The sequence below is a fragment of the Bacteroidales bacterium genome (genome assembly GCA_029210725.1).
Taxonomy (GTDB): domain Bacteria; phylum Bacteroidota; class Bacteroidia; order Bacteroidales.
The window spans coordinates 12,390-69,663 of sequence record JARGFM010000011.1; the positions used below are offsets into that span (position 1 = coordinate 12,390).

A 57,274-nucleotide genomic window follows, 5' to 3' on the forward strand; every position below is an offset into this window, starting at 1 on the left:
GGGTAAATGACGGAACGGTGGATGTGGACACCACTTTCACGATTCATGTGTATAATGCCAACGATGCCCCCGTCTTTACAAGCATTCCGGATACCACGGCCCTGGAAGATACTCCCTACTCTTCAGGAGTCACTGCCCTGGACATCGATGGAGACAGCCTTATTTTCAGAGCACCTGTGCTTCCTTCCTGGTTACTCTTCAATGATACCACACACATCCTGAGCGGAACACCTGTCAATGACGATGTGGGCGATCATGATGTTACCCTTACCATCTTCGATGGAACGGTAATCATCGATACCTCCTTTGTAATTACCGTTACCAACACAAATGACCTTCCCGTCTTTACCTCTGTGCCGGTCACCACGGGGCGGCAGGGAACTCTGTACACCTATACCGCCACGGCAGAGGATATGGACGGAGACACACTCACTTTCAGCGCTCCTGTGCTTCCCCTCTGGCTGACCTTTGATCCTGTAAGCCGTGTATTAAGCGGGACCCCCGCTAATGAGCATGTCGGGAATCAGAGTGTGTCCATAAATATCAATGATGGAACGGCAGATGTGGTACAATCCTTCACCATTGTTGTGGAGAATGTTAACGATCCCCCTGTCTTTACCTCCACACCCATTCTTGAAGCCCGGCCGGGAAGCGCTTATTCCTATACGGTTAGCGCCATGGATATGGACGGCGATGAGCTCTCTTTCACAGCGCGGGTGCTCCCCGGATGGCTGGACTTTGATCCGGTCACTCATGTGCTGAGTGCCACACCGGGAGACGGAGATATAGGGGATCAATTTGTTTCTATCCGGGTGTCTGATGGTTTGCTCCATGCGGATCAGATCTTTACCATTACTGTTGGTGACGGAAATCATTCCCCGACCTTCACTTCCGATCCGGCAACCTCCGTGGTGCTGGGAGATTCCTATGTTTATACCATTATTGCTCAGGATATTGACGGGGATGCCCTGACCTATTCTGCCCCTGAACTTCCCGGGTGGTTAACTTTCTATCCTGCAACCCATGTAATCAGCGGGGTCCCCCGTGTTGGAGATCTGGGTCGTCACTCTGTGACGGTAAGAGTAAGCGACGGAACCGTGTCGGCCGATCAGTCCTTCCGCATCACGGTCGAAAATCCAAACACTGCTCCGGTATTTACCTCCACGCCCAATACAAGCATCGTGGAAAAAAGGCTCTACGTCTATTATGTGACAGCCGAGGATGCAGACGAGGATAATCTGAGCTTCTCAGCTCCTCAGTTGCCCGGCTGGCTTAGCTTTGATCAACTGACCGGAGTTCTTCACGGCACCCCCGATTATGGAGACCTGGGTGATCACTCTGTGACACTGAGGGTGACAGATGGAGATATGGCCACAGACCAGAACTTCACCATCACGGTTGAAGCGGAATCGGGTGTGGGCATCTCGGATCTGCAATCGCCCGGCTTCATGAAGATTTATCCGAATCCGACCGGAGGCAGATTTGTGGTGGAGATGGCGGCCGGGCTTGAACAGGAGCTTATCCTGGAAATCCTGGATCCCCTGGGAAAAACTGTAATAAAGCAGGTATTCCCTCCTTACCATTTGATTCGCGAGGAGTACGATCTGACCAAGCGGCCCCCGGGCCTCTACTTTATCCGGATTTATCACGATTCGGGCCGGATCATTGGAAAACTGATTGTTTATTAGCGCATACAGCGACCACCGACCTGGAAAGGGCTATCTGTTCCTGATCCCCGAACACTGAGCATCTGACAATATGTCAATTCCAGCTCATTGGCTCAATATTTGACCTATCAGGGTCAAATTATTGAATTGTAATAGCGTATACGAATATGGCAAGGAAGTCTGAAAAAGCTGATAACCAGCGGAATAAAAAGGTCGAGGTTGAGGAACCCGTGAAACAGGAAGAGTCTCAAAAGGAGTTGGAGCAGGAAGAAACAGCTGAAGTGGCTGAAGAAGAAGAGCAGGAAGAGCCCCAAAAAGAGCCCACGGCAGAAGAAAAACTGGCAGAATTGCAGGATCGCTACCTGAGGCTGTCAGCCGAGTATGACAACTTTCGAAAAAGAACCCTGAAGGAGAAGATCGACCTGCAGAAAAACGCCAACGAGAACCTGCTGGTGGCTTTACTGCCTGTTGCAGATGATTTTGACAGGGCCCTGCTCTCGGTGGATGAAGCCCGGGATATTGAAGCGCTTAAAGAGGGAATGAAGCTGATCTCCGGCAAGTTCCATGGTTTCCTGAACCAACAGGGAATTAAAGAGATAGAGGCTGTCAACAAGGATTTTGACACAGACCTGCACGAGGCAGTTACCAAGATACCGGCCCCTTCAAAGAAGCTAAAAGGCAAAGTGGTGGATGTCATTCAAAAAGGATATTATCTGAATGACAGGGTCCTGAGATTTTCAAAGGTGGTTATTGGGGAATAAGATGGGAAAAAGAGATTATTACGAAATATTAGGCGTTTCTAAAAATGCCGCCCAGGACGAGATAAAGAAAGCTTACCGGCAACAGGCCCTCAAGTATCATCCCGATAAAAACCCGGGCGACAAAGAGGCTGAAGAGAAGTTCAAAGAGGCTGCTGAAGCCTATGAGGTCCTCTCCGATGAACAGAAACGGCAAAAATATGACCAGTATGGTCATGCTGCTTTCCAGAACGGCGGGGCCGGAGGTTTTGGAGGCGGAATGACCATGGAGGATATCTTTTCCCAGTTTGGGGATATCTTTGGGGGTTTCGGCGGCTTTGGCGGCTTCGGCGGCTTTGGCGGAGGTTCCAGGGGTGGCCATGTCACCAAGGGATCCAACCTGCGAGTGAAGGTAAATCTGAATCTGCAGGAGGTTTCGAGCGGCGTGGAGAAAAAGATAAAAGTTAAAAAATACGTCTCCTGCGATGCCTGTAACGGGTCGGGAGCCAAGCACGGTACCGCCAAAAGCACCTGTCCTACCTGTCACGGAAACGGCCAGGTAACCCGGGTAACCAATACCTTCCTGGGACAAATGCAAACCGCATCCACCTGTCCCACCTGTCATGGCGAAGGGACCACCATCAGCGAGAAGTGCGAGAGCTGCTATGGCGAGGGGATAGTGAAAAAGGATGAGGTGATCAAGATCAATATCCCCGCGGGAGTCGCTGAAGGCATGCAGGTGAAGATGAGCGGGAAAGGCAATGCAGCCCGGCGGGGTGGAGTCAACGGCGACCTCCTGGTGATGATCCATGAGGAAAAACATCCGGAGCTTACCCGGGATGGAAGCGATCTGCTCTACCCTCTTTATCTGAGTATCCCGCAGGCCACCCTGGGATCCACCGTGGAAATCCCAACGGTAGAGGGACGGGCCAAGATCAAGATCGAAGCCGGAACCCAGCCGGGAAGGGTCCTGCGGCTCCGGGGAAAAGGCCTGCCCGAGGTTAACGGGTATGGAAGAGGCGATCTGCTGGTACAAATCAATGTCTGGATCCCCAAAGTACTGGATAAAGAGGAGAAGAAGCTCTTTGAAAAAATGGAACAATCGGATACCTTTACTCCCCGACCCGATAAAAGTGAACACGGTTTTTTCAACCGGATGAAAAATCTCTTTGAATGACTCTGATATCAGCCAGTAAAGTTGTCAAGGACTTTAGCGGACACAGGGCACTGAACCACGTGTCGATGGAGGTCCCCGAAGGCAGCATCTATGGCTTGCTTGGACCCAATGGTGCCGGAAAGACCACCCTTCTCCGGATTATTAATCAGATTACTGCACCCGACCAGGGCAGCATTCTTTTCGAGGGAAGCCCAATCGGTCAGGAACACCGGCCCATGATCGGGTACCTGCCGGAGGAGCGGGGCCTCTACAAAAAAATGAAGGTCGGAGAACAGGCCCTCTATCTGGCACAACTGAAGGGCCTCTCCAGGAAAGATGCCATGGACCGGCTGAAGCTGTGGTTCCGGAAATTCGAGATGGAGAGCTGGTGGGACAAAAAGGTGGAGGAGCTTTCCAAGGGAATGGCCCAGAAGGTACAATTCATCACCACGGTCCTGCACCAGCCCAGACTCCTGATTTTTGATGAACCCTTCAGCGGCTTCGACCCGATCAATGTGAACCTGCTGAAGCAGGAGATTTTACAAATGAAGGAGCAGGGAGCCACGATCATTTTTTCCACCCATAACATGGCATCCGTGGAGGAGCTCTGCGATCATATCACCCTGATAAACGAATCGGAAGTGGTGCTTCAGGGAGAAATCTCGGAGATCAGGGAGCGATACCGGTCCAATAAGTACCGGGTCACTTTCTCCGGAAGCAGGGAGCAGCTGAGCGGCGGCCTGGATCCCCGCTTCGAATTGCTGGCTGTGGAAGAGAACGGCATGGGACAGAATGCCATTATCCGGATCAGGAATGAGGAAGAGGGTTCGGGAAAGCTGATCAGGAATCTCCTCGATATCACAGAGATTAAGGCCTTTAACGAGATATTACCGGGTATGAATGACATATTTATACAGGTGGTCCATGACACCATTAGAAGGGAGGCCGGTCATGAATAAAATCAGTCTGATCATCCGGAGGGAGTACCTGACCCGTATCCGGAAGAAGTCCTTTATTATCATGTCCGTACTCGGACCCCTGATCTTTGCTGCCTATATACTGATCCCCATGTACTTTGCCACCCTGGAGGATAAAGAAGAGAAGACCATGGTGGTGATCGACGACTCCGGACTTTTCACCGAACGGCAGGCGGAAGGTCCCGTTTTTACCATCCCGGGAACCGAAACCCTTAAATTCCAGGTAGTGGAGGGTATTCCCATTGAAATTTTCAGGGAGACTTTTGAGGAGTCCGGCTATTATGGCCTGCTCTTTATCCCCTCCAATATACTGGCTTCAGAATCATCCCTGATCTACTCGACCAAACAGACCTCCCTGGAGATATCGGAATACCTGGAGCGCTCCATGGAGAGCGAGATTGAACATCTGAAGCTGGCGCAGCATGAGATCAGCGATATTGAGAAGATCCTGGCGGAGGTGGAAACCAATATCAACGTCAGAAACATCAAGTGGACCAAGGACGGGGAGACCCAGGAGAGCAACACCGGGGTGATCATGGCCATCGGTTACCTGGGGGGCATGCTGATCTTTTTCTTTATCTTTTTCTTCGGCTCGCAGGTCATGCGGGGAGTGATCGAAGAAAAAGTGAGCCGCATTATAGAGGTGATCGTCAGCTCGGTAAAACCCTTCCAGCTGATGATGGGTAAAATCATTGGAGTGGGGCTCACCGGACTGACCCAGTTCCTCATCTGGATGATATTTTCGGCTGCCCTGGTCACCGGACTGAAAGCAGCTTTCTTCCCGGAGCTCAACCGGACCCCGACCGAGCAGGTAGTGAGCTCTGGTCTCTTTGACCAGGGAACAGAAGTCCAGGCCCCTGGCATGGAGAGCCCGGAGAGTTTGGCCGGTGAAGATATGCTTCAGGAGATATTCGTATCGCTGCAGTCGATCCATGCCGGGGTAATGATCGGATCCTTCCTTTTCTACTTTATTTTCGGCTACCTGCTCTACGCAGCCATGTTTGCGGTAATCGGATCGGCCGTCGATAACGAGACTGATACCCAGCAACTGATCTTTCCGGTGATCCTTCCCCTGATCCTGGGCCTTTATGTGATGATCAGCGCCATCAATAATCCGGATAACGCCCTGTCCTTCTGGTTTAGCATCATCCCCTTTACCTCGCCGGTGGTCATGATGGTGCGGATCCCCTTCGGGGTCCCCTGGTGGCAGGTTGCGGTCTCCGGCACCCTGCTGGTAGCCACATTCATCGGAATGACCTGGGTGGCCGGAAAGGTGTACCGTACAGGGATCCTGATGTACGGAAAGAAAAACAGCTACAAAGAGATCTGGAAATGGTTAAGGTATAGCTCATGATCACAGCCATCCTGGATTTTGGAACCAACACCTTTAACCTGCTGATCGCTGAACGAAAGGACCGCAGTTTTCATATCCTGCACAGCAGCAAGCAACCGGTAAAGCTGGGAAAAGGAGGGATCCAGATCAACCGGATTACTCCGGATGCCTGTGAGCGGGGCTTTGTGGCCATACAGAACCATATGGAGAACATAGCCCGTTATCCGGTGGATGAGATCCGCGCTTTTGCCACTTCCGCCATCCGGAATGCAGCCAACGGGGAGGAGTTTACCGAAGAGGTATACCGAAGATTTGGTTTCAGGGTCCGGATCATCCCCGGGGAACGGGAAGCAGAACTGATCTATAAAGGGGTCCGGCAAGCGGTCCCTCTGACTGAAGACTATGTGATGATTCTCGATATCGGGGGAGGAAGTAATGAGTTTATCATTTGTAACAGGGAGGGGATTCTCTGGAAACGCAGTTTCGAACTGGGCATGGCCAGGCTCCTGGAGCTGTTTGCGTTTTCGGATCCCATCCGGCCGGAGGAGATCCGGGCCCTGGAATCCTATTTCAGGCAGGAGCTGTCTCCCCTGCTGGATGTGGTCAGAAGCATCGGGCCGGAAACTCTGATCGGGGCCTCAGGTTCCTTTGATACCTTTCATGAACTGATCCGCTTTCACCTGGGACAGGAAAAAGATGAGTTCCACGGAAGAGAAATCTCCATGAAAGAGTACCATAAACTTCACCGCCGCCTGCTGTCCTCCACCCTGGCGGAGCGCAGGACCATGCCCGGCATGGAAGCCGTGAGGGTGGAAATGATCGTAGCCGCCACAATTTTTGTTAGTTTTGTAATACGTTCCTGCCAGATCAAAAACCTTCACCACTCGGAATTTGCATTAAAAGAGGGTGTCATCTCCGAGCTGGCAGGCTTCTGAATCGAAATAATTATATATGGTAAATATCCTGGTAATAGACGACGAGAGAAGTATCCGGAATACCCTGAAGGAAATTCTGGAATATGAAAAATTCAGGGTTGAGCTTGCCGAACACGGAGCAGAGGGGCTGGAGCTTTACCGAAAGGGGCACTTTGATATCGTCCTGTGCGATATCAAGATGCCGGAAATGGACGGACTGGAAGTGCTGGAGAAGATCTTTGAAGAGGAAGGTGATGCCCAGGTCATTATGATCTCCGGTCATGGAAACATTGATAATGCGGTGGAGGCCATTAAAAAGGGGGCCTATGATTTTATTGAAAAGCCCCTGGACCTGAATCGCCTGCTGATCACCATACGCAATGCCCTGGATAAATCGAGTCTGATCACGGAAACAAAGGTATTGAAGCGGAAAGCGGGCAAGGGCTTCGATATGGTGGGTGAATCCTCAGCCATTCAGCAGGTCCGGGACATTATCCGGAAGGTGGCCCCTACCGATGCCAGGGTCCTGATTACCGGTTCAAACGGAACTGGCAAGGAGCTGGTCGCCCGCTTCCTGCATGATAACAGCAACCGTGCCTCTGCTCCGTTTATTGAAGTAAACTGTGCGGCGATCCCTTCCGAACTGATTGAAAGTGAACTATTTGGCCACGAGAAAGGGGCCTTTACCTCTGCCATAAAGCAGCGCAAAGGTAAATTTGAACAGGCCGACGGAGGCACCATTTTTCTGGATGAGATTGGCGATATGAGCCTCTCCGCCCAGGCCAAGGTGCTGAGGGCCCTTCAGGAGAATAAGATCACCCGGGTGGGCTCTGACAAGGACATCCATGTGAATGTGCGCATCGTGGCAGCCACCAACAAGAATCTGAAAACAGAGATAGAAAAAAACAGGTTCCGCGAAGACCTCTATCACAGACTCAGCGTGATCCTGATCCAGGTACCCACCCTGAACGAACGGCTGGAAGATATCCCCCTGCTGGCCGAGCATTTTAATCAGCTAATCGCCGAAGAGTATGGCAACTCTCCCAAAGTAATCAGGGAGGATGCCATTAAAGAATTGCAGAAGATCAACTGGACCGGGAATATCAGGGAGTTCCGAAATGTGCTCGAGCGACTGATTATCCTGTGTGAGAAGGAGATCACCGCCAAAGATGTGATCAACTTTGCCATGCCCATCTCCAGGTAGCCGGAAGTCCCTGAAGCTGAAAGCAGATAAAGGCCTGTAGGCTCCTAGAACTGAAAGTAAATAAAGGGCTGCAGGTCGGCCGACCATGACTGGTATATCACAAACACCACCAGGACCGTAATCAGCACCTTGGCCCACAGAGGGGTCCGGATAAAGCCGTTGAGCAGGTTCAGTTTCCACCGCTCCGGTACCCAGTGTGTGAAATAACCCAGGACCATCACCCCGAAAACCAGCCGGTAGCTCCATATGACTTCCGGAATGATCCGGGCATTAAATTCATGAAGCACCTGGTGAATCAGTTGATTGGCCTTCTCCATGGACTCGGAGCGGAACCAGATCCGGGTAAAGGTGATAAACACAAAGGTGTTGAATATCTTCCAGAAACGCACGGCCCAGTGTTTGCTTTTTTCGTAGGGCGAGACTCTTTTCCAGAGCTTATAGACGATCAGTCCCACCCCATTGAGTCCGCCCCAGACCATAAATTGCCAGCTGGCCCCGTGCCAGAGTCCCCCCAGCAACATGGTGATCATCAGGTTTACATCGGTTAAAATCCTCCCCCTGCGGTTACCTCCCAGGGGAATATAGAGGTAGTCCTTCAGCCAGCTGGACAGAGAGATGTGCCAGCGTTTCCAGAAATTCCCCACACTGGTGGCCTTGTAAGGAGCGTTAAAATTCTTGGGCAAACGAAAACCAAGCAGCAGGGCCACGCCGATGGCAATATCGGTGTAGCCTGAAAAATCGACATAGACCTGCAGCGAATAGCCAAACAAGGCCGAGAGATTCTCAAAACCGGAGAATCCGGTGGGATTAGCAAAAACGCGGTCCACAAAATTGAGGGCTATATAGTCCCCGATAAACATTTTTTTAAAAAGCCCCTTCAGGATCAGGAAAAGGGCAAAGCCAAACTCCTGCATGGAGAGGCTGTACCGCTTATAGAGTTGGGGAATAAACTCCGAAGCCCTGACGATGGGGCCGGCCACCAGCTGGGGAAAAAAGGATACATAGAATCCGAAATCGAGCAGGTGCCTGACGGGATCGACCTTCCCCCGGTAGATATCCACCGTATAGGAGATGGTCTGGAAGGTATAGAAGGAGATTCCCACGGGAAGCAGGATGACCGACACATCAAAATGGGTCCCGGAAAGTTGGTTGGACCAGGACGCCAGGTGGTTGACCACCTCCAGCTGGAGATGAAAAAGCCTGTTCACCGTATCCACAAAGAGGTAGGTATATTTGAAATAGGAGAGCAAAAACAGGTTCACAAACACACTCATGATCACCCCGAATTTTTTCCATCCCCGTTTTCCGGCATGATGGATCAGCATGCCCAGATAGTAATCCGATACCGTGGAGAAGACCAGGATCAGAAAAAAGAGTCCGGAGGTCTTCCAGTAGAAAAAGAGACTGGCCGCAAAAAGAAAAACGTTCCGGGCTGCCCGCTGGCGGTATATCACTGAATAAACCAGCAACACCACCAGGTAAAATCCCCAGAAAAAGAGTCTGGTGAAGATAAGCGGCTTTTCCGGATGAAACAGGAATATATCGGACAGCACCTGGATCACCGGCCGGAATTTTGGATTTCGAATTCGTTTAACTCCAGAATCAGGGCATTGTAAAACATCTCAGCCACCAGGTTGACGCCCAGACCGGTAAAATGCACATAATCGGTGGATGCCAGGGGCGGATCGGCATTCACAAAAGAGGCCATGGAGTTCTTTCCTCCCATGGCCTCATAAAGGTCCCAGAATCCGGCCCCACTCTCCAGGGCTGCTTCCCGGAGCGCATCCCTGATGGCCTCCAGTCCCGGATAGGTGGTAAAACGGCCATCGGCACGAACCGACATGTCGGCCGGTCCAATGACGATCACAGGGGTTTGCGGACAGGTCTCCTTAAAAAACTGAAGCTGTCTCATAAAGGCTCTGCGGTAATACTTCGCATTCATATAAGGGACCACATTGCCCCCGTACTGCAGAAGGATCAGTCCGGGCGACAGGTGATCCAGCATGTTCTGCTGGGTAGCCCTGTTCATTCTGGTAAAGATCAGTCCGGATCCTCCCCTCATGGCAATATTGTCCATCTGCAATCCGCCGTCCGACTCCAATGAGATCCCGTAGATCCTCCCTCCTTCCGGCAGCCTGAAAGAGATGCGGACATCCTGCAAATCCTCCGGGTGCCGGAAATCGGCCACACTGAATCCATCCGGAAGTCCGGCCAGGGTATCGGAAAACTGATCATTTGCCCGGAAAACCACCGCAGCACTGTCCACATAGGAGTGCATAAACACCCGGATCCGCCTGACCCTGCCCCCTCTGCAGGCGGTATTAAAGCGGTAATGGAGCCCGGGCCACTCCTCCCCGGGCAGGGGTACCGATGCAAAGGCCCCCATGATTCCATAAGAATGATGCGATATGGTGCTGTCGCGCTTCCCATAATAGGTATAGCGCAGCCACTGGCCCGACTCCTCCTGCTGGTAGGCCAGGTTAGCCGAATAGAGCGGAATGGCCTGCACCAGGCCGATTCCGGTACCTCCAAAACGCTTCTGCATGCGGTACCTGATCAGTGCGGTCATCCGGTCGCTTTCAATCTGCGAATCGCCGAAATGGAGAATCCTGGTATGCTGCTGATTCCCCGAGGCCAGGCCCTTCAGGTTCCTGAAAAAGGGGTGGAGGAGCGTGGAACCCCCTTCGGTAAACAGGATCCGGTAAACACTTTTTTTAAGGCTGTCCAAATTGGCCGGCATTCCCACCGGGATAAGGGCCTCGTTTGCACTCCCGGTCCCCGGGGAAAGTTCCATCCCGGGATCAGATTCCGGATCTTCGCTCAGCGATGAACCTGCAAGCAAAGCTTCAAGTTCCACAGGGGTCCGGGCAGTATCCTTCCGGCTCAGATCAGAAAGAGTCGCAAAGGAAAGCCTGAAATTGCTGCCAACACCGATCCCCTGTTCGGGAAAAAGGAGGGCCAACAGGAGAAGCATTAACAGAACAGCCACAAAAAACAGGAAGATCCGCAACGGCTTCATACACAAATATAACAATTACCCTTTAGGCTTAATCTTCAGGAGCTGTCCGGATTTGATTTTTGAGGAATTGGCTATGTTGTTGAGCCTGGTGATATCGGTCTCGCTTACCCCCGGATACTTCCGGGCGATCTCCCACATGGAATCGCCCTCCCGGACCCTGTAGGTGATATACTCTCCGGAATCCGCAGTGCCGGAAACGCTGCCGGACTCAGCGCCGGCCGAACTTGTTGTTTCCGACGGAAGCCTGCGCCCGGCAAAGCTCTGTTTCTCTGCAAAACTCATGGAATTAAGCTCTTCGTAAGGGGCCGAGCTGCCCCTGGGTTTATAGATAACAAGCTTTTGTCCCACCCGGATCAGGTTGCGGCTGATGTTGTTCCAGTAACGCAGGTCGGAAGACTTTACGTCGTACCAGTCGGCAATGTATCCCACATTATCACCCGATTTGACCGTGTATATAAGCTTCGTGTACTTGTCCGGGGGCAGATCGACCTGGTAGGCCGACGAGTATCGCTGAGGGGAAGCCACTTTCTTAGCGGGATCGAAAAAGATGGAATCCTTGTGGGAGAAAATACTGTCCTGCAGGTCGATAAAGGCAGCGACCTGCTCCTGCGGAATGGTGATGGCATAACCCTGTCTGGCGGTGCCCGGCACGATATCCTGCCTGTACTGGGGATTGAGATCGCGCAGCAAGGCCATGGGAATATGCAGGACCTCGGCCACCTGACTGAGATGTACCGGCTCATACACCATCAGGGTATCGGTCACCCGGGGAAGGGTGAGCGGCGCCCTGCTGATGAGGTGTTCTTCGTAATAATTCATGGTGTAGGCAGCTGCAATATAGGCGGGAACATAACCCCGGGTCTCCCTCGGCAGGTAGTAATAAATGTCCCAGAAGTTCCTGCGCCCCCCTGATCTTCTTATGGCCTTGTTTACATTGCCCGGCCCGCAGTTATAGGCTGCCAGCGCCAGGGTCCAGTCGTGATAGATTTCATAGAGGTCAGCCAGAAACCTGGCTGCAGCATGGGTGGCAGCCACGGGATCGCGGCGTTCGTCGACCAGCGAATTGATAGTGAGCCCGTAATGTTTCCCGGTACTGTACATAAACTGCCAGGTCCCTACAGCACCGACCCTGGAAACTGCCCTGGGATTGAGGGCCGACTCGATGACCGCAAGATACTTGATCTCATAGGGGATCCCGTAGAGGTCGAAGATCTCTTCAAAAAGAGGGAAATAGTATTCCGAAAGCCCCAGCATGACCCTCACCTGTTCGCGCCTCTTTCGGGAATATACATGGATGTAATTCCGGACGATTCTGTTGTAGCTAAGGTCTATCAACGAGGGAATCTCAGCAAGCCGCTGCATGTATACCGAGTCGCTGAAATCGGGAATCAGGGTATCCGCTTCGGCCAGGTAGTCGTCGGTGGCAGCTTCGAGCGACTGGTTCACATACCACAGATTAAGCAGACTATCCAGGTTGGCCCCGGTGCGGAGCTCGATCTCCCCCTCCATGGAAAAAGAATCCCGGATGGTTGTGTCTGTAAGGTGGGAAAAGGCCTCCAGGCTGTCAGGGACTTCCTGGGACAACAGGCGGGCGCTGAAAATAAGCGAGCCCAGCAGGGTCGCAACTCCGCTTAAGTATAGAAAGCTCTGCCTTCTCATCTGCCTTTAAAATTTATGCTGCATGAAAGTCCCCCCGATAGACCATTAAACCCATTGGGATCCATCATGGGCCGGATCGATGGGGAGATACCCAGTGAAAGATTGTCATTTACGTTCCAGCTGTAGAGATGGGCATCCACATAGGCATCCAGGATCTGAAGTCCATAGACCGCGATGGCAATGATATAGCTGTATTCCATGTTTCTTTTCCAGTACTCCAGTTTCTGTTCATTCAAGCTGCTCTCCTCCAGGATATAGTCGATGGTGGCCTGCTCGTATTCCCTGGTGTTGTAAACTGCTGCATACCCGACACCCCCAAGTGCAGCCCAGACAATGGGCATTTTCCAGTATTTTCCGTTATAGGCCTGTCCCAGTCCGGGGAGTACCAGGGCCAGCATCAGGGCCCTGGACGGAGACTTGACCTTAACCGGTTCTGTCATCAGGGAATCGGGTAAAAGAAAATTCTCCTCTGCGAAACGAAAAACAGAATCCGGATGCTGAAGCACCTGAAGGCTGTCCGGATGCTGGCTGTGAAAAACCGTATCACTCTCCTGGCCGGTCGCCGAAAGCGTCGTAAAGAAACAAAGAAGCACCGCTACCGTGAATTTGTTCATTTACCCGGTTTGTCGAGGATGCTGACTATCCGTTGCAGGTCCTCGTCCGATTTAAATGGAATAACGATCCGGCCACTCCCTTTATTGCTGCGCATAAATTCAATGGTCGCTCCAAAGTGATGGGAAAGGTGTTCCCTGAGGTCTTCGTAATCGGAGCGTGAGTCCTCCCGGGAAAGCTCAGACGGATCCCCGTTGGCCTTCGATTTTCTGGCCAGACTCTCCACCTGTCGTACCGACAGGTCCTGGGAGAGAATTTTACTGAATACCTCCACCTGGTAATCCGGATCTTCGATCCCGACAAGCGCCCGGGCATGACCCATGGTAATTTTCTTCTCACGTATCCCGTTCTGTATCTCTACGGGCAGATTAAGTAAACGCAGGTAGTTGGTGATGGTGGCCCGCTTCTTCCCCACCCGGTCGCCCAGTGCTTCCTGGGTGAGGTCAAACTCCTCGATAAGACGCTGGTATGAAACAGCCACCTCAATGGCATCCAGGTCCTCCCGCTGTATATTCTCGACCAGGGCCAGTTCCAGCATATGCTCATCGCCGGCTTCCCTGACAAAAGCGGGGACCCGTTTAAGCCCTGCCTTTTCAGCAGCCCGTATACGACGTTCTCCACTGATCAGCTGGTAGCTGTTGTCAGCAGTCCTTCGGACGGTAATAGGCTGGATGATCCCATGCTCCTCCACTGACATCACCAGTTCGTTCAGGGACTCTTCATCAAAGGAGGTTCGGGGCTGGAAAGGATTGACTGAAATATTTTTTATAAGTATTTCATTGACCGCGGAAGGGGAATGCAACAGACTGCGATCCTGCTGCTCCTCGCCTACATCAATCAATGCTCCCAATCCTCTTCCTAAAGCATTCTTTTTTGCCATCAGTTATATGTTAGTCCATTACTTTTTCTTCCTGCTTCAACAAGGTCTCTTCATTCTTCTGAAGAATCTCCCTGGCCAGGTTCAGGTGACTGACAGCACCCCTTGATTCGGCATCATACAGAACTGCAGGCTTTCCGAAGCTGGGTGCTTCACTGAGTTTAATATTACGTTGTATGATGGTTTCAAAAACCATCTGCTGAAAGTGTTTACGCACCTCGTCCACCACCTGGTTGGAGAGCCGGAGCCTTGCATCGTACATGGTGAGCAGGAAGCCTTCAATCTCCAGGTCGGGATTCAGACCCCGCTGAATAATATTAATGGTATTCAGCAGCTTGCCCAGACCTTCCAGTGCAAAATACTCACACTGAACAGGCAGAATCACCGAATCGGCAGCCGTGAGGGCGTTCACCGTAATCAAGCCCAGAGAAGGAGAACAGTCGACCAGGATATAGTCGTAATTATCACGCACCTGATCAATGACCTTCTTAAGCATATATTCCCGCTCATTCATATTCAGCATCTCAATCTCCGCGCCCACCAGATCAATGTGTGAGGGAATCAGATCCAGATTACTGATTTCACTGTTCAGGATAATTTTTCTGGGATCGGCATCCTCAATCAGACATTCATAGATGCTGGTCTTCACCTTTTTTGTATCAAAACCAGTGCCGGAAGTGGCATTGGCCTGCGGGTCCGCATCAATGATCAATACTCTTCTCTCCAGCACCGCCAGGCTCGCTCCCAGGTTAATTGCTGTCGTCGTTTTCCCAACGCCTCCCTTCTGATTTGCTATCGCAATTACTTTACCCATCGGCCTTTTTCTTTAAATTTAACTGGAATTAAAACGGGCTTCAAATTTACTATTTTAGAGTCCCCCGGTAATTTAAGCCTTTTCGTTATTGTAAACATTAATTTTTCATTTATAAACAGCTTTTCAACAAATTTCATTGATAACTCCGTAAATACTTATCTTTAACGCAACAAGAGCTGGCATATGAATAAATCAAACTGGATCGCCATTATAAATGTGGCAGCAGGCGGTGGAAAGACCAAAAAAGACTGGCCCTCCATTGCACAAATTCTTCAAAAAGAAGGCATTCAGTACGAACCCTACTTCACGGACAGAAGGCTGCACGCTTCCATTATTGCCCGGAATAAAATCAATGAGGGTTATTCCAGGATCATCGTGGTGGGCGGCGACGGAACCATGAACGAAGTGATTAACGGGGTGTTTGCCCAGAAGCGAATCCATACCACCGAGGTGATGCTGGGCATGATCTCTGTGGGAACCGGAAACGACTGGGCCAGAACCTTCAATATCCCGTCCGATTATGAAGGGGCCGTCAGGACCATCAAGCAGCAGAAAACCTTTATCCAGGACGCCGGTCTGGTCAACTACCAGAAGAACGGGAAGGAGTGGAAGCGTTATTTCATCAATATTGCCGGGCTTGGTTTCGGGGCGCGCGTGGTGGAACGGACCAACCGCATGAAAGAGCAGGGGAGAAACGGAACCATGCTCTACTTCTATAACATCTTTTACAGTCTCATTAAATACAGGTCCAAAAAAGCGGTTATTGAGATAGACGGAATAAGCTACAACCGCAAGATCTTCTCCCTGAACGTGGGAATCGGCAAGTACAACGGGGGAGGAATGATCCAGGTTCCCCATGCCATAGCCGATGATGGGCTGTACAGCATCACCCTGATTAAAAAAATGGGTAAACTGAATGTGATTGCCAACATGAAGAAACTCTACAACGGAAATATTACCAGGCATTCCAAGGTGGAGACCTATATGGCCAAAACCGTGCAGATTGCAGATTCGGCCCTGCTGAAGGTGGAAACGGATGGTGAATCGCTGGGACACGGACCGGTCAGTTTCCAGATTATCCCCAGGAGCGTCCGGGTGATTTCCGGAGAACTAAGTGCCTGATTCTATGATTCTGATCTCAAATAACAGGGGCCAACGCTTCCCTGTTACAAAGATTCTGTCCCCTTCGCGGTCCCAGGCAATTCCATTAAGCACATCGGTATCGGGTTTCCTGTCGGTGGCCTTCAGGATCCCTTTCAGGTTGATCCTTCCCTCCACCCTGCCCGTTTGCGGGTCAATAATGACAATTTCATCGGTGAAGTAACGGTTGGCCCAGATCTTCCCATCGATGTACTCCAGTTCATTCAGGCTGGAGGCAGGGCCCTGGTCATGATAAACCTCAATTTGCCTCTTAATGGTAAACATCTCCGGATCAAGAAAATAGATCACATTGGTTCCGTCACTCATGATCAGTTCCTGCCCGTTATTGGTGAGGCCCCATCCCTCCCTGTTCTGGTAATATACCTTTTGAATTTCCTCAAAAGTGGCCCTGTCATAGATAAAACCAACCTGTGATTTATAGGTCAGCTGGTAAATCCGGTCACCCAGTACGCTTATTCCCTCCCCAAAGAGAGACTGATCCAGGTTCCTGATCCTGGTCACTTCACCCGTCTCCAGAGAGACGCGCCGCAGCGATGAGGTACCGTAATTTCCGGTTCCTTCGTAAAGGACCCCGTCCACGTATTCCAGTCCCTGGGTGTAAGCGCTTACATCGTGGGGATAAGCAGACACTACCTGGTAAGTGTATTCCCGGGGTTTCACATTGGAAAGAAAGGTGAGCTGGCTGCTGTGGTTTTCGCTCCGCCCGTCTGCAAAAAAGAGCCTCAGGCGGAGTCCGGATTTTCCCGTATTCTCCCCTTCGCCGGGAAGCAGGAATTCAAAGGATCCCCTGACGGGCTCCTCCGCAGATGCATGAATGCTTCTTTTCAGCTTCCCTCCGAGGTAGACGTTGACAGAATCGACCCGGACCGTGTCGGGAATGACCAGGACGACCCGGATTTCCTCTCCCACAGGGATACTTAAGGGAGCGGAAGGCTCCAACAGCCTGGTGATTTTATCCGGATTCGCCGGCGAAACCGGAATCCGTTCCGTGCTTCCGTTCCCGGAACTGCAGGAGCGGGCAGTGAAAAAAAACAAACTCAGCAGAAGTAATCCCGGAATTCTCATCATTCGTCCCCGTTTACCAGCCCAGTATCTTTTTAAGAAGTGGCCGTTTCTTGTCAGTCAGGCTCTTTAACTCCTCCTCCAGGCTCGGTTTTTCATGTGGATTGATCATCTGGTAAATCTCGCCCCAGGAAGGAAGCCCTCCAATGTTCCGGTCGTCAATAAAAAGATCAACATCGATCTTTCTGCTGTCATAGTCTTCATCAAACTCCTCTTCGGGATAACTGGCATTAACGGCATAAAATTCGATCCCGTTCCTGCGGCAATAATCAACGGCATCCTCCAGTTCCTTGCCCGAACGGTAGGTCCAAAGAATCAGCTGGTGCCCCTGCTCCTGCAAGGCTCTCAGAGTCTGAATGGCAAACATGATCTCCTTCCCTATCTCCGGATACCTGTGCTCCACAATGGTACCATCAAAGTCCACAGCTATTTTCAAAGACCCATCCATAGCTGACTAAATTGAAAATTTCAAATAAATGTAATAAATCCTGTTAAAAGAGATCGTTTACGGAAAGATATCTTTCGCCGCTATCGTAATTAAAAGTGAGAATACCTGCCATATTTCCAGTCTTTTCCAGAAGCTTTGAGACTGCTGCCAGCGATGCGCCTGTCGATATCCCGACAAAGATCCCCTCCTCTCTGGCCGAGCGTCTCGCATATTCGTAGGCTTCCGCTTTCTTTATCTGAAAAGTCCCGTCTATCTGGCTCATATCCAGGTTTTCGGGAAGAAACCCCGCCCCGATTCCCATAAGGGCATGGGGCCCTGCTTCCCCCCCGCTGATCACCGGTGAATCGGCCGGCTCCACAGCAAATACCCGGATCCCCGGCATGTTTTGTTTCAGGATCCTGGAGACTCCGGAGATATGACCACCGGTTCCCACACCGGTAACCAGGTAGTCAATGCCGCCCGGAAAATCATCCAGGATCTCCCGCGCGGTGGTTGCCTCATGAATCGAAGGATTGGAGGGATTGTCAAACTGGGAAGGGATCCATGCACCTTCGATCTCCCCGGCCAGTTCCTCTGCCTTTTTTATGGAACCCTTCATGCCCAGCTCACGCGGGGTAAGCACAATTTCAGCTCCATAGGCCCTCAGGATGTTCCGCCTCTCCACGGACATGGATTCGGACATCACCAGAATGACCCTGTAACCCTTTACAGCGGCCACCATGGCCAGGCCTATGCCTGTATTCCCGGATGTGGGCTCCACCAGGGTGCTGCCACTTTTAAGAACTCCACGCTCCTCGGCATCCCTGACCATTGCCAGGGCGATACGATCCTTGATGCTTCCACCCGGATTGCTCCGCTCCAGTTTCATCCAGATATTGCCGGCTCCGGGAAATAGTTTGTTGATTCGTACATGCGGGGTGTTCCCCACACTCTCCAGAATATGATTGTATTTCACAAGTGAATATTTAAATGACAAAATCAATGGGTGGCTTGAAATCCTTTCTGTCTTTCACCAGCACCCGGTGGTTCCGGTACACGACCGAATGGGGAGGAATGCACTCGGTAATCCAGGTATTCCCACCCACCACGGTATGGTGCCCGATCACTGTGTCTCCCCCCAGGATGGTACTCCCGGCATAAATCACCACATGGTCCTCAATGGTGGGATGCCGTTTTGTATTCGCCATGGAACGCTCCACGCTCAGGGCACCCAGGGTAACTCCCTGGTAAATACTTACCTCCTTTCCAATCCGGGCCGTCTCACCGATCACAATCCCCGTGCCATGGTCTATGAAAAACGGCGACTCGATCTGTGCCCCCGGGTGAATATCGATCCCTGTTTTTTCATGGGCATATTCAGACAAAATCCGGGGAAGGACCGGGACTTTTAAGTCGTACAGGATATGGGCCATCCGGTACACGGTAATGGCATAAAAACCGGGATAGCAAAGAATAACCTCCTCCACACAGCTGGCAGCAGGATCCAGTTTGGTGACAGTAACAGCATCGCAGGCCAGCTGCTCAAAAGCTTCCGGCACCCTGGATAAGAAATCATCCGCCAGCCCGGCAGGCGGACGATCGAGCGTTTTGCGAATGGAGTAGAGCAGCTCCCTCAGCTTTACGGCAGAGCGATCCAGCTCAATGGCTATATGGTCTTCATCGACCGCACAATTCCGCCTTATGGGAAAGAGCGCATGGACCAGGTTTTCCAGAAACTGCTGCGACAACTCCATGGATGGAACTTCCGCACAATATCCCGAGTTAAACTGGCTTAAGCTGCGGGCAAAAGCCCTGTTATCATAAGTCATGCTTATACAACCCTCCGGACAAGTAAAAGGTTCAGCAGAGAAAGAAGAATATAGACCAGGATCACCAGGGAGAGCCCTCCCCATCCGGTGAAGATCAGGATCAACAGTGCCAGCAGCAGCAGCAGGTAGCGGATCAGATTCCCTCTCAGGCGCATATGCTCGAACTTCAGGCTGTACATGGGGACAGGCAGGATCATATGAAAGGCCATGATGAACATGATGGTCCACATAAAAAAAAGGTTGAGGGGGGTCCCGAAAATGGTTCCACTCTGCATAAACTGCCAGAATATTCCGGTCCAGAACAGGGTATGAGCCGGGGTGGGAAGCCCGAAAAAAAATGTTCCCTCGTCCGCTTCCGTGTTAAAGCGGGCCAGCCGGATGGCAGATAAGGCCGGCACCAGCAGGACTGAAGCCAGAACCACCCACTGCAGGCTGTTATAAAAGGGCCCCGCCTCTGCCGGCAGGTTCAGGAACAGGTTCTTAAAAAGGGTATAGATAAAAACCCCCGGAAGCAGTCCGAAGGAGATCATATCGGCCAGAGAGTCGAGCTGCTTCCCGGTGCGACTGCCGGCCTTGAGCAAACGGGCCGCAAGACCGTCCAGGAAATCGAACACCGAAGCAGCCAGCACCAGGTAAACGGCCCAGCGCCATTGCCCTTCGAATGTGAGTAAAATGGCCAGACTGCCGCAGGCCAGGTTAAGCAGGGTGATCAGGTTGGGAACATGCCTTCTCACCGCTCCCCTCCTGAGTTTGCACGTTTCTCAAAATGTCTCAGTGCCCAGCGTACCGCCAGGTAAGAGACCAGGATCATAAATGGCCAGCTCAGATATCCGATAATAGCTCCTATATACATGGCTTAAGGTTTTTATTTTCTGATTAATAGACATGATGCTCTTCCTTCATCTCCTTCTCATCGATCTTTTTCCTGTTTAATGCCCGCCAGGCTACAACAATATAGGCCAGCACAAAGGGAATAAAGAGGGAAACCCAGCTCATGGCCACCAGGGTATAGTGGCTCGAGGAGGCATTCTCTATGGTCAGCGAGCTCTGCAGATCATAGGACGAAGGGTAGAAGGCGGTATGGTTAAAGCCGGCCAGCATAAAGAGCGAAAAGACCACCAGTACCGTACCGGGACCTGCCATCCAGATGCCATTCCCGCAGTCCCGCAACACACCGCTGGCGATCCCGCCCAGTACGGCCAGGACACCTGCCAGGAACATCACCAGGACCACCGGCATGGCCAGGAGATTATGGAAATACTTATTGGGATCCATATAAACCTCACCGCTTTCGGGATGCACTGCAAAACCATCACGAAGCATCAGCCAGACGGCAAATGCCAGGAAAAACACCACAAAGGGAATGGCATTCCGGAACAGAGCTTTTTTGCTTCTGGCAAGGATGTTCTCATTGTCGATGGTCTTCATGAAATAGAGCAACCCAAGCACCCTGGCCAGGAAAAAGACCGTGAGACCAAGCAGCAGATTGAAGGGATTCAGCGCTGCTTCCAGACCGTGTGCCCCGGTGGCCCATGTCACGCTGTTCATTTCATTCAGCGAAAACTGTGATCCCGAAAAGAAAGTGGCCACAGCCACTCCCACCAGGAAGGTCCCCAGCAGCCCATTGATAAAGAGGAACCATTCATAGGTCTTCTTCCCCAGAAAATTACTGGCCTTTGAGCGAAACTCATAGGAAACTGCCTGAATGATAAAGGCAAAAAGAATAAGCATCCATACCCCGTAGGCGCCTCCGAAGCTGGTGGCATAAAAAAGCGGGAAGGAGGCAAAAAATGCCCCTCCAAAAGTGACCAGGGTGGTAAAGGTAAATTCCCATTTCCGGCCCAGGGAATTGACAATCATAGTCCGCTCCGCATCCGATTTACCAATACGGAAAATAAAGGTTTGTCCGCCCTGTACAAAAAACAGGAACACCAGGATAGAACCCAGCAGAGAAACGATGACAAACCAGTACTGTTGTAAAGCTAAATGTGACAGGTCTCCAAACATGATTATTTTCCTCCAGGTCCTTTTTTAATTTGTGAAATCATAATTTTTATCTCTGCAATAAAGAGCACCGTAAAGGTGAGCAGGAAGATCCAGAAAGTGAGCTGGACTGCCCCGGGTTTTAAGCGTGTCACTGCCGAGATGGTGGGCATCATTTCGTAGACCACCCAGGGCTGACGCCCCAGTTCGGCCAGCACCCACCCTGCCTGGCTGGCAATCCAGGGCATGGGTATGGTGATCAGTGCCACCCAGAGCAACCATTTGTGATTTCCCCAGCGGTTTTTCATACTGAGCCAGAGCACCAGGACGGAAAGGATCAGGAAATGGACCCCCAGGATCACCATGATGTGAAAGGTGTAAAAACTAAGCTTCACATTAGGGATTAACTCTTTTAACTCACGCCCCTGATAATACCCGAATCCAAAATGTGCAAAATACTCTTCGAGCCATTCCGGATCACTGAATTTGGTTCGCAGGGCAGAATAGGCCGCTTCATCGCCCCGGTCCTTCGCCTTTTTCAGCTCTTTCAGGGTCTGAATGGCTATGGCACCCCGCTCGATTCTCTCCTCATAAGCCATCAGGCCCTGCTCTTCATTCCCGTAAACCAGATCAGATATACCCGGAATAAATCCGCTTGGAGTCAGAAAAACCATATAGGAAAGCGCGTTGGGTATTTCAATTTTGAAAATAAACTCCTGCCTGGGGTTGGGAAGCATGGTGGTATCGGTCCGCATCGCTCCGATAGCCACCAGAGGTGCATGGGTCTGCCCTTCATAGAGGGCCTCCATGGCCGCAAATTTCATGGGCTGTTCCCGGGCCACGATTCTGGCCGAGGTGTCGCCTGTGGCAATGGTGGCAATGGCTGCAATCACGCCAAATACCGAAGCCACGATGGTACTTCTTTTAGCGAAAAGTACTTCATGCTTACGCAGCAGGAACCAGGCAGAAATCCCGATCACAAACACAGAGGCCAGCAGAAAGCTGGAGGTAATGGTGTGGAGAAACTTGTTAACCGCCACCTCTGAGAAAATCACATCCCAGAAACTGGTCATTTCGTTACGGGCCGTGTCGGGATTAAACAGAGTTCCCACCGGGTGCTGCATCCAGGCATTGGCCACCAGGATCCATACCGCCGAAAGATTGGCCCCGAAAGCGGTCAGCCAGGAGGCCGCCAGATGGAAACGCTTACTGACTTTGTTCCATCCGAAAAACATGACGGCAATAAAGGTCGATTCCATAAAGAAGGCAAGGATGCCTTCAATGGCCAGTGGTGCCCCGAAAATATCCCCCACAAACCAGGAGTAGTTGGACCAGTTGGTTCCAAATTCAAATTCCAGGATAATTCCGGTGGCAACACCGATGGCAAAATTAATCCCGAAGAGTTTCATCCAGAATTTCGTGATCCGCTTCCACTCCTCATCGCCTGTTCGCACGTAAATGGTGTGCATAAAAGCAACCATAAAGGAGAGTCCCAGGGTCAGCGGTACAAAAATCCAGTGAAACATGGCTGTGAGCGCAAATTGCCCCCGAGACCAGTCGACCAGTGACATATCTATTGATTCAAGCATAGGGTTATGGATTAGTTAGTTGTTCCAGTACGTGGTCGGCCCGCTCCTCGTCACTGTTGAAATCACGCTTCAGCAGGTCAGGGAAAAAGAAGAGCCTGAGTACAACAAACATAATAAACAGTTTGATCAGGATAATAGCCCAGAGATTCCGACCCCAGGTCATCTTTCTGAACCCCTCGTAATAGAATAGAAAAATTCTTCTAAGCATCGTATCCGGAATCTACTGCAAATTAATAAAATGAAATATGAAGTATCAGCAAATGTACTATTTTTACTTATTACAAATAACTAAAAATTTATCTGTGGATTGGTGGGAATTCCATTAAAAACGACGCATATTTGTTATGCCACCCTCTATGCTGATGAAAAAGAAGATATTGCCCTGAAAACTTAAATCGAAAGGATGAAACGCACCCTGAGCACCTTGCTCCTGAGTATTATTATTTTCCCATTGCTCGCACAAAGCGATGCGGATATAGAAATCGGAGTGATCGAAAAACTGGACCAGTATATCCCGCTGGATGCCAAGCTGATCAATGAAAATGGCGATACAGTGATTATTGGAGATCTTCTGGATAAACCTACTATTCTGAACTTTGTATATTATCGCTGTCCCGGAATCTGTTCCCCTCTTATGGACGGACTGGCAGATGCCATGGACGGCAACGATCTGATACTGGGGGAGGATTATCAGGCCCTGACCATCAGTTTTGATGCCAGGGAAGCCACTTTCCTGGCGGTCCGGAAAAAGAACAATTACCTCAACCTGATGGAGAAAAAGGACCAGGCCGAAAAGGGCTGGCTCTTTTTTACCAGCGACAGTGCGAGCATTGCCCGCCTGACCGAAGCGGCCGGATTCCGCTATAAACCCACGGGCAACGATTTCATTCATTCGGCCACGCTGATCATCCTGGATCCCAAAGGCAAGATCACCCGTTACATGAATGGCATCTATTTCCTGCCCTTCGAGTTGAAGATGTCTTTGCTGGAAGCTGCCGAAGGGAAGTCGGGTCCCACCATCAACAGGGTCCTGCAATATTGCTATTCCTATGACCCGGAAGGACAAAAATATATGCTGAACATCACCAAGGTATCGGCTACCCTGATCCTTTTTTTCGCGGTGGTCCTGTTCCTTGGGCTGATATTTTTCAGAAAAAGAAAAACACAATAACCCATGAGTTCGAATACAACAGATTATACAGCCTATAAATCCTACCTGGAGGAAGACGGGGGAAGAAAGGGCATCTTCAAATGGATCCTGTCCACAGACCACAAACGGATCGGCCTGCTCTACCTCTATGCCATGATGGGCTGGTTCATCGTTGGGGTGGTGCTGGGACTGCTCATGAAACTGGAGCTGATCGCCCCGGGCAAAACCCTGATGGGACCACAGTCATACAATGCCACCTTTACCGTCCATGGCGTGATCATGATTTTCCTGATCGTGATTCCCGGACTCCCGGCGGTTTTTGGGAACTTCTTTCTGCCTATCCAGATCGGGGCCAAAGACGTGGCCTTTCCCAGGCTCAACCTGTTTTCCTGGTACATCTATGTGCTGGGGGGGATCCTGGTGATTATCTCCCTGTTTGGAAACGGGGCTCCCGATACCGGCTGGACCTTTTACGCTCCCTACAGTTTTAAGACGGGAACCAACATGCTGCCCGCTGCACTGGGGGCCTTTGTGTTGGGTTTCTCTTCCATCCTGACCGGACTGAACTTCATTGTGACCATTCACCGGATGCGGGCCCCCGGCATGAGCTGGTTTAAAATGCCATTGTTTATCTGGACCTTGTATGGCACAGGCTGGATACAATTGCTGGCTACCCCCATAGTGGGCATCACCCTGCTGATGGTGGCCGGGGAACGGATTTTGGGGATCGGTTTCTTTGATCCTGCCAAGGGAGGTGATCCCCTGCTGTACCAGCACCTGTTCTGGATCTATTCCCATCCGGCAGTATATATTATGATCCTGCCGGCCATGGGGGTCATTTCGGAGATCATCCCCACCTTTTCGAAAAAAACCATCTTCGGGTACAGGGCTATTGTTTTCTCCACCCTGGCCATTGCTTTTGTGGGCTATTTTGTCTGGGGACACCACATGTTTACCTCCGGCATGAGCGGCACCGCGCTCTGGGCCTTCTCCCTGCTCACTTTCATCGTGGCCATCCCCAGCGCCATCAAGGTATTTAACTGGATCTCCACCATGCACCAGGGATCTATCAGTGTAGAGGTTCCCTTCCTCTGGGCTGCTTCCTTTATATTTATTTTTATGATCGGGGGACTTACGGGACTGGTGCTGGGTTCGCTGGCTACCAATGTGCATGTACACGATACCGCCTTTGTGGTGGCTCACTTCCATTTCATTGTCTTTGGAGGGGTGGGATTTGCTTTCTTCGGGGCCATGCACTACTGGTTCTCCAAGATTTTTGGCCGCGTGTATGATAAAAGCTGGGCCAAAACCGGCTGGATCACCTTTTTCATTGGCTTTGTAAGTCTGTACGGACCCATGTTCTACCTGGGAATCAAGGGCATGCCACGTCGCTACTTCGACTATCTGGAAGAGTTTCACGGGCCCAACATCATCTCCTCCTTCGGAGCCCTGGTCATGATCGCCGGTTTTGTGATCATCCTGATCAACCTGATCAAATCGGCAAGGCACGGGGAAAAGACCACGGAAATGAATCCCTGGGGAGGCACCAACCTGGAATGGCAGGTTCCCACACCCCCACCCCTGGAAAACTTTGATGAAATACCGGTGATCGAGAAAGCCACCTATAAATACGATTAAAGCCGAACCCTATGTCAGAAACCCTATCACATCAGGTCGTGCACAGAGACGATGAGGCATCGAAGCTTGGCATATGGCTTTTCATATTTACCGAGCTCTTGTTTTTCGGGGGACTCTTCCTTACCTATGCGGTATACCGGAACATGAACCGACAGGCCTTTCACCTGGCTGCCGAAGAGCTGGATGTGGCCGTGGGCACCATCAATACCGTGATCCTGCTGATCAGCAGCATGACCATGGCCATGGCCACCACTTCCATCCAGAAAAAGGACAAGCGGACCACCCTGATCCTGATCTGGATCACCCTGCTCCTGGCCCTGGCCTTCCTGGTAAACAAATACTTTGAATGGAGCGGCAAGATCGGGCATGGAATCTGGCCCGGATCCCCCTTACTGGAAGAGCTGGGCAGGGGGGACACCCTCTTTTTCGGACTCTATTTCTTTATGACCGGACTGCATGCCCTGCACATCATCATCGGCATGGTCCTGCTGGCGGTGGTCCTGGTCAGGGTGCAAAAGGACAGGATCACCTTTGACAACTTTCAATTGCTGGAAAACGGGGGCCTTTACTGGCACCTGGTGGATTTGATCTGGATCTTTCTTTTCCCGCTCTTCTACCTGATCACTTAAAACATCATCACCATGACGGATACGCCACATCATATTGTACCCTATCGCACCTACGGATTGATCCTGCTCCTCCTGCTGGTTCTGACCGCCGTTTCGGTGGCAGTCACCCAGATAGAGCTGACCCGGTGGGCCACTATAGTGGCCCTGCTGCTGGCCGCTACAAAATCGGCCGTGGTCCTGGCCGTATTTATGCATCTGAAGTTCGATCAAATGGTATATAAAGTCATGGCCATCTTTGTCGTTCTGTTAGTACTCGCGGTCTTTGTGCTCACTTTCTTTGATTACGCATTCAGATAAATCCTTGCCTAATGTATACTGCAGATCCACAACAAGCTTCCAATTTTGTCGCCGGTGTCGACCAGGTCTTCGCGATCATTCTGGGGGTTTCCATATTCTTTCTCATCGCACTTACGGTAATCATGCTGGTTTTTATCCGCAAGTACCGCAAGGATAAGCATCCAAAGGCCATACAGAATGAGGGCAGCAATAAGCTCGAAATTCTGTGGACTGTAATCCCCCTGTTGCTGGTCCTGGTGATGTTCTATTTCGGATGGATGGGTTGGAGACCCATGAAAAACCCTCCGGAGGATGCCATGCGCGTGAAGGCCATTGCCCGCATGTGGAACTTCAGGTTCGAATATCCCAATGGAAAGTTCACCGACAGTCTCTATGTACCCATCAATGAACCGGTGATACTCGACCTGGTGGCGCTCGATGTGCTGCACAGCCTCTACATTCCTGCCTTCAGGGTCAAGGAGGATATGGTGCCCGGACAGGAAAAGGAGATGTGGTTCATCCCCGGCACTGTGGGGGAATTCGACCTGTTCTGTACAGAGTATTGCGGACTGGAGCACTCCTACATGTTTACCATGGTGAAGGTCTTGCCCAAGGAAGAATTTGATGCCTGGATTGCCGATACTTCGGCCGTGGTGACTGTGGTGGATACAGAAACATCCCTGGCCGACCAGGGCTGGGAGGTGCTCAGGCGAAACGGCTGCAATGCCTGTCATTCCAGCGACGGCAGCAAACTGGTGGGCCCCTCCTACCTGGGTGGCTGGGGGGGTACACGCACGGTGACCACCGGAAGAGAAGTGCGTGAAGTCAGCGTGGATGAGGAGTATATCAAACGATCCGTTTTTGATCCCAATGCCGATATTGTGGAAGGGTTCAACCGGGGACTGATGCTCTCCTACGAAGGAATGGTCACCGAACAGGAGGTGGAGCTGATCATCGAATACCTGAAAGAACTGAATGAATAGATTTCTGAAGCTGGGGAAGTTTAGCATCTCCGTCCCCGTATCCCTCACAGGCTTCCTGGGCTACTTTCTGGCCAGGCCCGCCTTTGATCCGGATGCCCTCTATACCGTGCTTGGCATCTTTCTGCTTTCATCGGGCTCATCGGCGCTCAACCAGATCCAGGAACGTCATACAGATGCCCGTATGGAGCGAACGGCAAAACGCCCCCTTCCCGCGCGACAGATCACCCTTCGGGGAGCCATCCTTTTTTCGGTAATTTGTGCAACAAGCGGTACCATCCTGCTTCTGCTTACCGGCTACCCGCTGGCTGCTGTCTTCGGAGTATTTACCCTGCTCTGGTATAACCTGGTCTATACTCCTTTAAAAAAAATTACCGCTTTTGCAGTACTTCCCGGTGCCCTGATCGGGGCCATGCCGCCCCTGATCGGGTGGACGGCAGCCGGCAGAGATCCGCTGGATATGGAGATCCTGGCGGTGGCTTTCCTGCTTTTCGTGGGACAAATGCCGCACTACTGGCTTCTGATGCTCAAGGTGGGCAAGGAGTTTCAAAAAGCGGGGATCCCGGTCATCACCAGTCTGTTGGATGAGCGGCAGATCCGCAATCTCAGTTTTGTATGGATCGCCACCACCGGCGCCTGTGTAATGATGCTGCCCGCCACTCCTGTTATCCGGCACCGGGGCATGTCGCTGCTTATGATCGTGGCAGCCATCTGGTTTATCGTCCGCATGTTCCGGCTCTCTTACCGGAGAAATCTGGTGGAACATTGGAAAAAAGCATTTATTACTGTAAATTTGTTTTACCTCTTGCTGATTCTGGTTTTAATTGCCGACAGAATGATCTGATACCATATAAACCTGAAAACCCTACAAAAATGAAAAAAGTATTTGTTTTACTTCTAGCACTTTTACTGATGTCAGCCTGCAACTCAGCCACCGAGAAGAAAGAGCAGGCCGCTGCGGAACAGGAGGCTCCTGCCGCCGAATGGGTGGAGGTCACCCTGGATGTGGAGGGGATGACCTGCGATGGCTGTGAGAACGCCATTAAGGCAGGCGTGGAGAACCTGGAAGGCATTGCGGAGGTGGAATCCTCCCACGAAGAGGGCTGGACCAGGGTCAAATATGACAAGAACCAGACCTCGGTGGATGATATCCAGGCCAGGATCACCGAGACGGGCTATGAGGTGAAGGGAGAGCTTTAGCCTCCTTTAAAACTGCTCCGGCAGGAGCGACCGGAATCATATCCGGCAAGCAGGCCTGCAGAGGGTAAGTGCTATTTAATAAGCAGGGAAAGAAATCCCATAAAGAGCACCGCATCGGCAGTCAGCCGGAAGTAATCGTTTTTCCTGAAACGAGAAGGATAATAGAGGACCAGCAGAAGAATGGTGGCCATCCCGGACAGGATCAGTGCATATTTGGAAAAATGGTCCATTTCAAAAACCAGGAACTGCAGCAGGGAAAGCAGGTAGATCGTCAGGGCCGTCCCCAGAAGCAGATTCCGGCTCCGCTGCTTCCCCAGCAGCCTGGCCAGCGAGGCAATACCCATCCGGCTGTCGAGCTGAATATCATAGAGAGAGATAATCCCCAGGTTCATCAGAAGGACTCCCGGAAAGATCAGGGCAATCATGCCATGACCCGTTTCAAAACTTCCCTCATAAGCCACAAAGGGACCCAGCCAGGTTCCTGCCATATAAAGCAGCATTACAAAGAATTCCCCGGGGATATTCAGAATCCTGTTCTTCCTGAACACATGACGCATGGCGTAAAAAAGCAATACCAGTCCGGCCAGTAACAGGGCATATTTCATCAGCTCCTGGTCCAGCAGATTAAAGATCAGCAGGATGTTTACAGTGGCTACCAGTCCCATGCTCCATACCAGGGTCTTCCGGTTTTTTATCATGAAATAATGGTGTTCCCGCTGGATTTTTTTCCGGTGCTTCCAGGCATCCAGCAGATGATCGCCCGTATAGAGCAGCCAGACTGTCAGCGCCAGGGTGATCCACCACACCCATCCGGGATCCACAGCGAACAGCCGGGCAGCAAAACAGGAGGAGGCCAGGGCCCCCAGCACAATATCCAGACTCAGAAAATGGAAATACCGGTAAAACTTCATTCAGAAGATCCAATTAGAAAGGGCGAATTTAAGAAAAACCTGGCGGATCTCAGGTGTGGTGTTTTTTACACTCCTCCAGGTAGGGATGATTCACCGGGTAAAGTCCGGCCCTGCTCAACACCCACCCGGTAACCAGCATAAACAGTCCCGCAAATCCCACAAAGGATCCAATCTCCTGGAATCCGAGCACCTGTGTTCCCAGGGTCCCCGGGAATATCTGGATATAGAGATCGATAAACTGTCCTATGATCAGGAAGGGAATCACCATTTTCAATACCGTCCGGTTCCTGGCCGTGGCTTTGGGCATCAGCAGCACAAAGGGAAGGAACCAGTTTATGGCGATATTGGCAAAGAAAAAGAACCTCCAGCCCTCGCCCCTGACCCTGGACAGAAAATAGACGGTCTCTTCCGGAATATTGGCATACCAGATCAGCATAAATTCGGCGAACCAGAAGTAACCCCAGATGATGCAAAGCATAAATATGTAGCGGGAGAAGTCGCCCAAATGGCTTTTGTTCAGGAAGGGGAAATGCCCCCGCTGATTCATGATCAGGACTACGAATGTGATTATAATGGCCGCGTGATGAAAGGCAGCCACAAAATTCTTGATGGCAAATATGGTGCTGTACCAGTGGGCATCAATGGACATGATCCAGTCGATCATGGCAAAGGAAAAGGTGATAATCACGATGAAGATAAAAACCCTGGACCGGTGCTCCAGTTTTTTGAAGATCTCCATTCCTCCCAGCGCATCCTCCTTTAGAGAAAGACGGCGGATGATCACAAACATCAAAATCCAGAGTGCAAAATAAAGGACCAAACGGGCTGCCCAGAAGGGCAGGTTCAGATAGGGGGCCTTATGAGCAAGAAGCGGGTCCTGCGCCACCTCCAGGGTATGGCTCCAGTGGTACAGGGAATGGGCCCCGAATATCATCACCAGGAATAAAATGGCTCCCACCGGCAGGTATCCGGCCATGGCCTCAGGCACTCGGATAAATCCGGCCGACCAGCCGGAATGGGTCACCCGCTGAATCGATACAAACAGGAGGGCCCCTACCGCCAGCGAAACAAAATAGACGTTGTTCAGCAGGAGATTTGCCCATCCCCTCTGGGGATCCCCGGCAAAAGCAGTGATAAGAGCTGCGACTCCCACCACTACCATGATCAGGGTAGAGATGATATAGAAACGCGATAGTTTGATTTTCTCTTCCATGTTATAATATTTAGGCCATCTACTTCTGAAGGGAAGAACGAATATGCAGGATGATTTTCCACCGGTCTTCCGGAGTAATCATCCCTCCGTGTGCTCCCATAATTCCGTAACCAACCGTGATAGAATGGTAGATCTCCCCGTCCCTCAGGGCTTTTACCTGGTCGTTGATCAGGCTGGCCGGGGGATAAGGATAGCGCATGCTGGTAAACAGGTAACCCTGCCCGTCACCCTCTGCTCCGTGACAGGAGATGCAGAAGATCTCATAGGCTGCGAGGCCCCGGGCAAGGTTCTCAGAAGAGGCCTCCAGGGGGTTCGCCAGGGCCTCACCGGCAGCGATGCGGCCCTCATCGGTCTTCTCCCAGGGGAAGGGAAGCGCTCCCCTGGGGATGGTTCCTTCCACCGGGATCCTCATGGTCATGTGATCGCTGAAATTGGGATTGGGTGTATAGGACTCGTAAGCAAACGAATAGTACATGTCGGGCATATAGTCCCACCCGGTACTGGAACGGGTCCGGTCGCAGGAGAGCAGTGCCAGAAAGAGGATGGAGCCTGCCAGGATGTTTCTGTATTTCATAGCTTGTTACTTTTCTATAACTTCAATGGCCCCGGTCTCTTTCATCAGCGTCACAGCCCGGGCAGCATCGGCCTTCTTTCTGCTGACCAGGATCACAAACTTATCGTCGGTAGCCTCCCGATGGTAGATGGGTTTCTCATGAGATGGCCAGAGATTGGCCCGCCAGGAGAAGGTAAAAAGACTCAGAATGGTGATGCTGAAAATGACCAGTATGATGGTTATCACCAGAAAGGATGGAAATGCATTGCTGGGTTTCCCTCCATAATTCATGGGCCAGTCAATCACCGCCGTATAGATCAGGAAGGCCAGTACCCCCAGGGTGGCAAAAAAACCATAGAACCAACCCACGATGGTCATTCTGGACTTCCGGCCCTGCTTCTCCAGGATCTCGTGGACCGGGTATGGGGTAAAGATATCCTCGATCTCGATCTCCTGCTCCTTCATCTTCCTGAAGGCCCTGAGCAGGGTCTCTTCGTCCTTAAAAACGCCCAATAAATAATCGGAGTCCATATTAGCTGCTTTTATCCTTTTTCAACTGATACTTATTTACCGCTTTCACTTCGCTGATGGCAATCATGGGGATGTACTTAAAGAAGAGCAATACCCCGAAAATAAAGATCCCCAGGGTTCCCAGGTACATGGCAATCTCCACAAAGGTCGGCGAATAAGAGGCCCAGGCCGATGGCAGGTAATCCTTTGACAGAGAGGTGACCACAATGTTGAAACGCTCAAACCACATCCCCACGTTGATCAGGATGGAGATGATAAACACCACCACCAGATTGCTCCGGATCTTTTTGAACCACATGAGCTGGGGAACCAGGGCATTGAAGATAAACATGGCCCAGAACTGCCTGGTGAACTCGCCGGTGATCCGGTTATGAAAGAAGGTGAAGATCTCGTATTCGTTCCCGGAATACCAGGCCACGAAGATCTCCGTCAGGTAGGCCGATCCCATAATCAACGAAACAAAGATCAGTATTTTGGCCACCTTGTCGAGATGGGAATCTGTCACATAATCTTCCAGCTTGTAAATCTTTCTCAGGATAATCATCAGGGTCATCACCATGGCAAAGCCGGAGAAGATTGCCCCCACCACAAAATAGGGGGGAAAGATGGTGGTATGCCATCCCGGTTCCACCGAGACCGCGAAATCCGTCGATACAATGGAGTGCACCGATACCACCAGTACGGCTGCAATACCTCCCAGGATATAGCTCAGTCCTTCGTAGCGTTTCCACTCTCCCACGGATCCCCGCCAGCCCATGGCAAAAAAGCCGTATACCGCTTTTTTAACTTTCGATTTTGTATGATCGCGGATGGTGGCGAAATCGGGAATCATTCCCAGGTACCAGAAGGAGGCAGAGATAAGCAGGTAGGCCGAAATAGCAATGAAGTCCCAGAATAGCGGAGAGTTGTAATTGACCCAGAGCGGTCCCCGTGTATTGGGATAGGGGAAAATAAAGAAGGCGTTCCAGATCCGGCCCATATGCAGAGCCGGAAAGATAGCGGCACATCCCACGGCCACCACCGTCATGGCTTCGGCGGCCCGGTTGATGGACGATCGCCACTCCTGCCTGAGAATCAGGAGGAAGATGGAGAAGGCTGTACCGGCATGCCCGATCCCGATCCACCAGACAAAGTTAATAATGGCCCAGCCCCAGCCAACTGTATTGTTCACGCCCCAGGTACCGATCCCGGTAGAGATGGTCACATAGATGGACCAGAACCCCAGCAGCATCAGGATGGAACTGATGCCCAGTCCCACGATCCACCAGAATTTGGGCCTGGCATAAAGCGGAGAGGTAATATCTGCCGTGATATGGTTCAGGGATTTATTTCCCAGCACCAGAGGGCCCCTGACTTCCGTATTATACATATATCCTGTATTAGTTATTATCCATGTTGTTCATGAGCCGAAGCATCCTCCGTCCCGGGAGATTTCTCAGTTCCCGGTTCTGCTTCCAAATTCCGTACCCTGGTCAGGTAAGCCACTGAGGGCAGGGTATGAAGCTGCTCCAGCAAATGATAGTTGCGTTCCTCTCTTTTCAGTTTGCTCACCTTCGATTCCGGATCATTCATATTCCCGAAAACCAGCGCCCCGGACGGACACGATTGCACACAGGCGGGCTGTATTTCTCCATCCTGCAGTACCCGGTCCTCCAGCTTGGCCTCCAGTTTCTTCTCCTGGATCCGCTGTACACAAAACGAACACTTCTCCACCACGCCCCGCTCACGCACCGTGACGTCGGGATTCAGGACCAGTCTGGAGAGCTCGCTGTTCTGATTGAAATCGAACTTCTCATTGTTCATATATTTGAACCAGTTGAAACGACGTACCCGGTAAGGACAGTTGTTTATGCAGTACTTGGTCCCGATACACCTCACATAGGCCACCTGGTTGAGCCCTTCGTTACTATGCATGGTGGCCGATACAGGGCAGACATTCTCACAGGGTGCATGATCGCAATGCTGGCACATCACCGGCTGGTGAAATACCCTGGGATTATCGGGATGTTCACTGAAATAGCGGTCGATACGCATCCAGTGCATGATCCTCCGGTTCTTCACTTCCTCTTTTCCCACCACGGCCACATTGTTTTCGGCAATGCAGGATACCACGCAGTTGTTGCACCCGGTGCACTTGTTCAGATCGATCACCAGTCCCCAGTGAAAACCATCAAAGCTGGCTTCCGGATAGAGGGTCTGGTGATGGGCCTCGGCCTCGAGGTGAAAGTGGTTCCCTGCGGAAGGATCGGAGCGGAACTCTGTCAGAGTGGTCTCCCTCACAATGGGCCTCCCCTCCATGGTATGGTGGGTCTGGGTCCGCGCCAGGGGATAAGAACGGCCGGTGGGCTCCATCCTGATCCGCCGGTTGATATAGTCGCGATGGCCGTCCCGGCTGGTCACCCACCGGAAAGCGTTAACGCCCAGGCCATCACCCACTTTTCCGGCCCTTTCACGGCCATATCCAAGTGCCAGGGAAACGGTTCCCCTGGCCTGTCCGGGCTGGATCAGCACAGGGACCTCCATCTCGTCGATGCTTACCAGGGTTTCATCGGCCAGCCCCATGGCCCCGGCATCGGCCGGGGAGACAGTCAGGTAGTTGTCCCAGCAGGCCTTGGTGACCGGGTCGGGAAGCTCCTGCAGCCAGGGATTGTTTGCATACCGTCCGTCGTTCAGAGCCACCGTGGAATAAAGGGTAAGCACCAGGTCCGACTCTTCGGGATGCAGCTCCAGTACCGGGGGGCTATAGACCACAGAAGCCGGCAAGGGTTTCCCGGCCTCAAAACACCCCTTCTGTAGTGTTTGCACCCACCAGTTCTCGTCGCCCCGGACCCCGGGAGGAGCGATGGTACTTTGCCACCAGTTTTTCAGCAGATCCTCATAGCTAAGCTCTTCCCCGGCCCATTTCATCAGTGAGTCCTGGTAGGCCCGGGTATTAAAAATCGGGTGAATACAGGGTTGCTGAAGGCTGAAGGACCCGGAGACCGGTTCTGCATCTCCCCAGGCTTCCAGGTAATGATGATCGGGACAAATAAGCTGGCAGGCACTGGCTGTTTCGTTGAGTGCCGTACCCAGATAGGCGGTAAAACCCGCCTGTTTCATGGCTTCAAAACCGCCAAGGCTGTAGAGGGGATTTACCTGGACCAGCAGAAGATTATCCACCTCCCCCCTCTGGAGGGAGTCGACAAAATCGTTAAACTCCCGGTCGTTCCCCTGTTTAAGCTGAATGGTGCGCTCCAGGTCCAGGGTGGAGCCATAATTATCCAGCATCTGGTTGATCCCTGCGACCATCTTCTGCACCACGGGATTATTCGAACCGCAAACCACCAGGGATCTCCCCCGGTTCTCCAGCAGCTCCGCCACCAGTGATCCCACATCCAAGATACAGGGAGGTGCCGATACTCCGGGCTGACCCGTGGCTTCGGCCAGCCGGTTGTAGATGGCTGCAAGCATCAGCTCCGATTCAGCAGGAGTCACCGGTAAACGTTCATCGGCACAGGATCCCGTCATGGAAAGTGCGGATTCGACCTGGATATGACGGGACATATGGGGATGAGCCGTACTCAACTCCCTTTTGGAGGCATAAGCACGGGCAAATTCCACCGGAGCGATCCAGGTACCCAGGAAGTCGGCATCAAAACTGAGAATATAGTCCGCCCTTTCGAAATGCAGCCCCGGGATCACAGAGGCGCCAAAAAGATCCAGATGCGCTTCCCTGATCCCGGAAGCAGAAATTTCATCGTACTGGATCCATCTGGCTCCGGGAAAGGCCTCCAGAAAGATCCGCAGAACCTCCCTGGTAGTGGGACTAATCATGGTCGGCGTTACAAGGACGGTGTTCCCGGCATCTTTTAACCTGCCGCTCACCATGGAGTCCGCTTCCTCCCAGGAAATCCTGTTTCCCCCTGATTCCGGTTCCTTATAACGGGCATCATCGTACAGGTTCAGAACGGAGGCCTGCACCCTGGCACTGGTTCCTCCGAGGGAGACAGGCGACTGGTGGTTCCCTTCAATTTTAATAGGCCGTCCGTCACGCACCTTAACCACCACACTGCAGTATTCGCTGCCGTCGAAAAAAGTGGAAGCATAGTAATTGGCTTTCCCTGGAACTATCTCTTCCGGTTTAATCAGGTAGGGGATGGCTTTCTGAACCGGCTTCTCACAACTGCTGACCAGGGCAGCCGTCCCAAAGCTGAAGCCCACCAGTTTCAGGAAATCACGGCGCGAACCGCTGGCTTCAACAGCTTTGCTGTCCAGCAAATCCAGCACGGCATTTTTATGCTTATCCTCGTCGCTGTCTACCTCCTCGGGATTCCTGCCATCTCTGTATTCTTCAATGCTTCTCCAATGCTTTTCCATGGGTATCGCTCGGTTTAATAGTGACATTTGGAGCACTCGGTGCCGCCGGTCAGCTCGGCGGTAACCCGGTCGATCTCACCGGACTCCATTTGCCTGTGAAGCTCCTTGTATTGTTTATAGAACTGATTATCAAAAAACTGTACCCCGGTATCCCGGTGACAGTTGATGCACCACCCCATACTCAGGTCTCCTACCTGCCGTACCCGGTCCATCTCCTCTACGGCCCCGTGGCAGGCAGCACATTCGATCTCGCCTATGTTAACATGTTGGGCATGACTGAAGTAAACATGTTCCGGAAGATTATGCACCCTGATCCAGGCCAAGGATGTTCCCTGTTCGTAAGCATCCACCACTTTACTGATCTGGTGTTTTCCCGAATAGGATCCCTCCCGGACAATGGAGTGGCAGTTCCAGCAAACATCTACTCCGGGAATGCCTGCATGCCTGGACTGGTCGACGATGCTATGACAGTACCTGCAATCAATCCGGTTATCGGAAGCATGGACCACATGGGAAAACTTCAGGGGTTGATCCGGTTCATAAAGCTCCTGCCGGCCCAGTGAAGTTCCGGCCTCATAAAGCAATTTAGCCTGCCAGCCCAGGGCAACAAAGAAAATGATCCCCAGGATATAACGACGCTTTACCTTCTTGAAAAAGAAAATATCCAGGATCACCCAGGTCAGGACCACTCCCAGTAGTATAAAAAGAAATATCTTATTGATTACCGGCTTTGTTTTAGAAAGGCCATATCCGGAGAAATCATCCAGATACAGTTTGATCATCTCCACATCGCTTTCATTCAGGTGAAAGGTGCGGTGCATCTCCCCCATCGTCACTCCAACGGGATTCAGAACAGCCTTCCGGAACTCATCCAGACTCTTATCCCGGTACTGGATGGCGATTTCGAATGCACTGGGGTTCCAGTTAAAGGTGTCGATCTCCACGGTATTGTGACAATCGGCACAGGCTTTCGTCTCAAACTTCCCGTCGATCAATCCGTAAAAGAGGCGCTCTCCACGCATCAGTCCTTCTGCAGACGAGCGGGTTCCATGCTCCTCCTGTATCCCGGAAGCAGAGGCAGGCGGAAAGAGAAAAAGGATCAGGAAGCTAAGAGAGAAAGAAAGACTTGAGATTCTTCTCATGTAATGGCGGGTTAGTATTCAGTAAATTTCTTTTCAGGGTATACATGCAATTTAAAACCTTCGTGGAAAAATAGCAACTAGGATCTGATCTGAGATCTTTCCAGCCCGGGATATTCACTATTTGTACTCCATATAAATAATTTTCAACTATATTCGGTCATGCAATCGCTTTTCTCCGGATATTTCCTGCCTTTCACTCTGGCCATTATCACTCTGGGTATGGGACTTTCACTTACCGACAGGGATTTCCGGAATATTTTTGTGCGACCTAAAGCGGTTGTTATCGGGCTATGTTGCCAGATGATTCTTCTTCCGCTTATCGCCTGGCTGATCGCACGGTCTATTCATATAGATCCATATTTTAAAGTAGGACTGATGATCATAGCAGCCTGTCCGGGCGGGGCGACCTCCAACCTGATTACCTATCTCCTGCGCGGAAACGTGGCTCTCTCCATTTCCATGACCGCTCTCAACAGCCTGATCACCCTGATAAGCATTCCGCTGGTGGTCCACTTCTCCCTGCAGGCCTTTGTGCAGGAAGATGCTGCCATCCGCCTCCGGGTGGGCGAAACCATCCTGAAGGTCTTCCTGATCACGATCCTCCCCGCATTTGCAGGCACCCGGATCAGGAAAAACTACCCGGAATTCTCCGTCCGCCTGGAAAGACCCCTGAGATTGGTGCTCCCGATACTCCTGCTGATTGTTTATGCCGGCGTTATATTCATCGACCAGGGAACCGGTGCCGCCACCCGCTCGGATTTTATGAAGATCTTTCCACACACCCTGCTGCTGAATATCCTGGCCATGGTATCAGGCTTTCTGGTGGCCCGCATCTTCCGCCTGCGGGTACTCAACCAGTTTACCATATCCATCGAAGTAGGGCTTCAGAACTCGGCCCTGGCCATATTTGTGGCGGCCACACTGCTTAATAGCAATGATATGGCTCTGGTGCCCGTGGTATACGGATCCTTTTCATTCTTCAGTACCCTGCTTTTTGGATGGGCCGTAAAAAAATTGGGGTGGGTTCCGAGGATTAACGGAAAAGATGCATAAACCCGGCTGTTTCATAGGGATTACTGCCTCCTTCTTCTTCGATCACGTAGTAATAGATTCCCTCCTGCAAAGCTTTGCCATCCAGGCTGTTTCCATCCCAGAAGATACGTGTGGAGAGGGTATGATAAATCCGGGCACCGTTTCTTGTAAACACCGAGAACTCATATACGGTGCTTCCATCGGTGGCCACCTCGAAAAAGTCGTTGACCTGGTCTCCGTTGGGGGTGAACACATTGGGAATCTCCAGGGGATCCCCTGCTGCTTCGGCAAGCATAGAGTCCAGCATAATCAGCTGTTTATCTGAAAGTTGAATATTTTCAACAGAAGGCTCTGCTTCCTGTCCATACAGGCCCGGGATAAGGAGGGCCCACAGACAAACGGGGGCAATGATTCTGGTTAGGGTCATATCTTTTCGGTCAGCTTCTGAACCACCCTAAAGTTATTAAAAAATTCTTTGGCGAATACCCTGACCACCGTATATGTTGGAATGGCCAGGATCATTCCCACTACTCCGGCCAGGCTGCCAGCCATCATAATCACTATAAATATTTCAATGGGATGGGCATAAACGCTGGTTCCGAAAATAAGCGGCTGGAAAACCAGGTTATCGGTAAGCTGGGTGATGGCAAATACCAGGGTCATGTACCCCACCAGGGGCAGCAGTTGCGTGGTAATATCCATCTCCAGATGCGTAGCCACGCCCAGAATAATTCCCAGGGCAGCCCCTATCCAGGGTCCCAGATAGGGAATAATATTTAGTACAGCAGCAATGAGGCCAATAACGAGCCCGTGCCTGAACCCCACCCCAACCAGGGTCATCCCCAGGGTAATCATGGTGAGTATTCCGGTCATCTGCAGCAGGATCCCTATAAAATAGCGCCTGAGCAGGTGCTTGACCGATTCCAGGGCATGGCGGAAGGATTCCACACTTTTTTCGGGAACCACCGTTACGATATAGCCACTGATCAACTTATCCTCCCTGAGGAGGAAAAAGGTGATAAAAGAAATGGCAAAGAGGGCCCAGGCAAAGTTGCCCAGAACAGAGGCCACGGTGGCAATCAGATCGGTGATGACATCGATATTCAGGACAGATGCCAGACCACCCTGCAAACCCTCACTCAGGGTCAGGGCCCCCTCTCCGCCCAGATTCATTTTTTCGTACCAGATACCGAATCTTTCAATAGGACCCTCAAAAGCCTCTATAATCAGACCGGTATCGATACTGGACAATTCCTGGGCCTCGCTGGCCACCACGGGAATAAAGATTCTGAAAAAGCCGAAGAAGACCCCCCAGATCACCAGCAGGGTGATCAGGGCCCGAATGAAGACCGGCAGCTGCCACGTTCCGATGCGGATCCTGCCCAGCAGGCGGACCAGGGGACGGGTAATCAGGGAGAGCACCGAGGCAATCAGGATATAGGCCACGATGCTGGAGAATCGCCAGACCAGTAGTCCGATCAGTATGACTCCTGCCAGAACCAGCAGGGAATGGGGACGGATCCAGTTTTTCACAGACATAATCAACTGCTAATATAGTGATTAATCCTGTTGATAATTATTCTTTTGAAATCGGGCTTGTTTGGGTACTTTTACCTGCCATTGAAGAGAAGGATTTTATGAAGCAGTATCTTGATTTACTTGCACATGTGATGGAGCATGGAACCCGTAAGGAGGACCGTACAGGAACCGGCACGATCTCTGCCTTTGGCTACCAGATGCGCTTTGACCTGCAGGATGGTTTCCCCTTGATGACCACTAAAAAACTCCATCTGAAATCGATCATTCATGAATTACTGTGGTTCCTCGCAGGCCATACGAATACCCGTTACCTCAACGAACATGGAGTCAGGATCTGGAACGAATGGGCCGATGAAAACGGGGAGCTGGGACCCATTTACGGTTACCAGTGGAGAAGCTGGCCGGCACCGGACGGAACCCAGATTGATCAGATTTCCCGCGTGCTTGAATCGATCCGTGAGAATCCCGATTCCAGGAGACATGTCGTGAGTGCCTGGAACGTGGGAGAGCTGGATAAAATGGCACTCCCCCCCTGTCACATTCTCTTCCAGTTCTACGTTGCCAGGGGGAAACTCTCCTGTCAGCTCTATCAGCGAAGTGCGGATATTTTCCTGGGGGTACCCTTCAATATTGCCTCTTACTCTTTCCTGTTAATGATGATGGCACAGGCTACGGGGCTGGAGCCCGGTGAATTTATTCATACCCTGGGTGATGCCCATATTTACCTGAACCACGAGGAGCAGGTAAAACTGCAGCTGAGCCGGGAGCCCAGGTCCCTGCCCGGTGTCAGACTGAATCCGGAGATCCGTTCGGTATTTGATTTTCGCTTCGAAGACTTTATCGTGGAAAATTATGATCCCCATCCCCATATCAAGGGGGCCATCTCTGTGTAATATGGAAGCAACAAAGCTGAAAAATATTTCCATCATTGTAGCCATAGCCCGCAACCGCGCCATTGGAAAGGACAATAAACTGCTCTGGCATCTGCCGGATGACCTGAAGCGCTTTAAGAAACTGACCACCGGCCATACCCTGATCATGGGCCGCAATACCTTTCTCTCTTTGCCCAACGGAGCGCTTCCAGAGCGAAGACATATTGTGATCTCCGATCAGCCCGGGGAGTCCTTCGAAGGCTGTGAAATGGCAGGATCCATGGAGCAGGCTATTGAACTGGCCGGTACAGAAGAAGAGTGTTTTGTGATCGGCGGGGGAATGGTATATGAGCAGTTCCTGCCGGTGGCCGGGAAACTGTATCTCACCCGGGTTCATGAATCATTTGATGCCGATACTTTTTTCCCTGAAATAGATTTCAGTGAATGGAAGGCCGTATTCTCGGAGGAGCTTCCGGCCGGGGACCGCAACCAGTATGCCCACAGCTATACAGCGTATATCAGGGCCTGATATTAAGGCCCTGCCCTTCCAGTTTTATGCCCGGGCCCATGCTGTAAATAATGCCCCATAAAGAGGTAAAGGCAGTGATCAGGTAGAAAAGCAGGCTCAGGGCAATGGAAAGGCTCAGATCCAGTCCCAGCCACTGAGCCCCCAGCATAAAGGTAAATTCCCTGGAACCAATCCCCCCGATGGTCAGGGGCAGGACCGCCACCATGGAGGAAATCAGAAACACAAAGAGGTAGCTCTCCGGTTTATCGCTTACATGCAGGGAAAGCAGGATCAGTAAGGCCGAGAGTGCCTGCAGCAGCTGAACCGCCAGCGAAAGTAAATTTGCGGGACCGAATACGGGAAGCAGGTAAGGAAAGAACTTCCTGTAAATCAGGTAGACGACCATAAGGGAGAGGGGAATAAGGATCCAGATATACCAGGCATAGACCGACATGCCGGGAATAAAACAGAAGAGAAGCACCGCCATGCAAAAAAGCGCTAACACCCCGATGATCCGGTCCATCATTACGGCCCAGAATATCTTCCCGGCAGCCGTATCGTAGCTCCTGTTCAACAAATAGATCTTATAGCCGTCCCCACCAATCCCGCCGGGTAAAAAAAGATTGTAATACATTCCCAGCAGATAAAGTTTCATATTGCTCCGTCCGGAAATATGAATTCCAATGGAGCCCAGGTATTTGTTGAGCCTGAATGAGGAAATCATTTTGGACAGGACAAAAAGCAACAGGGCGCCGGCCAGATATAAAAAATTCGAGTGTGCCATGGTTCCAAGAACCTGTTGCAGATCAATTTTTGCAAACACGTACCAGAGAGCAGCCAGGGTAAGCGTCAGTTTTAAAAAGACTTTAAGCTTTGTCGGGAATTTAATCTTCACGAAGAATGATTCGTTTTACCCTGTAGGGCTTTTTATGCTGGGACTCGTAATAGGTGCGCATCAGAATCTCCGAAATGATCCCGATGGTGATGATCTGAATGCCGCCGATGGTCAGCATAAATCCCAGCAGCAACAGTGGTTTTCCCCAGATATCTTCTCCCAGAAACTTAAGAACCAGGAAGTAGATATCTATCACAGCCCCGGCTCCAAAGGTGAGGATCCCCAGGGTGCCGAAAAAATGGATGGGCCGGTTCTGGTATCTTTTAAAGAACACGATCAGTAAAAGGTCGCTTATCACTCGGAAGGTCCGCCTCATTCCGTAACTGGATTTCCCAAACTGCCTTCTGTGGTGGGTCACCGGGACCTGTTCCATGCGCGCTCCCTGAAGCACGGCCAGTACAGGAATAAAACGATGCAGTTCCCCGTAGAGACCCAGGTTCCTGGCAATATCGCTTCGGAACACTCGCAGGGCACAGCCGTAATCCCTGAGCTTCACCCCGGTAATCAGGCGAATAAAAAAATTAGCTATCCTGCTGGGGATCCTCCTGAAAATGGCTGAGTCTTTTCGCCGGACCCGTTCGCCGGAGACCACGTCGCAATCTCTCTCTTTCAGGATTTCAATCATTCCGGGAACATCGGCCGGATCATTCTGCATATCCCCGTCCATCAGGACAATCAGTTCACCCTCAGCCTGGTCAATCCCCGCGGAAAGTGCCGAACTCTGGCCGTAATTGGTAATCAGATCGATGGCCACCAGGTTCCGGAAATCTCCTGCAACCCTCGATATCTCGGCCCAGGTATCGTCAGCGCTTCCATCATTCACCAGGATCATCTCATAGGGATATGAGGTGGCGTCCATGGCAGAACTGATGGCCCGGCAGAGGGGTTCAATATTCTCCTTCTCATTGAATACGGGAACCACAAAAGAGACTTTCTCCATCTGTATGACCGGCTTGTTTAGATCCCTCAAAGTAACCAAATTTTGCTATATTTCCGGTCACGCAACCGATTGATTTATGAAGAAAAGTACCATCGCCTTATTCGCGGTTCTGGGCAGCGGGCTCCTCATCCTGGCTGTACTTTTCGGCAGGGTGATGGTAAATCCCGATTCCTTTCTTTTCTCCGGATCGGGCGATGCGGTAAAAAGTTATTATAATTTCAGCTACTATCTGAAATATGATTCCGGGATCGACCACAACGGAATCAACTATCCTTACGGAGATCATCTGCAATACATCAACTCCCATCCGCTCCACCTCCAGGTCATCAAATTTCTGGACCGGGTGTACGATCCCCTCTCGGATCATGGAGTGGGCATCCTCAATCTGAGTATGATTTTTTCCCTGTGGCTGGCTATTCCATTTATCTTCCTGGTATTGAGGAAATTTTCCCTGCCGCCCTGGTATGCGGCTGTGGTCTCCCTGATCATTCTTTTTCTGAGTCCGCAGGTAGACCGCCTCGGGGGCCACTTTGAAATGGTCTATGCCTTTTTTATACCCCTGTTCTGGTACCTTCTGATTCGCTGGCAGGAGGCCGGCAGGAAGGCCGGATGGACCGTGCTCCTGCTGCTTACCGCGCTGCTAGGCGGTTTTACAAGTGCCTACTATGCCGCCTTCCTGGCTATCTTTCCCCTGGCCATCTTCCTCGTCCAGCTCTGGAACCACCGCCGGAAACTAAAACAATATGTTCCGGAAGGCCTGCATCTGCTGATGATTGCCATTCTGCCCCTTCTGCTTGTAAAAGGGGTAGTGAACCTGACCGACTGGGTGGACGACCGTCCCGATAATCCTTGGGGTTTTTTCATCTTCCATTCCAGCATTTTCAGCATCTTTCTTCCTCCTGACTCCATGCTCAGGGAGTTGAGCAGCGGGATCGTCGATATAACATATACCTGGGAGGGACGGGCTTATGTGGGTTTACCTGCCACGCTGCTGGCTCTCTCCTTTCTGATCCTGATTTTCCTGCAGCTGGCCGGCCGGGATAGACCCTCCTGGAGCTCCTTCTTTCCAAACAAGAAACTGAACCTGTACCTGGCTGCCTCCGTGATTGTTCTGCTCTTCTCCATGTGTATCCCCTTTAAGTGGGGCCTCGGTTTTTTAACCGAGCTGCTTCCCTTGCTCAAGCAGTTCAGATGCCTGGGGCGCTTCTCCTGGATATTTTATTACGTTAGCACTGTATTTACAGCCACCTATCTGTACTACCTCTACAGAGTGCTGCGGAGAAAGGGCTACGGCCGACAGGCCCTGGCAGTCCTGCTGATTATCCTTTCTTACTGGGGCCTGGAAGCCGCCTCCCGGATATATAAAAATACCCGTCCCATCTATAATCAGAATGACTTGCTGAATACCCGTGCCGTCGACCTGAAGGAGGTTCTGGAAGCTTCAGGGAAAAGCAGTGATGATTTCCAAGGAATCTTTTTTCTGCCCTTTGCCAACACCTGTGGAGATAAACTGCAGTTTGAAAGAGGATTGTCTGCCTTTTCTGAAGCCATGAGCTGCAGCTACCAGACCGGCATCCCCATCGTGCAGAGTTTCTCTCCCCGTATCTCCCTTTCCCAGGCCATGAGCTCCATTCAGCTGCTGGCCGACAGCAGCATTTATAAAGTGCGCGTGAAGGATATGAACCAGAAGCCCCTGCTCCTGGTGACCGGCCTCCAGGAACTGAACCACCAGGAATCGGCTTTGCTTCAGAAAGCCAGACACATCTGGTCGGGCAACAGCTTCTCCCTGGCCCTCCTGCCCGTCGAAGCTTTCAACCAGGGTTATAAGGAGTGGGTGGAGCTGGCTGCCCCCCTGCTGGACAGCCTCCGGAATCCGGGGATGCTTTGTACCGGTGCGGACCCGCGGCAGGTGATCTATGATGATTTTGAAGGGCTTCCCTCCGGGCAGGTTTTTACCGGATCCGGGGCAAAGTATCTAAAGAAAGGGACCATGGAACTGTTCCGTGAGAACCTGTTCGAACGTTTTTCAGATTCAGAGCTGGAACTCTCTCTCTGGCTTTATGTGGACCACCGGACCGATAACATGCCCACCCCGGAACTATGGCAGTGGGATGAAAAGGGTAAGCTGATAAACAAGGAGAAACTGAACTCCCGCGAGGTCCATAATGTGGACGGAATGTGGATCCGGGTCGGCAAAAACCTGATTCCGGAAGCGGGAACAAGCTACCAGCTTAGCATCAGGGGCAAATATATCTCCGTGGATGACCTGCTGCTAAAACCATCCGGCAGCCGGGTGGTGGTCCGCCAGGCAAACGGAGACTTCTTGATGGATAATTTTCGGCTTCCTGTTGCTACTGATCTTTGATTTTACTACTTTTTCAGGCTCAAACCAAATCGATTCCTATGAAAAAGTTACTGCTAACTGCCATGACCATTCTCTTTGTTCCTCTGTTCCTGCATGCACAGGCCAACATAATAGAGGGGACCTGGTACAATGACGAGAAAACCTCCACCATTGAGATTACCAAGGGAGCTGATGGAAAATATGTTGGAAAAATCTCCTGGCTGGAGGAGCCTAACGAGGATGGCAAGCCCAAAGTGGACAAAGAAAATTCCGACCCCAAACTGGCCAAACGCCCCTTACTGGGACTGTCAATAGTAAAAAATTTTGTATACGACAGCAATTCCAAACAATGGGAAAAAGGCTCAATTTATGATCCGGACAATGGTAAAACTTATGACTGTTTTGCCTGGTTTGAGGACGGTAATAATAACAAGCTGTATCTCAAAGGTTACGTGGCCGGAATCAAAGCGCTGGGCCGCAAAACCATCTGGACCAGGAAAAATTAGTCCGCTGCTGAAATCTGCGCTTTAACTGTTGTGCTAAAATCGTCCGGAAACGTACAATACATTCCCGCAAGCGTTCACTTTTCTAAATAAGCCGGAGAGGAGAAAAAATCTTATCTGACTGCTTTTTAAACAGTTACGATTTTTGGCATATAAAATGATATAAATAAGCTGAAAACAAATCTTACGTCCTTTTACATTTCACTAACGGGTGATACAGTAAAATTTCTTTTTAGGTTTAAGTGGTTAGTAAAAAGGGGCCTTCCGGCCCCTTTTTTAATGATGCAGCAGGTAGGCAATGGCTGAATATTCGGCCAGGGCTATTCCCTTGGCCGCATCTGTGTTCTTGTAATAGTTTTTCACCAGGGGGGAATCCAGTACACCGCCTTTGCCGTGTTCATGCTCAAAGGGCAGACTGATGTATTCCATATGATCCTCAATCCGGGTATTTGTCACCGGATCGTTGACCACCTCATATAGCATGGCCCTGAATTTCCGGGACTCCAGGATGAAGTCTGGCCCCATACCACTTTCCAGGATGACCTCTCTGCCGGCATTTTTGTTGTCTTTACCCTTGATCTCCTTAATGCTCACCCCCGGTTGACCCACGAATGCCATCATTCCCTCCTGCATTTCCCGGATCAAAATCTGCAGATTCCTGGCCTGGTCGTGAATTTGCGTGATGGTGGCCAGTTGATCCGCCCGGGTACTGTCGCGGGCCAGCTCCAGCAATACAGCTGTTTCTTCCTGGACATCCTCCACCCGCTGTTCATTGGCCAGCGCTTCGTTCTGGTAGATATCCATTAATTCTTTGCCCATATTGACATTTCCCATCAGCATCACACAGGCGATGCCTACGAGCAACATCACTATATAAGGCAGTTTCACCTTCTCGCTTCCGCTTCGCTGGAAAACATTAACCACATAAAGGGGGACAAAGCCAATCAGAAGGAAGCCTATGCTGGCATAAATCAGCCAGCCGGCTCCCGGCCAGTGCATGATCTTGAAGGTAGCACCGGCCAGCAACAGGGCGATGGTCAGGTAACCCACAATGGCATAGACCGGGTTCTTCTTTTCCAGTTGTTCCTTGTGGTTGGTAATAAAATAAAGTGGAAGGAAGACAAATACGATCAGTAGCATACCCACTGTAATCAAAATACCGGCCCCGGGCCAGTGCATTCGCTTAAAAAGGGATCCCACTATAGTCAGGATCGCTGAGCTTAATCCGAAGATGTACGTGAAATTTTTCATACGTTGATGTTTTTTGTCAAGGTTTAGCAAGGTCTGGTGCTGGATCAGTGCGAGCTGCTTTTCGCCAATGGAGTCGAGTACCTGGGAGTAGGAGGATTCAAAGTCCTTTCCTTCATCCATTTTCTCCTCCACCAAACAGCAGACATGGTCCAGCAGGTCATCCATCAGCCTCTCGCAGGTCAGTCCGAGTCTGACCAGATCGGCCCGGATGCGTTCATAATTGTCGTTAATAATCTCTACAATCATTTCAGGCAGGACCCGGTTTAAGCACGAAGGACAATGTATTTACAAAATCAAAAAATTCATCCACCTTCTGCTCCGACCAGGTACGCCCTTTATCGGTGAGAGTGTAATACTTCCGGACCCGCCTGCCGATATACTCCTTTTCGATGGCGATATGTCCGTCAGCCTCCAGTTTATGTAAAACCGGATAGAGTGCACCGAATGTAAGTTTGATCTTACCGGTGGATAGCTCTTCCACCCGCTTGGTAATCTCATACCCGTACATCCGTCCGTTGTCGGCCAACAACTTTAAAACAATGGTTCTCAAAGTACCTTTTAACAAATCATTTGCTATCATAAAAACAAATATATAACATTATTATATATACACAAATTATATATAAGGATATTTTATATCTACCCCCCCCTGTTTACGCGGCTCGTAAAAAAAAATCAAAAAAAATGAAAAAAAGTTGCCAAAACCGGGTAACAATTTCCTGCCCTTTCTGATTAAACGGTATGAAATAAAAAAAATAAATCCGGGTAAATTCATTATATGCCTGATAATAAGTATATTAACGTATAAAACGCAAAAAGAAACAGATATGAGAGCCCTTCACGAAAAATACGGAACGAAAAACCTGGTTTTTCTCTCCCGGAGAGATAAAGATGTTTTGATCTACATGAACAGCGACGTATGGATCACTCCGGATCTGAAAAGATTTAAAAATGATCTGCTTGAAAAAGTTATGAAAGAAAATCTGAATTCAAATACAGATCGTTGAACATGAGAACAGAGAATATGAAACTAAGAGAAATTTGCTGGGACAGAGAGTTAAAGGAAGCCGTCTGGAAAAAAGGCCGGATCAATCCGGACTACGCCCCACATGTACTGCGCTGGGATTACCGGGGCCGGATCATGATGTGGTCGAAATACGGAAGAACAGATTCGATCTTCGGATGGACCATTGAAGCCCGGGATCCGGTAAAGGAGGAGGATGGGATCAACCTGGACAATCTGTATCCTGTTAATTCTTTTAGCCCGGATAAAAATGAATAGCGAAGATTTGGAATCTCCCGTCGGCAGGTGGCCGATGTTGCACTGGCATGGGTCTAAGCCGTCCTCCAGAAGTCGCGCCACCTGTCTTTTTTTCTATTCCCGGCTTTTTTGCAAAAACCGGGTAACACTTCGTTGCCCTTCTGAATAATTAATCATTCACTTTAAAAACAAAAGATCATGAAAAAGAAAATGCAAACAAGAAACGAACTGGTACAGAAGTTCCACAAAGAAATGATCGAAACCAAAAAAATGAACTACCTGACCGGTGGTGACGGTGACGGAGGCCAGGGTTCCATCGGTGATCCCTGGGATTAATATAGCCATGATCAGGGCAACAATCCGGACTTTCTCTTTTATCAGGGCTGTATTTTAAATACCTTTACCTACCCTGTGAAACCTGATAATATTGAGAAAGCCAATTGTTTCCCTGGTATTCGGCTATATCTGTTTTGCCGCTGCATACGGACAGCAGGCGGCAGATTCGGCCAGGTTCCTTTATGAAGAATCTTATAAGTCTGTTTATGCAGGTGATTTTTCCCAGGCTGAATCCTATCTGGCAGAGTTGTTTAAGTATGGTCATACCCTGTCTGTTTACCAGATGGCCCTGGTACATAACAGACTGGGGTTTGTGTACTCTGAAACGGGACGCTTAAGGGAAGCCCTGGAGGAGTACCGGATTGCCGAAGTCCTTACTGAAGGGGCAGACACAAGGTTTATACAACTCAGGATCAGCATCCATATCAATCAAGGCTTACTCTATAATAACCTTGGTGATTACACCAATGCCCTGGAGTATAATAACGAGGCGGAAAGGCTGTTGAGGTCAGTCCCAGCCTGGGACAGTATCTCTTATGTCAAATTATCCGCTCTCCTGCTTAATAACGGGATTGTCTTAAACCATTTGGGCAGGCATGAGGAGGCGCGGGAGGTTCTGGAAGAATGTGCGCAGATTAAAAAGACGTATAAGCACTCCTACCTGGGAAGTGTCTATTTTAATCTGGCCCGGGTGTATCTGAACCTGGGAGATCCGGAACTTGCCCATCAGAACTATCTGAAAGGAATTGAGCAATGGACCTCAGAATATGACTCGGATTATTTTGAATTAGCCAATATTTATCTTCATTTCGGACAGTTCCTGAACGCTCAGGGAAAGCCGGAGGAAGGCTTTGAATACCTGCAAAAAGCACTGCAGAACTATTTGCAGAATTATGATCCCGGGCACCCCCTGACGGCGGCCTGTTATGAAGCGATCGCCCGGTATTTCCTGAACCGGTGCGAATTTGAAAAATCCCTGGAGTATCTCCAGCTGGCACTGCATTCCATTGCAGGATCGTTTAAAGAACAGGATTTGTTTTCAAATCCGGAACCCGGAAGTGCCAGTCATGACCCGACCCTGCTCAGGATCCTTGCTACAAAAACAGAGGCCCTGGAAAGGATCTCTGCCGGTGCCGGAACAACCGAATACAAGAGGAAGTATACAGAAGCTGCCCTTTCCACCAATCTTCTCTCCCTGGAGGTGCTTCAGCAGATCCGGAACGCTTTCCTTTCATCTGAAAGCAGGATGTTCATGAGCTCCCGGCAAAAAGATCTCTTTACTGCCGGGATCCGCCTCAACCTCCGGATGTTCAGACTAAGCGGTCAAGAAAGATTTATCGAAGAGGCTTTTCTGATGGCTGCAAAAGGAAAGTCCGGGGAGCTGATGTTCGAAATGAAGAATAAGGAGTGGCTCTATCTGGAAAGCCTGTCGGATACTATGGCCATAAGCGCCATTGAGCTCAGGCAACAGATTGACTATCTCTCAAACCTGATCCAGTCGCACATCATGGATATGAATCCGGACTCTGTCCAGCTGGTAAACTGGCAGGACCAGCTCTTTCAAACCAGGGATTCCTTTAACAGACATATGGAACAGCTTCGCAGGGATCTTCCCCAGATTGGCCAGTTCGAGCCAGATATGCAGGATTTCTCCCTGGAACAGATCCGCAGAAGCATGAAGCACGGCGAATCCCTGGTAGAATACTTTATCGGAGCTGCTGATTCAGCAGACAGGGAGCAGTTATTCATTTTTGTAGTAAGCAGGCAGGGATGCCAATACTACCAGTCCACTCTGGATTCTGCTTTCAGGGAAAACCTGGAAACCATCATGGATAAGCTGCACCTTTTCGTACCTTACAATGAAAGCAGGGAACGGTTTGACAGTCTGAAGCTTGCCCTGTACGGAGCCTATCAGGAACTTGTAGAGCCTGTGGAGTCATTTTTCAGGGGCCGGAATCTGCTGATTGTCCCTGATGAAACCCTCTCCTATATTCCTTTTGACGCATTGATCACCCGTCCGGACCCGGACAGTATTGCCAACTACGCCGGGATTTCTTATCTCCTGCAGGATTATAACATTTCCTATATCTATAATTCACAGCTGATTGCACATAAGCGCCCCCGGGACTGGCGTTTCCCCCGGGTAACTGCCTGGATCCCTGAACAGGCCGGGTCGCCGGTACGCGCCTATGGAAAGCTGAGCGGAGCTGAACAGGAGGTCGGGGATATCCTGAAGCTGGTTCAGGGCCGCTGTGTCCAACAAATAATCAGTAAGCCGGAGCTTGCAGCTTTACTGCAGGAGAGCTCCATCCTTCACCTGGCCATGCACTCCCTGGCAACCGAGATTACAGGGAAGTCGCCCTATTTCATCCTGGATACGGTCGCGGATCCCCTGCTGGGAAACCGGATGCACGACTATGATATAAATGCCCTGAAGCTCTCGGCTCCCATGGTGGTCCTGAGCAGTTGTGAAACAGCAGGGGGACCCTTAAAAAGCGGGGAAGGCATTATGAGCCTGTCCAGAAGCTTTTTGCAGGCCGGTGCAGCATCGGTGGTCCATACCCTCTGGCCCGTGGATGATGTAAAAAGCAGGGAAATCATGATAGCCTATTACCGGGAATTAAAAAAAGGCCGCTCGAAAAGCAGGGCCCTTTCCAATGTGAAGAGACAGTATATGCTCGGGCAGCCGCCTTTCTATACCCATCCATACTACTGGGCGGCCTTCCAGATAAGCGGCGACAATGCCCCGCTGAACCTCCGCAGGAGTATATCCATCATCCCGGGATCCGTCCTGCTTGTTCTTCTCTACTTGTTTTATTTAAAACGGCGAAGTTTCTTCCGGAGGCCCTGAGCGTCTTGTTTATACATCCCATCGTATCTTTCCAGCTGCCCCAGTAGTGAGCCGGTCTTTTCGTACTCCCCGGTTTTCAGACAGCAGAGACTCAGATACCACAGACTCTCTGCCTGATATCTTATTTGACTGTCCACCAGGGGTGCCAGCAGACTTTGTGCCTGCTCGTACTGCCCAAGTCCCAGGCAGGAAAGAGCCGAGAAGAAGCTGACCTCGGATTCTAAGGCCGGGTCTGAGGCCAGTCCGTCAAGCTGGTCGATGGATTGTTGATAATTCCCGTCCAGGTAATGGTTGATCCCCAGGGCAACTTCCCGGAACATTTCGCCCGATTCACCACGCTGCGTAAAATCAGAAGCCTCAAGGGGTGCATAATACCGGTCGAACAGGCGATCCTGATCAACTCCCGGGGGCAGGATCCCAAAGGTGAATAAAAGCGCAACTGTTGCCGCAATGGCTGCTGCAGCTGTGATTCTCCTGAACCTGATCTTTTTTCCGGCGGGCTCCAGCATCCGTTCAGATGGTTCACGGGATTCAGATGCAAATGCCAGATCTGCCAGTTTCTCCACATCTTCCAGCCGGGGATCCGATCTCATCTCCTCCAGTTGTAGTTTTGTCTGCAAATACTCCTTCACCTGCCTGTGGAGCTCATAAGATTCCCGTAGTTCAGGATCAACCGCGATTTCCATCTCCATCTCCACGGTCTGTTCCGGGCTCAGATCATTGTAGATATAATCTGCCAGGCTCCTGTTTCTATCCATTTTCCGATCCATAGCGTCCGAGTATATTAATCCATATCCAGAGTTAGTTCGATCTGCCTGATTTTTTTGAATGTGGGATGGTTCTGGATCATCTTCATCAGAAAATCATGGCACATGCTTTTCCGTTTTCGCACATAGCCATAGCTAAATCCCAGCTTTTCTGAAATTTCCCGTGGCGAATAATCTTTCAGGTATCCCCCCAGAATATCCTGACAGACTGTGTCCAGCTGCTGAAAGCTTTCCCAGAAAATCTCCTGGTATAACTGCAGGTCGGCTTCTTCTGAAAAATCCCATTCCGGTGTATTATCCAGCTTCCGCAAATGATAATTACGCACGGCGACCTGCTTCTCCAGGTGCTGCTTCCAGGTTATCTTGCACAAGGCATAGACCAGGGTTCCCAGCTTACAGGTCAATTCAAAATCTTCCCGGTCCACCAGGCGAATCAGTGCGATCAGGCCTTCACTGAATACATCCCTGGCATCCTCCTGGCTTCCTCCCATCTCCATGACCATGATGCGAATGCTTTCCTGGAACTTAGCCTGGAGATATACAAAGGCAACATCCTCCCGTTTCCGGATAGAATTGATAATATGTTGATCACTGTATTTTTCCATGGCAACGATCAGGCAGAGAAACTTGCGCGTGCCAAAGTTAGCAAAAGAAGTACATATACAATTATAAAATTGGTCAAATTCAGAAGCCGAAAGCAGGCGCTGAGCTCCGGCTCCCGTTAAGAATGCTATTTTTGTGCCATGAAGAATAAAATAAAGGTCCGGCGAAAAACCTTGTTCCTGTGGATGGCTGTTGTTGCTGTAAGTCTTATTCTCTTTTTTTTTAACCGGGATCTTTTTGATATCACTTTTCTGAAAAAATATGTAAGCGATCACCGGGTGCTTGTATTGAGCCTTTATCTGCTTATTCTCACTTTTATTGGCCTGACCTTTATTCCGTCCACTCCTTTTGCCGTGGCAGGGGTCCTTATGTTTCCTCCCCTGGAAGCCTACTTTATAAATCTCATTGGAATAATCACTTCATCGCTGGTTGTTTACTACTTCACTCAGTATCTCCGGCTCGACCACTGGCTGGAGGCTAAATACCCGGCAAAAATAGAAAAGGTGAAAAAGGCCCTGAGCAAAAAGGAACTGCCCATTATCGCCGGCTGGAGTTTTTTCCCCGTGGTGCCTACCGACCTGATCATTTATGTGAGCAGTACCCTGAACATCCCTTACTGGAAATGCCTTAGCGGAATAATCATCGGAGAAGGCACCCTGAATGCTTTTTATATCTTTTCTGTAGATTTCTTTATTTAATATTCTGGCCGGACCGGCCTTATCCAACAAAAAAACCGCCGGGCTCTCGCTGGGCGGTTTCTCTTGTCGGGTGGAAGACCGGGTTCGAACCGGCGACCTCTGGAACCACAATCCAGCGCTCTAACCTACTGAGCTACATCCACCATTTGGGTGTGCAAATTTACAAATTTTTTTATTCCGGTATTCTATTCCGGGAAATTATTCCCCGAGCACTTGAAGAAAGAGCCGGTTGTACTGTGCCATTACCACCTTTTCTCCATATATATCAAGGGTTTGCTGCCTGATTTTCCCGGCAGAATAATTGCGGATATTTACCATCATTCCCTGCATGGCCCCGGCCAGTTCACCCGCATCCCCGGGTTTAATCAGCAGGCCATTCTCCGGGTTGACCATGGAATCCGGACCGCCCGACCGGGTAGCGATCACCGGAAGCCCGGTGGCCATGGCTTCGATCAGCACCACCCCGAATGCTTCGTAGCGGGAGGGAAGTACAAAACAGCTGGCCTCCCTCATCTCCTTCTGCATCTCCTCCCGGTTCAGCCTGCCCAGAAAGCGGACCCGTTCGCTAATTCCAAGTTCGACGGCCTGCCGCTCCAGCTCCTCTCTCAGGGAGCCTCTCCCAGCCAGCCGGACCAGGAAATTCTGACCGCCTTGATCGGCCAGTAATTTTACAGCCTCCAGGAGCAGGTCCAACCCCTTCACAAACTCCAGCCGGCCGGCCCAGAGAAATACACAGGGATTTGTGGTACGGGGCTCCGGCGGGGGAAGAAAGAGGTCCTCACGAATCATATTGGGAATCACCATGGTTTTTTCCAGGACAGGGGCGACCAGGGCCTCTATCCCCGCTCTCAGGCTGCCGGAGACCAGGACCAGCTTGTTGCAGTGGCCATATGCCCTCTCAAACAGTGGAACATAAAAGGCCTTCACCATCTGCCGCGCCTCTTCAGTGCTCCACACAAAAAAGCTCCGGTGCTCCACAACCAGATAGGGAACCCCCTGTTCGCGGTTCAGCAGGTAAGCCGCGAATCCGGCCCAGGTCACGCTGTGCGCCAGAATAAGGTCCGGCTTCCCGAACTGTTCCACATATTTCCGGTAGATCCTGACGGTTTGCCGGGCCCATCCGGCAATGTTATACCTTTCATTACCCGGTACCTTCAGGTAGGTGGAGCGCACCACCCGCAAGCCATCTTCCTCCTCTACCCGGTAAGGGCGAAAGGCCGTCCGGCCGGTCTGGAACAGCTTCCGGATACCTGCCAGACGGGTGACCAGCACATCCACCTGCCAGCCCGTCTTCCGGATGGCCTCGCTGTGTTCCTTGAAAAAATAACCTCCGTCGGGCGGGTACCAGGAAGGGATGATCAGGATGCGCTTTTCATTTTTCATATTTTCAAAAGATCAGGTTTGCGATTCCTTCAGGATATGCCGGGAGATTACTGTTTTATAAAACTCGCCGGGCACCCTGTTGAATTCTGCCGGCCGCGACGGCAGGCACTCTCCTGTAAAGACAGCCGATTTGGTATGTCCCACATGATATACCCTGGCTGCCCGTTCTTTTCCCACCCCGTCGAGGATGGCTGCCAGCACCTCAAAGCGCACCCGGTCGGGGTGAAAGCCATAGTCATGCCAGACCACGATGCTCTTCTCATGGACCAGGTGTCTGAAGACCTGGATCGTATCGCTTTTGATATTCTCATAATGATGGTCCCCGTCAATGAATATCAGGTCGAATTTCCTGTTAAGCTTTGCAAAATCGAAGCTGAGGGAATCGCCGCGCAGATGGGTAACATTCTTAAGTCCTTTTGAAAAGAGCATGTGGGAGGCAATGGCAGAAGAATGCATCCCCCTCTGCAACATCTCCTTTTCGCTCAGGCATAAGGTATAACAGCTGGCCGCCCTGGAGGCAAGGGTGGCCACACTTTCGCCCCGCCAGGTCCCGATCTCAAAATAGGTGCAATTCCCGATCCTCTCTGCCAATCCGGCGAGCAGCATCAGGTCGGTGGGCAGGGAACCACCATCGAGATAGGTCATGGGACCAAGTTCGAAAATCGCCGCGCCAATCAGTTCATCCATCTCCACCATGGGAAGTCCCCCGGACAGACTATATCTTTTCTCCACATAAGCCTGCCAGGTATTTTCATCCGTCAATACCCGGTTTAATAGGACCGGTTTGCGGAGTATCCACCAGAGGGCTTTGCATGCTTTTCTTATCTTACTCATTCTTTCCTAAAGGTATAAGCCGCTCTTCGGCCGACGGGGGTGTTTTCACCAGCTTCAGATACCAGAAGAGGCTGTAAGCGATAATCAGGGTGCTCAGTCCGCTGTAAAGGGCCAGACCAATATAGACATTTTCCAGGATCACTCCTGCCGCCAGGCCTCCCAGTCTGGCCACCAGTTTGACTGCATCAATCGTCATAGCCGCCCTCTGCTTATTATAGAGATCGGGAATAAAAGAGAGCGGCATGACCAGACTGACCATAAAAATCCAGGGCAAAATGATCTGGGCATACCGGCCTGCTTCTACCCACTTGTCTCCGAAAATAAATCCGAAAATCTCCGGGAAAAAAATACCCGATACAATAAAGGGAAGCAGCAAAAACTGTGTGGTACGTTTCAGGAAGAGCATAACTTCGGGATGCAAAGGGCTGTGCTTTTGCTTCTTCTCCACAAAGCGCCGGAACATTACCTGGTAGAAAGCATTGGCCACCAGGTTCACAGGTCTGTAGAGGACCATATATCCGAAGGTATATATTCCGGCCATGCCCGTGGAAAAATAGGAGCTCAGGATGAAAACCGGGAAGGCCCCGGAGAGATTGTTGATCAGTCCCTGCCACATGTTGTACTTCGGGAAGAGGATATACTGCCTGCCCAGCCGTTTCATCTCCTTCCAGGAGATCCAGCCCGCTTTTGATCCATTGTAACGCCAGTGTACCGCGAAAAAAACCAGGAAGCCCGCCACTTGTCCGAAAATCGCTCCAAAGATCAGGCCGGCTGCTCCGGCAATCATCACTCCCAATCCAAGCTTCAGAAGCGAATTACTGAAACTCTGTGCGATATTGGCCCCGGCGATCAGCCGATAACGCTTCTGCCGGTTGGAGAAATTACGGAAAGCGGTGAACCAGCCCACCATCAGGGTGGAAGGCGGAATAAAATAGAGCCATACCGAAATCTTTTCGCTGCCCAGCCAGTTGCATATCCATCCATTCATGGAAAGCACAATCAGGAGCAGGAGGAGGCAAACAAGCACAGAAATCAAAGCGGAAAGTCCCAGCAGATTC

The 57,274-nt window shown here is 50.9% G+C and carries 58 protein-coding genes and 1 tRNA gene (1 of these 59 running past the window's edge); 25 read left to right on the plus strand and 34 right to left on the minus strand.

Going from position 1 to position 57,274, the window contains the following annotated elements:
• The 7 genes from P1P86_07625 to P1P86_07655 all read left to right on the plus strand — a co-directional run.
• Positions 1–1,688: putative Ig domain-containing protein (locus P1P86_07625; protein ID MDF1575042.1), on the plus strand; the 1,688-nt coding region annotated here is incomplete at its 5' end.
• Between the two features lie 146 nt (positions 1,689–1,834).
• A complete protein-coding gene (locus P1P86_07630) occupies positions 1,835–2,428 on the plus strand; it encodes a nucleotide exchange factor GrpE (GenBank protein MDF1575043.1) in 594 nt (197 codons plus the stop codon).
• A 1-nt stretch (position 2,429) separates the two neighbouring features.
• Positions 2,430–3,581 (plus strand): molecular chaperone DnaJ, encoded by a 1,152-nt coding sequence (gene dnaJ / locus P1P86_07635; GenBank protein MDF1575044.1) that lies wholly within the window; start codon positions 2,430–2,432, stop codon positions 3,579–3,581.
• Positions 3,578–4,519 (plus strand): ATP-binding cassette domain-containing protein, encoded by a 942-nt coding sequence (locus P1P86_07640; GenBank protein ID MDF1575045.1) that lies wholly within the window; start codon positions 3,578–3,580, stop codon positions 4,517–4,519. Before dnaJ ends, P1P86_07640 begins: the two co-directional genes overlap by 4 nt.
• Complete coding sequence (locus tag P1P86_07645; GenBank protein ID MDF1575046.1) at positions 4,485–5,891, plus strand: ABC transporter permease; 1,407 nt, start codon at positions 4,485–4,487, stop codon at positions 5,889–5,891. The genes P1P86_07640 and P1P86_07645 overlap by 35 nt, the downstream gene beginning before the upstream one ends.
• On the plus strand, positions 5,888–6,805 hold the full coding sequence (locus tag P1P86_07650) for a hypothetical protein (protein ID MDF1575047.1): 918 nt from the start codon (positions 5,888–5,890) through the stop codon (positions 6,803–6,805). The genes P1P86_07645 and P1P86_07650 overlap by 4 nt, the downstream gene beginning before the upstream one ends.
• 16 nt (positions 6,806–6,821) lie before the next feature.
• Complete coding sequence (locus P1P86_07655; protein MDF1575048.1) at positions 6,822–7,988, plus strand: sigma-54 dependent transcriptional regulator; 1,167 nt, start codon at positions 6,822–6,824, stop codon at positions 7,986–7,988.
• 44 nt (positions 7,989–8,032) lie between these two features.
• Here P1P86_07655 and P1P86_07660 read toward each other — a convergent pair whose 3' ends face one another.
• The 6 genes from P1P86_07660 to P1P86_07685 are packed head-to-tail and all read right to left on the minus strand — an operon-like array spanning position 8,033 to position 14,969.
• A complete protein-coding gene (locus tag P1P86_07660) occupies positions 8,033–9,550 on the minus strand; it encodes an MBOAT family protein (protein ID MDF1575049.1) in 1,518 nt (505 codons plus the stop codon).
• Complete coding sequence (locus tag P1P86_07665) at positions 9,547–11,007, minus strand: hypothetical protein (protein ID MDF1575050.1); 1,461 nt, start codon at positions 11,005–11,007, stop codon at positions 9,547–9,549. The genes P1P86_07660 and P1P86_07665 overlap by 4 nt, the downstream gene beginning before the upstream one ends.
• 15 nt (positions 11,008–11,022) lie before the next feature.
• Positions 11,023–12,666, minus strand: a complete 1,644-nt coding sequence (locus P1P86_07670) for a transglycosylase SLT domain-containing protein (protein ID MDF1575051.1) — start codon at positions 12,664–12,666, stop codon at positions 11,023–11,025.
• Entirely contained in the window at positions 12,663–13,280 is a 618-nt protein-coding gene (locus tag P1P86_07675; protein MDF1575052.1) for a DUF5683 domain-containing protein, read from the minus strand. Before P1P86_07675 ends, P1P86_07670 begins: the two co-directional genes overlap by 4 nt.
• Entirely contained in the window at positions 13,277–14,158 is an 882-nt protein-coding gene (locus tag P1P86_07680; protein ID MDF1575053.1) for a ParB/RepB/Spo0J family partition protein, read from the minus strand. Before P1P86_07680 ends, P1P86_07675 begins: the two co-directional genes overlap by 4 nt.
• A gap of 10 nt (positions 14,159–14,168) precedes the next feature.
• Positions 14,169–14,969, minus strand: a complete 801-nt coding sequence (locus P1P86_07685) for an AAA family ATPase (protein MDF1575054.1) — start codon at positions 14,967–14,969, stop codon at positions 14,169–14,171.
• A gap of 183 nt (positions 14,970–15,152) precedes the next feature.
• Between P1P86_07685 and P1P86_07690 the strand changes: the two genes are divergently transcribed.
• Positions 15,153–16,091, plus strand: a complete 939-nt coding sequence (locus tag P1P86_07690; GenBank protein ID MDF1575055.1) for a diacylglycerol kinase family lipid kinase — start codon at positions 15,153–15,155, stop codon at positions 16,089–16,091.
• Here the strand turns inward: P1P86_07690 and P1P86_07695 are convergent.
• Genes P1P86_07695 through P1P86_07735 form a run of 9 tightly spaced genes read right to left on the minus strand, consistent with a single transcriptional unit; the run spans position 16,080 to position 23,228 of the window.
• Positions 16,080–17,198, minus strand: coding sequence for a glutaminyl-peptide cyclotransferase (locus P1P86_07695; GenBank protein MDF1575056.1), 1,119 nt, complete (start codon positions 17,196–17,198; stop codon positions 16,080–16,082). The genes P1P86_07690 and P1P86_07695 overlap by 12 nt on opposite strands.
• A gap of 10 nt (positions 17,199–17,208) precedes the next feature.
• Positions 17,209–17,628, minus strand: coding sequence for a hypothetical protein (locus P1P86_07700; GenBank protein MDF1575057.1), 420 nt, complete (start codon positions 17,626–17,628; stop codon positions 17,209–17,211).
• Positions 17,629–17,683: 55 nt separating this feature from the next.
• Complete coding sequence (gene cysK, locus P1P86_07705) at positions 17,684–18,595, minus strand: cysteine synthase A (protein ID MDF1575058.1); 912 nt, start codon at positions 18,593–18,595, stop codon at positions 17,684–17,686.
• A gap of 10 nt (positions 18,596–18,605) precedes the next feature.
• Positions 18,606–19,448, minus strand: coding sequence for a serine O-acetyltransferase (locus tag P1P86_07710; protein ID MDF1575059.1), 843 nt, complete (start codon positions 19,446–19,448; stop codon positions 18,606–18,608).
• A gap of 2 nt (positions 19,449–19,450) precedes the next feature.
• Positions 19,451–20,182: a CDP-alcohol phosphatidyltransferase family protein gene (locus tag P1P86_07715; protein ID MDF1575060.1), complete on the minus strand. Its 732-nt coding sequence runs from the start codon at positions 20,180–20,182 to the stop codon at positions 19,451–19,453.
• A complete protein-coding gene (locus tag P1P86_07720) occupies positions 20,179–20,301 on the minus strand; it encodes a hypothetical protein (protein ID MDF1575061.1) in 123 nt (40 codons plus the stop codon). The genes P1P86_07715 and P1P86_07720 overlap by 4 nt, the downstream gene beginning before the upstream one ends.
• Before the next feature lie 23 nt (positions 20,302–20,324).
• The gene (gene cydB / locus P1P86_07725) at positions 20,325–21,455 is read right to left on the minus strand and encodes a cytochrome d ubiquinol oxidase subunit II (GenBank protein MDF1575062.1); all 1,131 of its coding nucleotides are present in this window, start codon (positions 21,453–21,455) and stop codon (positions 20,325–20,327) included.
• Positions 21,456–21,457: 2 nt separating this feature from the next.
• Positions 21,458–23,020: a cytochrome ubiquinol oxidase subunit I gene (locus tag P1P86_07730; GenBank protein ID MDF1575063.1), complete on the minus strand. Its 1,563-nt coding sequence runs from the start codon at positions 23,018–23,020 to the stop codon at positions 21,458–21,460.
• Positions 23,021–23,024: 4 nt separating this feature from the next.
• Positions 23,025–23,228, minus strand: coding sequence for a DUF4492 domain-containing protein (locus tag P1P86_07735; protein MDF1575064.1), 204 nt, complete (start codon positions 23,226–23,228; stop codon positions 23,025–23,027).
• Positions 23,229–23,423: 195 nt separating this feature from the next.
• Here P1P86_07735 and P1P86_07740 point away from each other — a divergent pair, with 195 nt between their 5' ends.
• The 7 genes from P1P86_07740 to P1P86_07770 are packed head-to-tail and all read left to right on the plus strand — an operon-like array spanning position 23,424 to position 28,893.
• A complete protein-coding gene (locus P1P86_07740) occupies positions 23,424–24,191 on the plus strand; it encodes an SCO family protein (GenBank protein MDF1575065.1) in 768 nt (255 codons plus the stop codon).
• Positions 24,192–24,194: 3 nt separating this feature from the next.
• Positions 24,195–25,808, plus strand: coding sequence for a cbb3-type cytochrome c oxidase subunit I (locus P1P86_07745; GenBank protein MDF1575066.1), 1,614 nt, complete (start codon positions 24,195–24,197; stop codon positions 25,806–25,808).
• Positions 25,809–25,819: 11 nt separating this feature from the next.
• Positions 25,820–26,437 carry a cytochrome c oxidase subunit 3 gene (locus tag P1P86_07750; protein ID MDF1575067.1) on the plus strand — a complete coding sequence of 206 codons (618 nt, stop codon included), beginning with the start codon at positions 25,820–25,822 and terminating at the stop codon, positions 26,435–26,437.
• A 12-nt stretch (positions 26,438–26,449) separates the two neighbouring features.
• Positions 26,450–26,734 carry a cytochrome C oxidase subunit IV family protein gene (locus P1P86_07755; GenBank protein MDF1575068.1) on the plus strand — a complete coding sequence of 95 codons (285 nt, stop codon included), beginning with the start codon at positions 26,450–26,452 and terminating at the stop codon, positions 26,732–26,734.
• Positions 26,735–26,745: 11 nt separating this feature from the next.
• Positions 26,746–27,696, plus strand: a complete 951-nt coding sequence (gene coxB / locus P1P86_07760) for a cytochrome c oxidase subunit II (protein ID MDF1575069.1) — start codon at positions 26,746–26,748, stop codon at positions 27,694–27,696.
• Positions 27,689–28,537: a protoheme IX farnesyltransferase gene (locus P1P86_07765; GenBank protein ID MDF1575070.1), complete on the plus strand. Its 849-nt coding sequence runs from the start codon at positions 27,689–27,691 to the stop codon at positions 28,535–28,537. The genes coxB and P1P86_07765 overlap by 8 nt, the downstream gene beginning before the upstream one ends.
• Positions 28,538–28,566: 29 nt before the next feature.
• Positions 28,567–28,893, plus strand: a complete 327-nt coding sequence (locus P1P86_07770; protein MDF1575071.1) for a cation transporter — start codon at positions 28,567–28,569, stop codon at positions 28,891–28,893.
• Between the two features lie 71 nt (positions 28,894–28,964).
• On the opposite strand, the gene P1P86_07775 is transcribed toward P1P86_07770, so the two are convergent.
• The 7 genes from P1P86_07775 to P1P86_07805 are packed head-to-tail and all read right to left on the minus strand — an operon-like array spanning position 28,965 to position 37,599.
• Positions 28,965–29,804, minus strand: a complete 840-nt coding sequence (locus P1P86_07775) for a hypothetical protein (GenBank protein ID MDF1575072.1) — start codon at positions 29,802–29,804, stop codon at positions 28,965–28,967.
• 49 nt (positions 29,805–29,853) lie between these two features.
• Positions 29,854–31,017, minus strand: coding sequence for a hypothetical protein (locus tag P1P86_07780; protein ID MDF1575073.1), 1,164 nt, complete (start codon positions 31,015–31,017; stop codon positions 29,854–29,856).
• Between the two features lie 19 nt (positions 31,018–31,036).
• Positions 31,037–31,591, minus strand: a complete 555-nt coding sequence (locus tag P1P86_07785; protein ID MDF1575074.1) for a cytochrome c — start codon at positions 31,589–31,591, stop codon at positions 31,037–31,039.
• Positions 31,592–31,597: 6 nt separating this feature from the next.
• Positions 31,598–32,101, minus strand: coding sequence for a DUF3341 domain-containing protein (locus P1P86_07790; protein MDF1575075.1), 504 nt, complete (start codon positions 32,099–32,101; stop codon positions 31,598–31,600).
• Position 32,102: 1 nt separating this feature from the next.
• On the minus strand, positions 32,103–33,470 hold the full coding sequence (gene nrfD, locus P1P86_07795; GenBank protein ID MDF1575076.1) for a polysulfide reductase NrfD: 1,368 nt from the start codon (positions 33,468–33,470) through the stop codon (positions 32,103–32,105).
• Positions 33,471–33,487: 17 nt separating this feature from the next.
• Complete coding sequence (locus P1P86_07800) at positions 33,488–36,457, minus strand: 4Fe-4S dicluster domain-containing protein (GenBank protein ID MDF1575077.1); 2,970 nt, start codon at positions 36,455–36,457, stop codon at positions 33,488–33,490.
• 14 nt (positions 36,458–36,471) lie between these two features.
• Positions 36,472–37,599, minus strand: coding sequence for a cytochrome c3 family protein (locus tag P1P86_07805; GenBank protein MDF1575078.1), 1,128 nt, complete (start codon positions 37,597–37,599; stop codon positions 36,472–36,474).
• 159 nt (positions 37,600–37,758) lie between these two features.
• Between P1P86_07805 and P1P86_07810 the strand changes: the two genes are divergently transcribed.
• A complete protein-coding gene (locus P1P86_07810; protein MDF1575079.1) occupies positions 37,759–38,652 on the plus strand; it encodes a bile acid:sodium symporter family protein in 894 nt (297 codons plus the stop codon).
• Here the strand turns inward: P1P86_07810 and P1P86_07815 are convergent.
• Together P1P86_07815 and P1P86_07820 are read right to left on the minus strand one after the other, a co-directional pair.
• The gene (locus P1P86_07815; GenBank protein ID MDF1575080.1) at positions 38,633–39,058 is read right to left on the minus strand and encodes a gliding motility-associated C-terminal domain-containing protein; all 426 of its coding nucleotides are present in this window, start codon (positions 39,056–39,058) and stop codon (positions 38,633–38,635) included. The genes P1P86_07810 and P1P86_07815 overlap by 20 nt on opposite strands.
• Positions 39,055–40,170: an AI-2E family transporter gene (locus tag P1P86_07820; protein MDF1575081.1), complete on the minus strand. Its 1,116-nt coding sequence runs from the start codon at positions 40,168–40,170 to the stop codon at positions 39,055–39,057. Before P1P86_07820 ends, P1P86_07815 begins: the two co-directional genes overlap by 4 nt.
• Positions 40,171–40,268: 98 nt before the next feature.
• Between P1P86_07820 and P1P86_07825 the strand changes: the two genes are divergently transcribed.
• Positions 40,269–41,063, plus strand: a complete 795-nt coding sequence (locus P1P86_07825; protein MDF1575082.1) for a thymidylate synthase — start codon at positions 40,269–40,271, stop codon at positions 41,061–41,063.
• 1 nt (position 41,064) lies between these two features.
• On the plus strand, positions 41,065–41,571 hold the full coding sequence (locus P1P86_07830; protein MDF1575083.1) for a dihydrofolate reductase: 507 nt from the start codon (positions 41,065–41,067) through the stop codon (positions 41,569–41,571).
• Here P1P86_07830 and P1P86_07835 read toward each other — a convergent pair.
• Both P1P86_07835 and P1P86_07840 read right to left on the minus strand, forming a co-directional pair.
• Positions 41,561–42,445 (minus strand): lysylphosphatidylglycerol synthase transmembrane domain-containing protein, encoded by an 885-nt coding sequence (locus P1P86_07835; GenBank protein MDF1575084.1) that lies wholly within the window; start codon positions 42,443–42,445, stop codon positions 41,561–41,563. The two genes, P1P86_07830 and P1P86_07835, sit on opposite strands and share 11 nt — an antisense overlap.
• Positions 42,435–43,415, minus strand: coding sequence for a glycosyltransferase family 2 protein (locus tag P1P86_07840; GenBank protein MDF1575085.1), 981 nt, complete (start codon positions 43,413–43,415; stop codon positions 42,435–42,437). Before P1P86_07840 ends, P1P86_07835 begins: the two co-directional genes overlap by 11 nt.
• Positions 43,416–43,461: 46 nt before the next feature.
• Between P1P86_07840 and P1P86_07845 the strand changes: the two genes are divergently transcribed.
• The gene (locus P1P86_07845) at positions 43,462–45,750 is read left to right on the plus strand and encodes a hypothetical protein (protein MDF1575086.1); all 2,289 of its coding nucleotides are present in this window, start codon (positions 43,462–43,464) and stop codon (positions 45,748–45,750) included.
• Between the two features lie 38 nt (positions 45,751–45,788).
• Positions 45,789–46,235 (plus strand): DUF2147 domain-containing protein, encoded by a 447-nt coding sequence (locus P1P86_07850; protein MDF1575087.1) that lies wholly within the window; start codon positions 45,789–45,791, stop codon positions 46,233–46,235.
• 273 nt (positions 46,236–46,508) lie between these two features.
• On the opposite strand, the gene P1P86_07855 is transcribed toward P1P86_07850, so the two are convergent.
• Positions 46,509–47,729 (minus strand): hypothetical protein, encoded by a 1,221-nt coding sequence (locus P1P86_07855; GenBank protein ID MDF1575088.1) that lies wholly within the window; start codon positions 47,727–47,729, stop codon positions 46,509–46,511.
• 1 nt (position 47,730) lies between these two features.
• Positions 47,731–48,063, minus strand: a complete 333-nt coding sequence (locus tag P1P86_07860) for a PadR family transcriptional regulator (GenBank protein ID MDF1575089.1) — start codon at positions 48,061–48,063, stop codon at positions 47,731–47,733.
• Between the two features lie 247 nt (positions 48,064–48,310).
• Here P1P86_07860 and P1P86_07865 point away from each other — a divergent pair, with 247 nt between their 5' ends.
• The 4 genes from P1P86_07865 (at position 48,311) to P1P86_07880 (ending at position 51,931) form a co-directional block, all read left to right on the plus strand.
• On the plus strand, positions 48,311–48,490 hold the full coding sequence (locus tag P1P86_07865; GenBank protein MDF1575090.1) for a hypothetical protein: 180 nt from the start codon (positions 48,311–48,313) through the stop codon (positions 48,488–48,490).
• A 17-nt stretch (positions 48,491–48,507) separates the two neighbouring features.
• Positions 48,508–48,765, plus strand: a complete 258-nt coding sequence (locus P1P86_07870) for a hypothetical protein (protein MDF1575091.1) — start codon at positions 48,508–48,510, stop codon at positions 48,763–48,765.
• Between the two features lie 177 nt (positions 48,766–48,942).
• Complete coding sequence (locus P1P86_07875) at positions 48,943–49,080, plus strand: hypothetical protein (GenBank protein ID MDF1575092.1); 138 nt, start codon at positions 48,943–48,945, stop codon at positions 49,078–49,080.
• A gap of 91 nt (positions 49,081–49,171) precedes the next feature.
• Positions 49,172–51,931, plus strand: coding sequence for a CHAT domain-containing protein (locus P1P86_07880; GenBank protein MDF1575093.1), 2,760 nt, complete (start codon positions 49,172–49,174; stop codon positions 51,929–51,931).
• Here P1P86_07880 and P1P86_07885 read toward each other — a convergent pair.
• Both P1P86_07885 and P1P86_07890 read right to left on the minus strand, forming a co-directional pair.
• Complete coding sequence (locus tag P1P86_07885; GenBank protein MDF1575094.1) at positions 51,895–52,701, minus strand: hypothetical protein; 807 nt, start codon at positions 52,699–52,701, stop codon at positions 51,895–51,897. The genes P1P86_07880 and P1P86_07885 overlap by 37 nt on opposite strands.
• A 14-nt stretch (positions 52,702–52,715) precedes the next feature.
• On the minus strand, positions 52,716–53,303 hold the full coding sequence (locus P1P86_07890; protein ID MDF1575095.1) for a sigma-70 family RNA polymerase sigma factor: 588 nt from the start codon (positions 53,301–53,303) through the stop codon (positions 52,716–52,718).
• 138 nt (positions 53,304–53,441) lie between these two features.
• On the opposite strand from P1P86_07890, the gene P1P86_07895 reads away from it, so the two are divergent.
• A complete protein-coding gene (locus P1P86_07895) occupies positions 53,442–53,999 on the plus strand; it encodes a VTT domain-containing protein (protein ID MDF1575096.1) in 558 nt (185 codons plus the stop codon).
• Between the two features lie 68 nt (positions 54,000–54,067).
• Here P1P86_07895 and P1P86_07900 read toward each other — a convergent pair.
• The 4 genes from P1P86_07900 to P1P86_07915 form a co-directional block, all read right to left on the minus strand.
• A tRNA-His gene (locus P1P86_07900) sits at positions 54,068–54,143 on the minus strand.
• Positions 54,144–54,197: 54 nt separating this feature from the next.
• Positions 54,198–55,382 carry a glycosyltransferase gene (locus tag P1P86_07905; protein MDF1575097.1) on the minus strand — a complete coding sequence of 395 codons (1,185 nt, stop codon included), beginning with the start codon at positions 55,380–55,382 and terminating at the stop codon, positions 54,198–54,200.
• A 12-nt stretch (positions 55,383–55,394) separates the two neighbouring features.
• A complete protein-coding gene (locus tag P1P86_07910) occupies positions 55,395–56,216 on the minus strand; it encodes a class I SAM-dependent methyltransferase (protein ID MDF1575098.1) in 822 nt (273 codons plus the stop codon).
• A protein-coding gene (locus P1P86_07915; GenBank protein MDF1575099.1) for a lipopolysaccharide biosynthesis protein crosses the window boundary here: on the minus strand, positions 56,209–57,274 show its 3' portion. Its footprint extends 245 nt past the window's final position; the window shows 1,066 of its 1,311 coding nt (coding positions 246–1,311); its start codon lies beyond the right edge, outside the window — the gene reads right to left on this strand; the stop codon is at positions 56,209–56,211. Before P1P86_07915 ends, P1P86_07910 begins: the two co-directional genes overlap by 8 nt.

Excerpts from the sequence above, each read along its gene's own strand:
- P1P86_07630 (MDF1575043.1), top strand. The coding sequence starts at position 1,835 with ATGGCAAGGAAGTCTGAAAAAGCTGATAACCAGCGGAATAAAAAGGTC.
- dnaJ (MDF1575044.1), top strand. The coding sequence starts at position 2,430 with ATGGGAAAAAGAGATTATTACGAAATATTAGGCGTTTCTAAAAATGCC.
- P1P86_07640 (MDF1575045.1), top strand. The coding sequence starts at position 3,578 with ATGACTCTGATATCAGCCAGTAAAGTTGTCAAGGACTTTAGCGGACAC.
- P1P86_07645 (MDF1575046.1), top strand. The coding sequence starts at position 4,485 with ATGACACCATTAGAAGGGAGGCCGGTCATGAATAAAATCAGTCTGATC.
- P1P86_07650 (MDF1575047.1), top strand. The coding sequence starts at position 5,888 with ATGATCACAGCCATCCTGGATTTTGGAACCAACACCTTTAACCTGCTG.
- P1P86_07655 (MDF1575048.1), top strand. The coding sequence starts at position 6,822 with ATGGTAAATATCCTGGTAATAGACGACGAGAGAAGTATCCGGAATACC.
- P1P86_07665 (MDF1575050.1), bottom strand. The coding sequence starts at position 11,007 with ATGAAGCCGTTGCGGATCTTCCTGTTTTTTGTGGCTGTTCTGTTAATG.
- P1P86_07670 (MDF1575051.1), bottom strand. The coding sequence starts at position 12,666 with ATGAGAAGGCAGAGCTTTCTATACTTAAGCGGAGTTGCGACCCTGCTG.
- P1P86_07675 (MDF1575052.1), bottom strand. The coding sequence starts at position 13,280 with ATGAACAAATTCACGGTAGCGGTGCTTCTTTGTTTCTTTACGACGCTT.
- P1P86_07680 (MDF1575053.1), bottom strand. The coding sequence starts at position 14,158 with ATGGCAAAAAAGAATGCTTTAGGAAGAGGATTGGGAGCATTGATTGAT.
- P1P86_07685 (MDF1575054.1), bottom strand. The coding sequence starts at position 14,969 with ATGGGTAAAGTAATTGCGATAGCAAATCAGAAGGGAGGCGTTGGGAAA.
- P1P86_07690 (MDF1575055.1), top strand. The coding sequence starts at position 15,153 with ATGAATAAATCAAACTGGATCGCCATTATAAATGTGGCAGCAGGCGGT.
- P1P86_07695 (MDF1575056.1), bottom strand. The coding sequence starts at position 17,198 with ATGATGAGAATTCCGGGATTACTTCTGCTGAGTTTGTTTTTTTTCACT.
- P1P86_07710 (MDF1575059.1), bottom strand. The coding sequence starts at position 19,448 with ATGACTTATGATAACAGGGCTTTTGCCCGCAGCTTAAGCCAGTTTAAC.
- P1P86_07720 (MDF1575061.1), bottom strand. The coding sequence starts at position 20,301 with ATGTATATAGGAGCTATTATCGGATATCTGAGCTGGCCATTTATGATC.
- cydB (MDF1575062.1), bottom strand. The coding sequence starts at position 21,455 with ATGTTTGGAGACCTGTCACATTTAGCTTTACAACAGTACTGGTTTGTC.
- P1P86_07730 (MDF1575063.1), bottom strand. The coding sequence starts at position 23,020 with ATGCTTGAATCAATAGATATGTCACTGGTCGACTGGTCTCGGGGGCAA.
- P1P86_07735 (MDF1575064.1), bottom strand. The coding sequence starts at position 23,228 with ATGCTTAGAAGAATTTTTCTATTCTATTACGAGGGGTTCAGAAAGATG.
- P1P86_07740 (MDF1575065.1), top strand. The coding sequence starts at position 23,424 with ATGAAACGCACCCTGAGCACCTTGCTCCTGAGTATTATTATTTTCCCA.
- P1P86_07745 (MDF1575066.1), top strand. The coding sequence starts at position 24,195 with ATGAGTTCGAATACAACAGATTATACAGCCTATAAATCCTACCTGGAG.
- P1P86_07750 (MDF1575067.1), top strand. The coding sequence starts at position 25,820 with ATGTCAGAAACCCTATCACATCAGGTCGTGCACAGAGACGATGAGGCA.
- P1P86_07755 (MDF1575068.1), top strand. The coding sequence starts at position 26,450 with ATGACGGATACGCCACATCATATTGTACCCTATCGCACCTACGGATTG.
- coxB (MDF1575069.1), top strand. The coding sequence starts at position 26,746 with ATGTATACTGCAGATCCACAACAAGCTTCCAATTTTGTCGCCGGTGTC.
- P1P86_07765 (MDF1575070.1), top strand. The coding sequence starts at position 27,689 with ATGAATAGATTTCTGAAGCTGGGGAAGTTTAGCATCTCCGTCCCCGTA.
- P1P86_07770 (MDF1575071.1), top strand. The coding sequence starts at position 28,567 with ATGAAAAAAGTATTTGTTTTACTTCTAGCACTTTTACTGATGTCAGCC.
- P1P86_07775 (MDF1575072.1), bottom strand. The coding sequence starts at position 29,804 with ATGAAGTTTTACCGGTATTTCCATTTTCTGAGTCTGGATATTGTGCTG.
- P1P86_07780 (MDF1575073.1), bottom strand. The coding sequence starts at position 31,017 with ATGGAAGAGAAAATCAAACTATCGCGTTTCTATATCATCTCTACCCTG.
- P1P86_07785 (MDF1575074.1), bottom strand. The coding sequence starts at position 31,591 with ATGAAATACAGAAACATCCTGGCAGGCTCCATCCTCTTTCTGGCACTG.
- P1P86_07790 (MDF1575075.1), bottom strand. The coding sequence starts at position 32,101 with ATGGACTCCGATTATTTATTGGGCGTTTTTAAGGACGAAGAGACCCTG.
- nrfD (MDF1575076.1), bottom strand. The coding sequence starts at position 33,470 with ATGTATAATACGGAAGTCAGGGGCCCTCTGGTGCTGGGAAATAAATCC.
- P1P86_07800 (MDF1575077.1), bottom strand. The coding sequence starts at position 36,457 with ATGGAAAAGCATTGGAGAAGCATTGAAGAATACAGAGATGGCAGGAAT.
- P1P86_07805 (MDF1575078.1), bottom strand. The coding sequence starts at position 37,599 with ATGAGAAGAATCTCAAGTCTTTCTTTCTCTCTTAGCTTCCTGATCCTT.
- P1P86_07810 (MDF1575079.1), top strand. The coding sequence starts at position 37,759 with ATGCAATCGCTTTTCTCCGGATATTTCCTGCCTTTCACTCTGGCCATT.
- P1P86_07815 (MDF1575080.1), bottom strand. The coding sequence starts at position 39,058 with ATGACCCTAACCAGAATCATTGCCCCCGTTTGTCTGTGGGCCCTCCTT.
- P1P86_07820 (MDF1575081.1), bottom strand. The coding sequence starts at position 40,170 with ATGTCTGTGAAAAACTGGATCCGTCCCCATTCCCTGCTGGTTCTGGCA.
- P1P86_07825 (MDF1575082.1), top strand. The coding sequence starts at position 40,269 with ATGAAGCAGTATCTTGATTTACTTGCACATGTGATGGAGCATGGAACC.
- P1P86_07830 (MDF1575083.1), top strand. The coding sequence starts at position 41,065 with ATGGAAGCAACAAAGCTGAAAAATATTTCCATCATTGTAGCCATAGCC.
- P1P86_07845 (MDF1575086.1), top strand. The coding sequence starts at position 43,462 with ATGAAGAAAAGTACCATCGCCTTATTCGCGGTTCTGGGCAGCGGGCTC.
- P1P86_07850 (MDF1575087.1), top strand. The coding sequence starts at position 45,789 with ATGAAAAAGTTACTGCTAACTGCCATGACCATTCTCTTTGTTCCTCTG.
- P1P86_07855 (MDF1575088.1), bottom strand. The coding sequence starts at position 47,729 with ATGATTGTAGAGATTATTAACGACAATTATGAACGCATCCGGGCCGAT.
- P1P86_07860 (MDF1575089.1), bottom strand. The coding sequence starts at position 48,063 with ATGATAGCAAATGATTTGTTAAAAGGTACTTTGAGAACCATTGTTTTA.
- P1P86_07865 (MDF1575090.1), top strand. The coding sequence starts at position 48,311 with ATGAGAGCCCTTCACGAAAAATACGGAACGAAAAACCTGGTTTTTCTC.
- P1P86_07870 (MDF1575091.1), top strand. The coding sequence starts at position 48,508 with ATGAAACTAAGAGAAATTTGCTGGGACAGAGAGTTAAAGGAAGCCGTC.
- P1P86_07875 (MDF1575092.1), top strand. The coding sequence starts at position 48,943 with ATGAAAAAGAAAATGCAAACAAGAAACGAACTGGTACAGAAGTTCCAC.
- P1P86_07885 (MDF1575094.1), bottom strand. The coding sequence starts at position 52,701 with ATGGATCGGAAAATGGATAGAAACAGGAGCCTGGCAGATTATATCTAC.
- P1P86_07890 (MDF1575095.1), bottom strand. The coding sequence starts at position 53,303 with ATGGAAAAATACAGTGATCAACATATTATCAATTCTATCCGGAAACGG.
- P1P86_07895 (MDF1575096.1), top strand. The coding sequence starts at position 53,442 with ATGAAGAATAAAATAAAGGTCCGGCGAAAAACCTTGTTCCTGTGGATG.
- P1P86_07905 (MDF1575097.1), bottom strand. The coding sequence starts at position 55,382 with ATGAAAAATGAAAAGCGCATCCTGATCATCCCTTCCTGGTACCCGCCC.
- P1P86_07910 (MDF1575098.1), bottom strand. The coding sequence starts at position 56,216 with ATGAGTAAGATAAGAAAAGCATGCAAAGCCCTCTGGTGGATACTCCGC.